Annotated in this window: 56 protein-coding genes, 1 tRNA gene, 1 rRNA gene and 1 pseudogene (1 of these 59 cut by a window edge); 24 read left to right on the top strand and 35 right to left on the bottom strand. The window is 70.4% G+C overall.

Going from position 1 to position 55,117, the window contains the following annotated elements; translation table 11 throughout:
- Positions 1-123, bottom strand: partial view of an Lrp/AsnC family transcriptional regulator gene (locus ACIA5D_RS29365; protein WP_020515111.1) — the start only. Its footprint begins 327 nt before the window's first position; the window shows 123 of its 450 coding nt (coding positions 1-123); the start codon lies at positions 121-123; its stop codon lies off the left edge, out of view.
- A 210-nt stretch (positions 124-333) separates the two neighbouring features.
- Between ACIA5D_RS29365 and ACIA5D_RS29360 the strand changes: the two genes are divergently transcribed.
- On the top strand, positions 334-609 hold the full coding sequence (locus ACIA5D_RS29360; protein WP_396033524.1) for a BldC family transcriptional regulator: 276 nt from the start codon (positions 334-336) through the stop codon (positions 607-609).
- On the opposite strand, the gene ACIA5D_RS29355 is transcribed toward ACIA5D_RS29360, so the two are convergent.
- The 5 genes and pseudogenes from ACIA5D_RS29355 to ACIA5D_RS29335 form a co-directional block, all read right to left on the bottom strand.
- Positions 582-1,220, bottom strand: coding sequence for a UbiX family flavin prenyltransferase (locus tag ACIA5D_RS29355; RefSeq protein ID WP_396033523.1), 639 nt, complete (start codon positions 1,218-1,220; stop codon positions 582-584). The genes ACIA5D_RS29360 and ACIA5D_RS29355 overlap by 28 nt on opposite strands.
- A gap of 17 nt (positions 1,221-1,237) precedes the next feature.
- On the bottom strand, positions 1,238-1,771 hold the full coding sequence (locus ACIA5D_RS29350; RefSeq protein WP_396033815.1) for a hypothetical protein: 534 nt from the start codon (positions 1,769-1,771) through the stop codon (positions 1,238-1,240).
- Positions 1,772-1,824: 53 nt separating this feature from the next.
- Positions 1,825-1,947 (bottom strand): annotated as a pseudogene (locus tag ACIA5D_RS29345) (SigE family RNA polymerase sigma factor); the annotation flags it as partial.
- 109 nt (positions 1,948-2,056) lie between these two features.
- A complete protein-coding gene (gene mqnP / locus ACIA5D_RS29340; protein WP_396033522.1) occupies positions 2,057-2,953 on the bottom strand; it encodes a menaquinone biosynthesis prenyltransferase MqnP in 897 nt (298 codons plus the stop codon).
- On the bottom strand, positions 2,950-4,410 hold the full coding sequence (locus ACIA5D_RS29335; RefSeq protein ID WP_396033521.1) for a menaquinone biosynthesis decarboxylase: 1,461 nt from the start codon (positions 4,408-4,410) through the stop codon (positions 2,950-2,952). The genes mqnP and ACIA5D_RS29335 overlap by 4 nt, the downstream gene beginning before the upstream one ends.
- A gap of 117 nt (positions 4,411-4,527) precedes the next feature.
- On the opposite strand from ACIA5D_RS29335, the gene ACIA5D_RS29330 reads away from it, so the two are divergent.
- Positions 4,528-5,685, top strand: coding sequence for a hypothetical protein (locus ACIA5D_RS29330; protein WP_396033520.1), 1,158 nt, complete (start codon positions 4,528-4,530; stop codon positions 5,683-5,685).
- Positions 5,686-5,852: 167 nt separating this feature from the next.
- Here ACIA5D_RS29330 and ccsB read toward each other — a convergent pair whose 3' ends face one another.
- Genes ccsB through hemL form a run of 6 tightly spaced genes read right to left on the bottom strand, consistent with a single transcriptional unit; the run spans position 5,853 to position 11,784 of the window.
- The gene (gene ccsB, locus ACIA5D_RS29325) at positions 5,853-6,833 is read right to left on the bottom strand and encodes a c-type cytochrome biogenesis protein CcsB (protein WP_396033519.1); all 981 of its coding nucleotides are present in this window, start codon (positions 6,831-6,833) and stop codon (positions 5,853-5,855) included.
- Positions 6,833-8,434: a cytochrome c biogenesis protein ResB gene (locus ACIA5D_RS29320; RefSeq protein ID WP_396033518.1), complete on the bottom strand. Its 1,602-nt coding sequence runs from the start codon at positions 8,432-8,434 to the stop codon at positions 6,833-6,835. The genes ccsB and ACIA5D_RS29320 overlap by 1 nt, the downstream gene beginning before the upstream one ends.
- Positions 8,431-9,234 (bottom strand): cytochrome c biogenesis CcdA family protein, encoded by an 804-nt coding sequence (locus tag ACIA5D_RS29315; RefSeq protein ID WP_396033517.1) that lies wholly within the window; start codon positions 9,232-9,234, stop codon positions 8,431-8,433. Before ACIA5D_RS29315 ends, ACIA5D_RS29320 begins: the two co-directional genes overlap by 4 nt.
- The gene (locus tag ACIA5D_RS29310; protein WP_396033516.1) at positions 9,234-9,794 is read right to left on the bottom strand and encodes a TlpA family protein disulfide reductase; all 561 of its coding nucleotides are present in this window, start codon (positions 9,792-9,794) and stop codon (positions 9,234-9,236) included. Before ACIA5D_RS29310 ends, ACIA5D_RS29315 begins: the two co-directional genes overlap by 1 nt.
- Positions 9,791-10,447, bottom strand: a complete 657-nt coding sequence (locus ACIA5D_RS29305) for a histidine phosphatase family protein (protein ID WP_396033515.1) — start codon at positions 10,445-10,447, stop codon at positions 9,791-9,793. Before ACIA5D_RS29305 ends, ACIA5D_RS29310 begins: the two co-directional genes overlap by 4 nt.
- Positions 10,444-11,784 (bottom strand): glutamate-1-semialdehyde 2,1-aminomutase, encoded by a 1,341-nt coding sequence (gene hemL, locus ACIA5D_RS29300; RefSeq protein ID WP_396033514.1) that lies wholly within the window; start codon positions 11,782-11,784, stop codon positions 10,444-10,446. The genes ACIA5D_RS29305 and hemL overlap by 4 nt, the downstream gene beginning before the upstream one ends.
- Positions 11,785-11,918: 134 nt before the next feature.
- Between hemL and ACIA5D_RS29295 the strand changes: the two genes are divergently transcribed.
- From ACIA5D_RS29295 to ACIA5D_RS29285, 3 genes are read left to right on the top strand one after another with little or no spacing between them, the layout of a single operon-like run.
- Positions 11,919-12,245 carry an STAS domain-containing protein gene (locus tag ACIA5D_RS29295; RefSeq protein ID WP_396033513.1) on the top strand — a complete coding sequence of 109 codons (327 nt, stop codon included), beginning with the start codon at positions 11,919-11,921 and terminating at the stop codon, positions 12,243-12,245.
- Between the two features lie 44 nt (positions 12,246-12,289).
- Entirely contained in the window at positions 12,290-12,667 is a 378-nt protein-coding gene (locus ACIA5D_RS29290; RefSeq protein WP_396033512.1) for a MerR family transcriptional regulator, read from the top strand.
- Positions 12,649-12,996, top strand: coding sequence for a thioredoxin family protein (locus tag ACIA5D_RS29285; protein ID WP_396033511.1), 348 nt, complete (start codon positions 12,649-12,651; stop codon positions 12,994-12,996). Before ACIA5D_RS29290 ends, ACIA5D_RS29285 begins: the two co-directional genes overlap by 19 nt.
- Here the strand turns inward: ACIA5D_RS29285 and ACIA5D_RS29280 are convergent.
- Positions 12,986-13,543, bottom strand: coding sequence for a two-component system response regulator (locus ACIA5D_RS29280; RefSeq protein ID WP_396033510.1), 558 nt, complete (start codon positions 13,541-13,543; stop codon positions 12,986-12,988). The genes ACIA5D_RS29285 and ACIA5D_RS29280 overlap by 11 nt on opposite strands.
- An 11-nt stretch (positions 13,544-13,554) precedes the next feature.
- Positions 13,555-17,943, bottom strand: a complete 4,389-nt coding sequence (locus ACIA5D_RS29275; RefSeq protein WP_396033509.1) for a HAMP domain-containing protein — start codon at positions 17,941-17,943, stop codon at positions 13,555-13,557.
- Between the two features lie 123 nt (positions 17,944-18,066).
- On the opposite strand from ACIA5D_RS29275, the gene ACIA5D_RS29270 reads away from it, so the two are divergent.
- On the top strand, positions 18,067-20,094 hold the full coding sequence (locus ACIA5D_RS29270) for a SpoIIE family protein phosphatase (protein ID WP_396033508.1): 2,028 nt from the start codon (positions 18,067-18,069) through the stop codon (positions 20,092-20,094).
- Positions 20,095-20,143: 49 nt separating this feature from the next.
- On the top strand, positions 20,144-20,758 hold the full coding sequence (locus ACIA5D_RS29265; RefSeq protein ID WP_396033507.1) for a dihydrofolate reductase family protein: 615 nt from the start codon (positions 20,144-20,146) through the stop codon (positions 20,756-20,758).
- Positions 20,759-20,796: 38 nt separating this feature from the next.
- On the opposite strand, the gene ACIA5D_RS29260 is transcribed toward ACIA5D_RS29265, so the two are convergent.
- On the bottom strand, positions 20,797-21,822 hold the full coding sequence (locus tag ACIA5D_RS29260) for an FAD-binding oxidoreductase (RefSeq protein ID WP_396033506.1): 1,026 nt from the start codon (positions 21,820-21,822) through the stop codon (positions 20,797-20,799).
- 185 nt (positions 21,823-22,007) lie between these two features.
- On the opposite strand from ACIA5D_RS29260, the gene ACIA5D_RS29255 reads away from it, so the two are divergent.
- On the top strand, positions 22,008-24,086 hold the full coding sequence (locus tag ACIA5D_RS29255; RefSeq protein ID WP_396033505.1) for a S9 family peptidase: 2,079 nt from the start codon (positions 22,008-22,010) through the stop codon (positions 24,084-24,086).
- Here ACIA5D_RS29255 and ACIA5D_RS29250 read toward each other — a convergent pair.
- From ACIA5D_RS29250 to ACIA5D_RS29200, 11 genes are all read right to left on the bottom strand, one after another.
- Positions 24,083-25,081: an NADPH:quinone oxidoreductase family protein gene (locus ACIA5D_RS29250; RefSeq protein ID WP_396033504.1), complete on the bottom strand. Its 999-nt coding sequence runs from the start codon at positions 25,079-25,081 to the stop codon at positions 24,083-24,085. The two genes, ACIA5D_RS29255 and ACIA5D_RS29250, sit on opposite strands and share 4 nt — an antisense overlap.
- 51 nt (positions 25,082-25,132) lie before the next feature.
- Positions 25,133-26,107: an RNA polymerase subunit sigma-70 gene (locus ACIA5D_RS29245; RefSeq protein ID WP_396033503.1), complete on the bottom strand. Its 975-nt coding sequence runs from the start codon at positions 26,105-26,107 to the stop codon at positions 25,133-25,135.
- A 198-nt stretch (positions 26,108-26,305) separates the two neighbouring features.
- Complete coding sequence (locus tag ACIA5D_RS29240) at positions 26,306-27,808, bottom strand: FtsX-like permease family protein (RefSeq protein ID WP_396033502.1); 1,503 nt, start codon at positions 27,806-27,808, stop codon at positions 26,306-26,308.
- Positions 27,805-28,491, bottom strand: a complete 687-nt coding sequence (locus ACIA5D_RS29235; protein WP_396033501.1) for an ABC transporter ATP-binding protein — start codon at positions 28,489-28,491, stop codon at positions 27,805-27,807. Before ACIA5D_RS29235 ends, ACIA5D_RS29240 begins: the two co-directional genes overlap by 4 nt.
- Positions 28,488-29,024, bottom strand: a complete 537-nt coding sequence (locus ACIA5D_RS29230) for a PadR family transcriptional regulator (RefSeq protein WP_396033500.1) — start codon at positions 29,022-29,024, stop codon at positions 28,488-28,490. Before ACIA5D_RS29230 ends, ACIA5D_RS29235 begins: the two co-directional genes overlap by 4 nt.
- 40 nt (positions 29,025-29,064) lie before the next feature.
- On the bottom strand, positions 29,065-30,594 hold the full coding sequence (locus ACIA5D_RS29225) for a SpoIIE family protein phosphatase (RefSeq protein ID WP_396033499.1): 1,530 nt from the start codon (positions 30,592-30,594) through the stop codon (positions 29,065-29,067).
- A complete protein-coding gene (locus ACIA5D_RS29220) occupies positions 30,591-31,931 on the bottom strand; it encodes a sensor histidine kinase (RefSeq protein WP_396033498.1) in 1,341 nt (446 codons plus the stop codon). Before ACIA5D_RS29220 ends, ACIA5D_RS29225 begins: the two co-directional genes overlap by 4 nt.
- Positions 31,928-32,971 (bottom strand): ATP-binding protein, encoded by a 1,044-nt coding sequence (locus tag ACIA5D_RS29215; protein ID WP_396033792.1) that lies wholly within the window; start codon positions 32,969-32,971, stop codon positions 31,928-31,930. The genes ACIA5D_RS29220 and ACIA5D_RS29215 overlap by 4 nt, the downstream gene beginning before the upstream one ends.
- Positions 32,968-33,369 (bottom strand): ATP-binding protein, encoded by a 402-nt coding sequence (locus ACIA5D_RS29210; RefSeq protein WP_396033497.1) that lies wholly within the window; start codon positions 33,367-33,369, stop codon positions 32,968-32,970. Before ACIA5D_RS29210 ends, ACIA5D_RS29215 begins: the two co-directional genes overlap by 4 nt.
- A complete protein-coding gene (locus ACIA5D_RS29205; RefSeq protein WP_396033496.1) occupies positions 33,366-33,767 on the bottom strand; it encodes an STAS domain-containing protein in 402 nt (133 codons plus the stop codon). Before ACIA5D_RS29205 ends, ACIA5D_RS29210 begins: the two co-directional genes overlap by 4 nt.
- A 1-nt stretch (position 33,768) precedes the next feature.
- Positions 33,769-34,599, bottom strand: coding sequence for an STAS domain-containing protein (locus ACIA5D_RS29200; protein WP_396033495.1), 831 nt, complete (start codon positions 34,597-34,599; stop codon positions 33,769-33,771).
- A 163-nt stretch (positions 34,600-34,762) separates the two neighbouring features.
- On the opposite strand from ACIA5D_RS29200, the gene ACIA5D_RS29195 reads away from it, so the two are divergent.
- The 3 genes from ACIA5D_RS29195 (at position 34,763) to ACIA5D_RS29185 (ending at position 35,991) form a co-directional block, all read left to right on the top strand.
- Positions 34,763-35,116 carry an STAS domain-containing protein gene (locus tag ACIA5D_RS29195; protein WP_396033494.1) on the top strand — a complete coding sequence of 118 codons (354 nt, stop codon included), beginning with the start codon at positions 34,763-34,765 and terminating at the stop codon, positions 35,114-35,116.
- A gap of 112 nt (positions 35,117-35,228) precedes the next feature.
- Complete coding sequence (gene mscL, locus ACIA5D_RS29190) at positions 35,229-35,681, top strand: large conductance mechanosensitive channel protein MscL (RefSeq protein ID WP_396033791.1); 453 nt, start codon at positions 35,229-35,231, stop codon at positions 35,679-35,681.
- A 76-nt stretch (positions 35,682-35,757) separates the two neighbouring features.
- Positions 35,758-35,991, top strand: a complete 234-nt coding sequence (locus ACIA5D_RS29185; RefSeq protein ID WP_396033493.1) for a hypothetical protein — start codon at positions 35,758-35,760, stop codon at positions 35,989-35,991.
- A gap of 21 nt (positions 35,992-36,012) precedes the next feature.
- Here the strand turns inward: ACIA5D_RS29185 and ACIA5D_RS29180 are convergent, their stop codons facing one another.
- Complete coding sequence (locus tag ACIA5D_RS29180; protein WP_396033492.1) at positions 36,013-36,795, bottom strand: zf-HC2 domain-containing protein; 783 nt, start codon at positions 36,793-36,795, stop codon at positions 36,013-36,015.
- A 108-nt stretch (positions 36,796-36,903) separates the two neighbouring features.
- Here ACIA5D_RS29180 and ACIA5D_RS29175 point away from each other — a divergent pair, with 108 nt between their 5' ends.
- Positions 36,904-37,074, top strand: coding sequence for a hypothetical protein (locus ACIA5D_RS29175; RefSeq protein WP_396033491.1), 171 nt, complete (start codon positions 36,904-36,906; stop codon positions 37,072-37,074).
- Positions 37,075-37,134: 60 nt separating this feature from the next.
- Here the strand turns inward: ACIA5D_RS29175 and ACIA5D_RS29170 are convergent, their stop codons facing one another.
- Positions 37,135-37,818 carry a CGNR zinc finger domain-containing protein gene (locus ACIA5D_RS29170; protein ID WP_396033490.1) on the bottom strand — a complete coding sequence of 228 codons (684 nt, stop codon included), beginning with the start codon at positions 37,816-37,818 and terminating at the stop codon, positions 37,135-37,137.
- Between the two features lie 319 nt (positions 37,819-38,137).
- Between ACIA5D_RS29170 and ACIA5D_RS29165 the strand changes: the two genes are divergently transcribed.
- On the top strand, positions 38,138-38,878 hold the full coding sequence (locus ACIA5D_RS29165) for a L,D-transpeptidase family protein (protein ID WP_396033489.1): 741 nt from the start codon (positions 38,138-38,140) through the stop codon (positions 38,876-38,878).
- 2 nt (positions 38,879-38,880) lie between these two features.
- On the opposite strand, the gene sthA is transcribed toward ACIA5D_RS29165, so the two are convergent.
- Positions 38,881-40,284: a Si-specific NAD(P)(+) transhydrogenase gene (sthA, locus tag ACIA5D_RS29160; RefSeq protein ID WP_396033488.1), complete on the bottom strand. Its 1,404-nt coding sequence runs from the start codon at positions 40,282-40,284 to the stop codon at positions 38,881-38,883.
- A gap of 5 nt (positions 40,285-40,289) precedes the next feature.
- A complete protein-coding gene (locus ACIA5D_RS29155; RefSeq protein WP_396033487.1) occupies positions 40,290-40,751 on the bottom strand; it encodes a hypothetical protein in 462 nt (153 codons plus the stop codon).
- A gap of 282 nt (positions 40,752-41,033) precedes the next feature.
- On the opposite strand from ACIA5D_RS29155, the gene ACIA5D_RS29150 reads away from it, so the two are divergent.
- Together ACIA5D_RS29150 and ACIA5D_RS29145 are read left to right on the top strand one after the other, a co-directional pair.
- A complete protein-coding gene (locus tag ACIA5D_RS29150) occupies positions 41,034-41,627 on the top strand; it encodes an ArsR/SmtB family transcription factor (protein WP_396033486.1) in 594 nt (197 codons plus the stop codon).
- Between the two features lies 1 nt (position 41,628).
- Positions 41,629-42,870: an MFS transporter gene (locus tag ACIA5D_RS29145; protein WP_396033485.1), complete on the top strand. Its 1,242-nt coding sequence runs from the start codon at positions 41,629-41,631 to the stop codon at positions 42,868-42,870.
- A 136-nt stretch (positions 42,871-43,006) separates the two neighbouring features.
- Here ACIA5D_RS29145 and ACIA5D_RS29140 read toward each other — a convergent pair whose 3' ends face one another.
- Positions 43,007-44,509, bottom strand: coding sequence for an FAD-dependent monooxygenase (locus tag ACIA5D_RS29140; protein ID WP_396033484.1), 1,503 nt, complete (start codon positions 44,507-44,509; stop codon positions 43,007-43,009).
- A 143-nt stretch (positions 44,510-44,652) separates the two neighbouring features.
- Between ACIA5D_RS29140 and ACIA5D_RS29135 the strand changes: the two genes are divergently transcribed.
- Both ACIA5D_RS29135 and ACIA5D_RS29130 read left to right on the top strand, forming a co-directional pair.
- Positions 44,653-45,387, top strand: coding sequence for a TetR/AcrR family transcriptional regulator C-terminal domain-containing protein (locus ACIA5D_RS29135; RefSeq protein ID WP_396033483.1), 735 nt, complete (start codon positions 44,653-44,655; stop codon positions 45,385-45,387).
- Positions 45,388-45,432: 45 nt separating this feature from the next.
- Entirely contained in the window at positions 45,433-46,299 is an 867-nt protein-coding gene (locus tag ACIA5D_RS29130; protein ID WP_396033482.1) for a hypothetical protein, read from the top strand.
- Between the two features lie 68 nt (positions 46,300-46,367).
- Here the strand turns inward: ACIA5D_RS29130 and ACIA5D_RS29125 are convergent, their stop codons facing one another.
- The gene (locus ACIA5D_RS29125; protein ID WP_396033481.1) at positions 46,368-47,588 is read right to left on the bottom strand and encodes a cellulose-binding domain-containing protein; all 1,221 of its coding nucleotides are present in this window, start codon (positions 47,586-47,588) and stop codon (positions 46,368-46,370) included.
- A gap of 178 nt (positions 47,589-47,766) precedes the next feature.
- Here ACIA5D_RS29125 and ACIA5D_RS29120 point away from each other — a divergent pair, with 178 nt between their 5' ends.
- The 4 genes from ACIA5D_RS29120 (at position 47,767) to ACIA5D_RS29105 (ending at position 51,898) form a co-directional block, all read left to right on the top strand.
- The gene (locus tag ACIA5D_RS29120; RefSeq protein WP_396033479.1) at positions 47,767-48,696 is read left to right on the top strand and encodes an acyl-CoA desaturase; all 930 of its coding nucleotides are present in this window, start codon (positions 47,767-47,769) and stop codon (positions 48,694-48,696) included.
- Positions 48,697-48,710: 14 nt separating this feature from the next.
- Positions 48,711-49,394 carry an MBL fold metallo-hydrolase gene (locus ACIA5D_RS29115; RefSeq protein WP_396033478.1) on the top strand — a complete coding sequence of 228 codons (684 nt, stop codon included), beginning with the start codon at positions 48,711-48,713 and terminating at the stop codon, positions 49,392-49,394.
- Between the two features lie 234 nt (positions 49,395-49,628).
- Positions 49,629-50,762, top strand: coding sequence for a glycosyltransferase family 4 protein (locus ACIA5D_RS29110; RefSeq protein ID WP_396033477.1), 1,134 nt, complete (start codon positions 49,629-49,631; stop codon positions 50,760-50,762).
- Positions 50,759-51,898, top strand: coding sequence for a glycosyltransferase (locus ACIA5D_RS29105; protein ID WP_396033476.1), 1,140 nt, complete (start codon positions 50,759-50,761; stop codon positions 51,896-51,898). The genes ACIA5D_RS29110 and ACIA5D_RS29105 overlap by 4 nt, the downstream gene beginning before the upstream one ends.
- On the opposite strand, the gene ACIA5D_RS29100 is transcribed toward ACIA5D_RS29105, so the two are convergent.
- Positions 51,842-52,174, bottom strand: a complete 333-nt coding sequence (locus ACIA5D_RS29100; RefSeq protein WP_396033475.1) for an STAS domain-containing protein — start codon at positions 52,172-52,174, stop codon at positions 51,842-51,844. The genes ACIA5D_RS29105 and ACIA5D_RS29100 overlap by 57 nt on opposite strands.
- A gap of 64 nt (positions 52,175-52,238) precedes the next feature.
- Complete coding sequence (locus ACIA5D_RS29095) at positions 52,239-52,673, bottom strand: phytase (RefSeq protein ID WP_396033474.1); 435 nt, start codon at positions 52,671-52,673, stop codon at positions 52,239-52,241.
- Between ACIA5D_RS29095 and ACIA5D_RS29090 the strand changes: the two genes are divergently transcribed.
- From ACIA5D_RS29090 to ACIA5D_RS29080, 3 genes are all read left to right on the top strand, one after another.
- Positions 52,584-53,984: an amidase gene (locus tag ACIA5D_RS29090; protein WP_396033473.1), complete on the top strand. Its 1,401-nt coding sequence runs from the start codon at positions 52,584-52,586 to the stop codon at positions 53,982-53,984. The genes ACIA5D_RS29095 and ACIA5D_RS29090 overlap by 90 nt on opposite strands.
- Before the next feature lie 37 nt (positions 53,985-54,021).
- Positions 54,022-54,093 (top strand) — tRNA-Lys (locus ACIA5D_RS29085).
- Between the two features lie 242 nt (positions 54,094-54,335).
- The gene (locus ACIA5D_RS29080) at positions 54,336-54,683 is read left to right on the top strand and encodes a type II toxin-antitoxin system VapC family toxin (protein ID WP_396033472.1); all 348 of its coding nucleotides are present in this window, start codon (positions 54,336-54,338) and stop codon (positions 54,681-54,683) included.
- A gap of 344 nt (positions 54,684-55,027) precedes the next feature.
- On the opposite strand, the gene rrf is transcribed toward ACIA5D_RS29080, so the two are convergent.
- Positions 55,028-55,117: ribosomal RNA gene (gene rrf, locus ACIA5D_RS29075) — 5S ribosomal RNA — on the bottom strand; the annotation flags it as partial.

Genomic DNA, 55,117 nt, shown 5'->3' with positions numbered 1-55,117 from the left:
GAGCTTGCCGACCCGCTCGTGCACGGCGGGCGCGGAGAGTCCGACCTTGCGGGCCAGCTCGGCGTACGACGAGCGCGCATTCTCCCGTAGCAGGTCGATCAGCCGGAGGTCGATGGAGTCCATAGCTCAGACCCTAAACGGGTGGCAGATCGCTACTCACGCCCGGTAGCGACGAATCGGCGGCAGGATAACGATCACTGTCGCAATTAGGGCTTTTTCCGCATTCCAGGGACTCGGTTCCGGGGCAATGCTCTAATGGCTTTACGTCCCGATCGAGCACGCCGACACTCACCGTGATCACGGCCGCTCCAAGACCGACGCGAGGAGGGGGTTGTGGACACTGGAGATCGTCTGCTGACACCGGGCGAGGTGGCCGCGCTGTTCCGCGTCGACCCCAAAACGGTCACGCGGTGGGCTGCCGCCGGGCGCATCGGCAGCATCCGGACTCCGGGTGGCCACCGCCGGTTCCGCGAGTCAGAGGTCCGCGCGTTGCTCGAGGGCGACGGCGTGGTCGAAGAAATGCGCGAGGACGATGCCGCCAATCGGCCCCGCAATTCGGGCCCGAGCAATCCCGGCATGGGTTACGGCCCGCCGAACGGGTTGCGCTGAGCGTTCAGCTCGCCCTTCCATCGAGTCAAAAGCGTGTGGGGTACGCCGAGAGCGTCCAGCACCTTGCCCGCCACGAAGTCGACGAGTTGTTGCGCGGTCGCACCGGCCCCGGCGCCGTAGAAGCCGGGGCTGGCCGGCAGCACGACCGCCCCGGCGTCGTGCAGCGCGATCAGGTGTTCGAGGTGGCTGCGGGTCACCGGGGTCTCCCGCGGCACCACCACCGTGCGCCGGCGCTCCTTGAGGTTGACCTCGGCGGCCCGCTGGAGCAGGTCTTTCGAGAGCCCGATGGCGATGCCCGCGCACGCCGCCGTGCTGGCCGGCACGACCGCCATCCCCTTTGCCCGGTAGGAGCCGCTGCTCGGCCCGGCCGCCAGGTCGCCTGCCGGCCAGTACCGCAGGTCGCCTAGGTCTCGCCCGAGCCAGGCGGCCACGTCGTCCTTCCAGTGCGCGTCCCGCACGGACGCGCCGGTCTCGTCGAGCAGGGTCAGCCGGGCCGCGCGCGAGACGACCAGGTCGACGGATTCGCCCGCCTCCAGAAGGCCATTCAAAACCGCTTTCGCGTACGGCGTGCCGGAGGCGCCCGAGACGCCGACGACCCAGGGTTCACGCATGCCTCAAGTGTGCCCGTTCATTCCCCGCCCACCAGCGCGCTCGCCGGGAACGCCGCGCCCACGGGAATCCAGTTACCCGGGTCGGAGAGCGGCACGAACCGCCCCGACTTGATCATCCGGCCCAGCTCCACGGTGTCGACGGCCGACCGGCTCCGCGCCTCCTCCACGTAGGTGTCGCCGAGGAAGGCGTAGCAGTACCCCATCCGGCCGACGTCGCCGCCCTTGAGCGGCAGCTCCGGGCACAGCACGCCGTCCCGGGGCGTGCCATGGTCGGCGCTCGCCCGGCCGACCGAGAGCCTGATGGCGGCGAGCGACCGCACGTCGGGGAGCGGGTCGGGCTTGCCCAGCCGCGCGACGGCATCGGCAGTCGGCACGAACTGGGCGGAGTTCGTCGTGACCTCGACCAGCTTGTAGCCGTCGGGTACGTAGGAGACACCGAACGGGATCCGTACCGGCTTCGGCGTGCCCAGCCGGAGCGCCTCGGCCACCTGACGCTGCTCGGCGAGGGTGAGCGCGGATCGGCCGGGTCCGTCGGCTGCTCCCGCCGCCACCAGGACCTGCGCGTCTCGTCGATCGCGGCCCGGACCACCGCGGTCCGGGCGTACGCGTCGGGGTTGTCGATCCGGCGCCACTTCACGTAAAGCCGGGCGAGCGCGCTGAGGACCGCGTCCTCGGCCACCTGCCAATCGCCGCACGTGAGGTAGGCCAGTCCGCGCAGCGACTCCATGCGCGCGGCGGCGAACTCCCGGAACTCGGCCTCGTTGTCGCTCACGCGGATTAGACGGACGCCGCTGCCAAGGTGGTTACACCGAACACTGCCCAGTGTCGAGCGGGGGTCACAGCAGCGCCAAGTCGAGCAGCGCGAAGAGGAACAGCGCGATGCCGACGAAGCCGTTCGCCGTGAAGAACGCCCTGTTGACCTTGGACAGGTCGGTCGGGGTGACCACGATGTGCTGGTACGCGAACGCCGCCGCGGTGAGTGCCAGGCCGATCCACCAGAGCCAGCTCAGGCCGACCAGCTGACCGAACCAGACGAACAAGGCGAACGTCACCACGTGTGTGACGGTGGAGATGTGCAGCGCGGTGCGCACGCCCCAGCGGGCCGGGGTGGAGTGCACGCCGATCTGGCGGTCGATCTCGACGTCTTGACAGGCGTAGATGATGTCGAAGCCGCCGATCCACAGGCCGACCGCAACCCCGAGGAGCCAGGCCGGTCCCGAGCCGGCGAAGGTGCCGGTGATGCCGAGCCAGGCCCCGACCGGCGCCACCGCCTGCGCGAGCGCGAGCACGTAGTGCGGATAGTTCGTGAAGCGCTTCGCGTACGGGTAGATCACCAGCGGGATCACCGCCAGTGGGAACAACGCCAGGCACAGCCAGTTGAGCAGGCCCGCGGCGACCGCCATGACGACCAGCGACACCACCGCACCCGTCCAGGCGGTGCGCAGCGAGACAGCGCCGGTGACGAGCTCACGATTCTGCGTACGCGGATTCAGGGCGTCGATCTTGCGGTCGAGGATGCGGTTGGCCGCCATCGCGAAGGTGCGGCCCGAGACCATCGCGACCGTGATCAGCAGCAGGTCGATCCAGTGGATGCCGGTGCCCTCGCGATCGAGGGCCACCAGCGCGGAGAGGTACGCGAACGGCAGCGCGAAGATCGAGTGCTCGATCTTGACCAGCTCGAGGAAAGACTTGATCCGGCCCGGCTTTTCCGGGACCGCGGCGACCGCCGTCATATGCCGTATTCCTTCCAGCGCTTGTCCACGAGCGCGACCACCTCGCTCGACATGGCCATCTCTTCCGGCCAGCCACGGGCGTAGCCCTCGGACGGCAGCTTACGGGTGGCGTCGATGCCCGCCTTGCCGCCCCAGAACTGCTGGTACGACGCGTGGTCGAGGTGGTCGACCGGGCCCTGGACGAGCAGCAGGTCGCGGTCGTAGTCGACGTTGCCGAACGCGCGGAACGCCACCTCGGCGTAGTCGTGGACGTCGCAGTCCTCGTCGACCACCACGATGAGCTTGGTCAGCGACATCAGGTGGGCGCCCCAGATCGCATTCATGATCTTTTGTGCATGCTTCGGGTAGCGCTTCTTGATCGAGACAATCACGCAGTTGTGGAAGACGCCGGCGGCCGGCATGTCGTAGTCGACGATGTCGGGGATCAGCATGCGCAGCAGCGGCAGGAAGATGCGCTCGGTCGCCTTGCCGAGGCCGTGGTCTTCCTGCGGCGGCTTGGACGTGATGATCGAGTGGTAGATCGGCTTCTTCCGCATGGTCATCGCCTCGATGTGCAGCACCGGGAACGGCTCGACCGGGGTGTAGAAGCCGGTGTGGTCGCCGAACGGGCCCTCGGGCGCACGCTCGCCGGGCTCGAGATAGCCCTCGAGCACGACCTGGGCGTGCGCGGGGACCTGCAGCGGAACCGTCAGGCAGTCGACCATCTCGACTCGCTCGCCCCGCAGGAAGCCGGCGAACAGGTATTCGTCGATGTCGGAGGGCAGCGGGGCGCTCGCCGCGTAGCAGACCACCGGGTCGCAGCCGATCGCCACGGCCACCGGCAGGCGCTCGCCACGGCGCTCGGCGACCGCGTGGTGTGCGGTCGAGTCTTTGTGGATCTGCCAGTGCATGCCCAGCGTGTTCTTCGAGTGCTGCTGGAGGCGGTAGAGGCCCAGATTGCGCTTGCCGGTCTCGGGGTGCTTGGTGTGGGTGAGCCCGAAGTTGTGGAAGACGCCGCCGTCGCCGGGCCAGACCTGGAGGCCGGGCAGCCGGTCGAGATCGACCTCGTCACCCTTCAACACCACCTCTTGGCAGGGGGCGGTCTTGACCTTCTTGGGCGGCAGCGACTTGAGCTGGAGCGCTTTGCCGATGCCTTCGCGGATGCCGGACCAGCCCACCGGGAGCTCGGGCTTGATCAGCGAGCCGATGCGGTCGCCGATCTCGTCGAGCGACTCGACGCCGAGGGCCATCGCCATGCGCTTCTCGGTGGCGAACAGGTTGATCGCCACCGGCATCTCGCCGCGGGTCGGCCGCTCGAAAAGCAGGGCCGGACCACCGGCCCGTACGGTGCGGGTCACGACCTCGCTGATCTCGAGCGTGGGGTCGACCGGGACGGTGACCCGGCGCAGCTCACCGGCCGATTCGAGGGCCGACAGGAAGCTCTGTAGATCTTCATAGGGAAACCCACGAGACGCCATGCACCCCAGTCTTCACCACCCCTGCGACAGTTCCGCACTCGGGCGATCACCGTCACTCGGGATGTCCGATTCGCGTTAATGTGGGCGATTGTTCCCCATCGGGTCAGCGAGGTGACGATGAACGTCCGGAGCGTGGCGCGCTGGTGCGCGCTGACCGTGCTCACCGCCCTGCTGGCCGGGGCCGCCCCGGCGGTCTCCGCCCCCTCGGCCCCGCGCCTGCCCGCCTGCCCGGTCGGCAAGGCCTCCACCCGGCCGCCGACGACGCCGGCCGACCCGAGCGCTCCCGGCGCCTGCCGCGCGGCCGGGCGCATCCTCGAGTCCGGGATCCAGCTCACCAAGCCCGTCCAGCCCGCCGCGGCCGCCTTCACCCCGAGCGGCTACCACCACCTCGGCGCGAACTCCGCCGGCGAGTGGAGCGGCGTCTCCGGCCGCATCTCGGTGGTGGACGGCTCGATCCGGCCCGGTAGCTACGACTTCGTGGCCGGTCGCTTCATGGTCAAGCGGAACCTGGGCGGCGGGCAGATCTCCTGGCTCGAGGCCGGGTGGGCGCAGACCGGGTGGGCCGGGCCGCTGCGCCAGCACATCTACACGTTCAACACCAACACGCACTCGTGGCAGTTCTACGACCAGTACGCGCTGCGGCCCGGCGACCGGGTGTGGCTCGACCTGCACAGCGACGCGAACGGCGTGTGGGGCGCCTGGCTCTGGTGGAACAACCGGTGGAACCTGCTCACCGCCCAGCGCCTGCCGATCGGGTCGAGCGCGTTCGTGGAGCAGTACGTCGAGGTGCACGTCGACTCCGGCCGCCCGGCTCGCATCGACGTGCCCGAGGTGACCGTCGACAACGTGCAGCTTCGCCCCGCGGACGGCAGCGCGGCCCGCTACTGGCGCGATGACGTGCCGACGCTGACCGGGTACAGCCCGAACCAGCCGCAGCGCACCGGCGACTTCTGCCTGAACTGGGTCAACCGATACGACACGTGGACGGCCGGCGACTGCGGCCCCGACACCGACGCCCCGGCAGGCGGAGGCGGACGACTGGCTCCCTCGGCGACAACGGCGCTCACGCAGACCACCGCGGCCGCTGCCACGCAGACCACCGTGGGCCCTGCCACGCAGACCATCGCGCCGCCCGCGACCACGCAGCCGACCGTGCCGGGCGAGGCCGATCCCGGGACGCCCGCGCCGGGCACCTCGACGTCACCGGCGGCGAACCCACCCACATCGGCCGCGCCCGAGGAACGGCCGCTGCTCGGTGGGCTCCTCGGGCAGTAGGCCGGACCACCGAGCTCAGCCCGGCGGTCGCGGCAAAGGCTTGCGTCGCATCCGGCTCGCGTCGCTCTACGGGCCGGTGGCTGCTGCGGTTGTTGTGGTCGCTGCTCGTAGCGAAAAGGGTCCTTCTCCAAACGCTCGCCGCGAGAGACGCACGAAAGCCGGAGCCCCTACATACCGCCCGCATTGGCATATGAATGGAAGCCGCTGAAGAACAAATTCACGCCGAACAGGTTCATCAGCATGGTCGCGAAGCCCAGTAGCGCGATCCACGTCGCCACCGTGCGCTTCACGCTCGGCGTGGCCCGGGCGTGCAGGTAGCCCGCGTAGACGATCCAGGAGATGAACGCCCAGACCTCCTTGGGGTCCCACCCCCAGTACCGGCCCCAGGACGCCTCGGCCCAGATCGGCCCGGCGATCAGCGCGCCGAACGTGAACAGCGGGAACGCGAACGCGTGCAACCGGAAGGTCAGCCGCTCGAGCACCGTGGCGTCCGGTGTGTTCTTGCCGAGCGAGTACGGGAAGCGCCGCTTGCCCTTGTCGTACCCGTCGCGGATCAGGAACATCGTGGCCGGCACCGCGCCGACCAGGAAAATGCCGGACCCCACGATGATCGTCGAGACGTGGATGATGAACCAGTACGAGTGCAGGGCCGGCACGAGCGGCCCCACCGGGGTGTACGCGATCATGCCGGCGGCGCCGAGCAGCAGCACCAGCGCGAGCGAGACGAACAGGCCGATGTGCCGGACGGCTGGCCGGCGCAACAGGATGCCCACCCAGACCGCCGACCCGACGAAGGTCGCGGAGAGGATGTACTCGTACATGTTGCCCCAGGGCATGCGGTCGGCCGCGATGCCGCGCGTGACCAGCGTGCCCAGGTGCAGCAGCAGGGCGAGGATGTTGACGCCGACGGCGATGCGGCCGATGATCTCGGACCGTTTGTCGGGCTGGGGCGGGGCCTCGACAACGACATCGTCCACCACGTCGTCCTCGACCGGCGCCCCGACGCCGACGAGCTGCCTTGCGGGCCGCACGGCCGCACGCCCTATCCGGCTCTTGGAGCCGAAGGCATATTCGGCGGCGTACAGCACCATCGCGACCAGATAGGCCAGGACGGTCACCGCCATCAGCTGATTCGACAACTCCGCCATCAGGGCGTCCCTTCCTCGGCGGCCTTCACCAACTGCGTGAACTCGTCGGCGAAACCGGGATAGTCGGTGCGCGGGAGACCACCGGCCGACAACAACGTACCTCCGGACGACTCCGGCGAAGCTGGCAGGGCGCGGAACCAGACCCGGCGACGATGGCCGGCGAGCGACAGCATCAGCCCGAGCAGGCCGATCGCCGCGCCCGCCAGCACCAGCGTCTGCGTCGGGTCGTACCGGATCGAGAGCGTGGCGAACGGCCGGGTGCCAAGGAACTCCAGCTTGGTGCCGTCGTCCAGGGTCCAGCTGTCGCCGATCTCGAGCTTGTGCGGCCGCGCGCCGCTCACGTTCTTGAGGTCGCCGGTCGCGATCTGCCCCTGGTTGAGCGAGTAGACCGAGCCGGGCGTGCCCACGTCGAGCCCGAGGTCGCCGCGGTAGGCGGTGAGGAACAGCGCGGGCGCGTTCTCGGCCGGGAAGGTCGACGTCGCGCCGGTACCGACCGTGGGCAGATAGCGGCCCTCGAATCCCATCTGGAGGGTCGCGTCCCGCTTGTTCGTCCGGGGATCGATGTTCACGTCCGGGAACTGGGCGACGCCCTCGCTGGTGAACATGCCGTCGATCGGCAGGAACGGCACGGTCTTGGTCTGCGAGGCGCCGAACCGGTCGGTGTAGCGCACGGTCACCGCGTAGCCGTGGCCGATCAGATGCACGTTGGCGCCGTGCAGCCGCAGCGGGTCGTTGACCGTGAACGTACGGGTCTTCTCGGGGCCGTCGTCCTCGCTCACCGCGACCGTGGCCGAGAACTTCTTGGGCTGGCCGGTGGACTCGTACGCGGCCTGGAAATCGGTCAGCTCGAGGCAGAAGTTCGGCAGGTCGGCGGCGTCCACGCGCGGGCCGAGCGTGGAGTCGTCGTACTGGGCGAGCGAGTCGCAGAAGCCCTGGTCGGCGCCGGCCACCAGGATCCGGTTGCCGTGCCACCCGTACCAGTGCCCGAAGCCCACCCCGATCAGCACCGCGAGCAGCGCGAAGTGGAAGAGCAGGTTGCCGGTCTCCTTGAGGTGGCCCTTCTCGGCCGAGACCGTGAAGCTGCCGTCCTCCTGCTCGCGCACCTTGGCGCGCCAGCGTCGTTTCCGCAGGATGCCGGCGACGGCCGCGGCCACCTCGGCGGGCGCCTCCGCGCGCTCGGATTCCGGCGCCGACTCGGGCAGGCGTGAAAGGTGGCGCGGCGCGTCCGGCGGGGCCTGGCGCAGCGCGCGCACGTGGTCGCGGAGCCGGGGCAGAACGCAGCCGACCAGCGAGGTGAACAGCAGCAGGTAGATCGAGGCGAACCACGGCGACCCGTACACCTCGAAGCCGCCGAGCCGCTCGAGCCAGGGCGCCAGTTGGGGGTGGGCCTGGTAGTAGTCGGTGACCCGCTGCGAGTCGACCGCGCGCTGGGGGAAGACCGAGCCGGGAATCGCGGCGACGGCCAGCAGGAAGAGCAGGACCAGCGCCGTACGCATGCTGGTGAGCTGTCGCCACGAGTTGCGCAGGAGAGCCCACACGCGGCTGGGCCGCCCCGGTGGCGGCGCGGCCGGCGGGGCCGGGCGTTCCTCGACCACGGTCACAGCAACGTCTCCTGACCGAAGTTGAAAGTGGTCAGCAGCCAGACCAGGAAGTGGTTCCACCCGCCGGTGACCAGCGCGACGCCGACCAGGATCAGCAGCACGCCGCCGACCCGGGTCACCCACCGGCTGTTGCGGCGGATGGCGCGGAAGACGCCGAGCAACTTGCGGAAGAACAGGCCGAAGAGCACGAACGGAAGGCCCAGCCCCAGGCTGTACGCGAGGGAGAGCGTCACCGCCCGGCTGGTCTGCCCGCTGGTCGTGGCGAGGGCGGCCACCGCGGCCAGGGTCGGCCCGGTGCACGGCAGCCAGGAGAGCGCGAAGATCGCCCCGAAGACCGGCGCGCCGACCAGGCCGGCCGCCGGGAGCTTGCTGATCCGCACCTCGCGCTGCAGGCCCGGGATCCAGCCCAGATAGCCGAAGCCGAGCACGATCACCAGCACGCCAAGGATCACGTTGAGCATGTCCTGGTGCGTCTTGAGGGCGAAGCCGATGTTGGCCACCAGGGTCAGCAGCAGCGTGAACACGACCGAGAAGCCGAGCACGAAGAGACCGGTGCCGGCCAGCACCCGGCCGCTGATCCGGGTCTTCACGGCGACGGCGCCCTCGGCGGGCTCGCGGGCTTCCGGGACGTCGCGGGCGTCCAGATCGGAGCCGGCCAGGCCGGTCACGTACGAGAGGTAGCCCGGCAGCAGCGGCAGCACACACGGCGAGAGGATGCTGACCAGGCCGGCGGCGGCCGCGACGGCGATGGCCAGCAGCAGCGGGCCGGTGCCGGCGATCGAGGCGAACTGGTCACCCATCACCCGGTCCCTTCCGCGGCGATCTTCTCGACCAGCGGCCGGAGCTCGGTATGCGTGGTGGCGGCCCGCAGCGCCACCGCGATCCGCCCTTGCCGGTCGAGGATCAGCGTCTGCGGGGTGGTGGTCTGGGTGACGTCGAACTTCAGCGCCACCTTGCCTGCGAAGTCATAGATGCTCGGGTACGTCACCCGGCCGCGCTCGAAGGCGACGGCCGCGTCTTTGTCGTCGCGCGAGTTGACTCCGATGAAGCTGACGCCCTTGGCCTTGGTCGCCTGGTACGTCGTCTCGAGGTCGTCGGCCTCGGCCCGGCACGGCGCGCACCACGAGCCCCAGAAGTTGACCACCACGACCTTGCCGCGGTCCTGCGTGATGTCGTAGGTGCCGCCGCCGAGCAGGTCGCCGGTCACGTCCTCGACCTGCGGGCGCTGATCGGGCGCGCACTCGACCACGTTGCCGGTGGTGGTGCACTTCTTGGCCCAGTTCTCGCCGCCACAGCCGGTCAGGACGACCGCCGCGACGGCGGCGACGGCCAGGACTCCGGCGAGGCGGCGCATGGTCAAGCTCCCTTGGCGGTCTTGGCGGAGGCGGAGAGGGCCACCAGGTGCGCGGCCGGCTCGGAATACTCCATGCCGACGACCGTGGAACCCTCGAACAGGAACGTGGTGAGGCTGGCCAGGCCGCACTGCCGGCGGCGCGGGTCGTGCCAGAGCCGCTTCTTCTCGACGTACCGCCGCAGCGTCCAGATCGGCAGCTGATGCGAGACGCAGACGGCCTCGTGGCCCTCGGCCGCGACCCGGGCGGCCTGGACGGCGGCGAACATGCGCTGGGCGATCTGAAGATAAGGCTCGCCCCAGGACGGCGTGATCGGGTCACGCAGCACCCACCAGTTGCGCGGGTTGCCGAACGCGCCGTCGCCGACCGACACCTTCTTTCCCTCGAAGTAGTTCGCGCTCTCGATCAGCCGGATGTCGGTGGCGACCTCGAGCTTGAACTCGGCGGCGATCGGGGCGGCCGTCTCCTGTGCGCGCTCGAGAGGGCTGGCCACCACGTACGTGATGTCGCGGGCGGCCAGGGTCTCAGCGGCGGCCTTGGCCATCTGCTGGCCGAGCTCGGACAGGTGGAAGTCGGGCAGCCGCCCGTACAGGATCTTGTTGGGGTTGAAGACCTCGCCGTGCCGCAGCACGTGCACCCTGGTCCTGGTCGGCTCGCTCACGCAACGCTCCCCGCCGCACGTGCCGCGTGCGGCAGCGCCGCGGCAATCTGTTCCAGCGCCGCGTCGTCGAGCGCCGTCGAAACGAACCATGACTCGAACGCGCTGGGCGGCAGGTAGACGCCGCGGGCGAGCATGGCGTGGAAGAAGGCCTTGAACTGGGCGGCATCTTGCGTCTTCGCCGAGTCGTAGTCGACCACGTCGGCGTCGGTGAAGAAGATCGAGAACATGTTTCCGGCGTACGAGAGCCGGTGCGCGACGCCGGCCTCGCCGAGCGCCTGGGAGGTGAGCGCGCCGACCGTGGCCGAGAGCTCGTCGAGCCGCTTGTACGCCGCGTCGTCGGCGAGCCGCAGCGAGGCGAGGCCCGCGGCGCAGGCCAGGGGATTACCGGAGAGGGTGCCGGCCTGGTAGACCGGCCCGGCCGGGGCGAGCCGCGACATGATCTCGCGGCGCCCGCCGAACGCGGCCGCGGGCAGGCCGCCGCCCATCACCTTGCCGAAGGTGAACAGGTCGGCGTCGACCGGCTCGAGGCCCGCCCAGCCGCCGGCCGAGACCCGGAAGCCGGTCATCACCTCGTCGACAATCAGCAGCGCGCCGTGCGCGTGGGCGATCTCGGCCAGCCGCTGGTTGAAGCCCTCCCGCGGCGCGACCACGCCCATGTTGCCGGCGGCGGCCTCGGTGATCACCGCGGCGATCTCGCTGCCGTTCGCCGCGAACGCGGCCTCGACGGCGGCGGGGTCGTTGTAGGGCAGAACGATCGTCTCGGCCGTGGCCGCGCCGGTCACGCCGGGCGAGTCGGGCAGGCCGAGCGTGGCGACGCCCGAGCCGGCCGCGGCCAGCAACGCGTCGACGTGCCCGTGGTAGCAGCCCGCGAACTTGATCACCTTGGCCCGGCCGGTGAAGCCGCGGGCCAGCCGGATCGCGGTCATGGTGGCCTCGGTGCCCGAGTTGACCAGGCGGACCTCGTCGACCGGCGTCCGCCGGACGATCTCCTCGGCCAGGTCGACCTCGCCGGCCGTCGGGGTGCCGAAGCTGGTGCCGCGGGCGGCCGCCGCCTGCACCGCGGCGACGATCTCGGGGTGCGCGTGGCCGTGGATCAGCGGGCCCCACGAGCAGACCAGGTCGACGTAGCGCCGGCCGTCGGCGTCGGTGAGCCAGGGACCGCGGCCCTTGGCCATGAATCGGGGCGTGCCGCCGACCGCTCGGAACGCACGCACGGGTGAATTGACCCCGCCGGGCACGATGGCCGAGGCGCGGTCGAAGAGGGCCTGGGAGACCGGGGCGTCCTCCGGGTAGGGGAGGCCCTCGGCGCGGTATGTCGTGGTCACAGCGGCTCCCATTCTGTCAGCGACGCGTCCGTGCCGTCTCAAGAGGGTTGTTCACGTCGTGCGTGCGTCACACCAGCATGTCCGGTACGACCCGATACGAACGTGCCCAACGGGCAGATCAACCCCCCGGACGATAGGCTGGGGCCGTGGAGCGACCGGAGTTGACCATCACGGTTGAGCGTGCGCCCGACGAGGTCGTACTCCACCTCGCCGGTGAGATCGACGTGCTCACGGTCACCAACCTCTCGGCCATCGTCAATGACACCCTGGCCGATCCGCCACCGCGCATCGTGCTCGACATGGCCGGTGTCACATTCTGCGACTCGCAGGGCCTCGGCACCCTCGTCGTGCTCAGCCGCAAGGCGCAGCACGCCCGCACGGTGCTCGCGCTGACCAACGTCGGCGACTTCCTCATGCGCGTCCTCGACATCACGGGCCTGCGCAGCGCCCTCATGATCAGCTCTGCGCCGTAAAAGAGAGTTGCCTTGACGTCGGCGTGAAGGCCTACCGTCGGTGCATGCTGATCGGTGAGCTGGCCGAACTGGCCGGGACCAGTGCCCGGACCCTGCGCTATTACGAAGAGCAGGGTCTCGTGCGCCCCCGGCGCGACCCCAACGGCTACCGGCACTACGACGACGCCGAGCTCCGGGTCGTCCACGAGATCCGCTCGCTGCTCGCGGTGGGTTTCGGCATGGACGACATCAAGCCCTTCGTCGAGTGCCTGCGCGTCACCGGCTCGGGCCACGTCTGCCCCGACTCGGTGGCGGTCCTGCGCCGGAAGGTGACCGAGGTCGACGGCCTCATCGCCGAGCTCACCGACGTCCGTCAGCGCCTGCACACGCAACTGACCCAGGCCGTCGCACACCGGGAGAGCCAGTGCTGGAAACCGATCTGATCACCGTCACCGACGCCGACTTCGCCTCGCTCGTGCTGAAGGCCGAGCTGCCGTTCGTCGTCGACTTCTGGGCCGAGTGGTGCCCGCCGTGCCGCCCGATGGCGCAGGTGCTGGCCGAGCTGGCGGGCGAGTTCCGCGGCGAGCTGCTGATCGGCAAACTCAACGCCGACGAGAACCCCGAGACCACCCGCGCCTACCGGGTCATGTCGATGCCGACCCTGCTGTTCTTCTCGGGCGGCGTGCCGACCACGTCGCTGGTCGGCTTCCGGCCGAAGTCCGTGCTGCGGTCGGCGCTGGCCGGCGCCGTGCAGCCGTACATCAATCGGTAGGACTCCCCCAGCGGGCCTTCTCGAGCAGCGCCAGGGCCTCGGAGCCCGCCTCGTCGCCGTTCGCGCGCAGCACCCGTGCCGCCTCGTCGACCGTCTCGGTGAGGCGCTGCCACTGCGCGTCGCGCTCACGGGTGGCGTCGGCCTGGGCCTTGAGCTGCTGAGTCTTCGTCCACAGATCCACGAAGATGTTGACCTTGGCGCGCAGCACCCACGGGTCGAACGGCTTCGTGAGGTAGTCGACCGCGCCGACCGCGTAACCCCGCAGCGCGAGTTGCGCATCGCGGTCGGCCGCGGTCAAGAACAAGATGGGTACGTGCCGAGTGCGCTCCCGCCGCTTGATGTGGCTGGCCGTCTCGAAACCGTCCATGTTGGGCATCTGCGCGTCCAGCAGGATCACCGCGAAGTCGTCGGTGAGCAGCTGTTTCAGCGCGGCCTCGCCGCTCTCGACGGCAACCGGGGTGACCGGCAGGCCCTGGAGGATGGCCTCCAAAGCGAGCAGATTGTCTTTCCGGTCGTCGACCAGCAGGGCCTTGGCGCGTTCCGCCACGCCCCCTCCTCTCAGCCGCGCTCGGGTTCGGTGGTCGAGTCGGCGTTCACCCAGCGGGCCATCAACTCGATCAGCTCGTCCAGATCGACCGGCTTGGTGATGTAGTCGCTCGCGCCGGCCGCGAGGGCCGATTCCCGGTCGCCCGGCATCGCCTTCGCGGTTAGGAACACTACCGGTAGGTCACGGAAGCGCTGATTACGGCGGATACCCCGAGTCGTCTCATAGCCGTCCTGATCGGGCATCATGGCGTCCATCAGCACGATGTCGACCTCGGGGTGCTCGGCCAGCAGGCGTACGCCGTCGACGCCGTTGTCGGAGTAGAGCACGTTGAGCCCGTGCATCTCGAGGGCGCTGGTCAGCGCGAACACGTTGCGGACATCGTCGTCGACGATCAGCACGGTCGCGCCGTCGAGCTGCCGGCCGGCCGGGCTGATGTGCGGTTCCAGGTCGGACCGCTGGCTCATCACCGGCAGGTCGAGCAGTGGCATGTCGACCGACTGGGCCGGCCGCACCACGACCGTCGTCGACGGCGCCGAGGGCAGCGCCGGCATCGGCAGCGAGTCGGGGGTCAGCGCGTCCGGCACGTACAGCGTGAAGGTCGACCCCTCGCCGGGACTCGACGACACGACGATCGTGCCGCCGAGCAGCGCCGCGAACTCCCGGCTGATCGACAGGCCCAGGCCGGTGCCGCCGTACTTGCGGGTGGTCGTGCCGTCGGCCTGCTGGAACGGCTCGAAGATGATCGCCAGCTTCTCGTCGTTGATGCCGATGCCGGTGTCGGCGACCGCGAACGCCACCACCTGCTGGGCCGCGCTGAGCGCCGGGATGTCGAAGTCGGTGGTCGGCGGCGCCGCGAAGATGCTCAGCGTCACCGAGCCGGAGTCGGTGAACTTCACCGCGTTGGACAGCAGGTTGCGCAGGATCTGCTGGAGCCGCTGCCCGTCGGTGACGATCGAGGCCGGCAGGTCGTCGCCGACCGCGACCCGGAAGTCCAGGCCCTTCTCCTCGGCCTGCGGCAGGAACGCCTGCTCGACGTAGGAGCGCACCCCGTCGAAGTCGATCTGGTCGACCTCGACGTCCATCCGGCCCGCCTCGATCTTGGCGAGGTCGAGGATGTCGTCGATCAGCGAGAGCAGGTCGGAGCCGGCGCTGTGGATCGTGCGGGCGAACTCGATCTGCTTCTCGGTCAGATTCTGCTCGGTGTTGTCGGCCAGCAGCCGGGCCAGCAGCAGCAGCGAGTTCAGCGGGGTACGCAGCTCGTGGCTCATGTTGGCCAGGAACTCGGACTTGTACGCGCTCGCCCGGGACAGCTGCTGCGCCTTCTCCTCGAGACCGCGCCGGGCCTGCTCGATCTCGCGGTTTTTCGTTTCGATGTTGGCCTTCTGGTCGCTGAGCAGCTGCGCTTTGTCTTCCAGCTCGGCGTTGGTGCGCTGGAGCTCGGCCGACTGATCCTGCATCTCGCGGGCCAGCCGCTGCGACTGGGAGAGCAGCTCCTCCGTACGCCGGTTGGCCTGAATGGTGTTGAGGGCGACGCCGATCGTGGCCACCAACCGCTCGAGGAACGTCAGATGCAGCCCGGAGAACGCGGCGACCGAGGCGAACTCGATCACGCCGAGCATCTCGCCCTCGAACAGCACCGGGAGCACCACCAGGTCGTTCGGCGGCATCGACATCAGACCCGAGCGCATCGTGAGGATGCCGTCGTGGGTCGCGCGGACGCGGATCGTACGGCGGGAGACCGCGGCCTGCCCGACGAGACCCTCACCCGGCCCGAACGTCACCTCGTGGTTGCGCGCGACGTAGCCGTACGAGGCGGCCAGCCGCAGGCGCATGACCGCCTGCTCGTTGTCGACCAGGAAGAACGCGCCGAGCTGGGCGTCGACCAGCGGCGTCACCTCGGTCATGATCATGCGGCAGACCTCGCCGAGATCGCGCTGGCCCTGCAACAGGCCGCCGATGCGGGCGAGGTTGGAGTCGAGCCAGCCCTGCTCGGCGTTCGCCTTGGTGGTCTCGCGCAGGGTGACGATCATCTGGTTGATGTTGTCCTTGAGCTCGGCCACCTCGCCCTGCGCGGCGACCGCGATGCTCTGGGTCAGGTCGCCGCGGGTCACGGCCGTGGACACCTCGGCGATCGCGCGCAGCTGGATCGTCAGCGTCGAGGCGAGCTGGTTCACGTTGTCGGTGAGGTCCTGCCACGTACCCGAAACGCCCTTGACCTGCGCCTGACCACCCAGCTTGCCCTCGACGCCCACCTCGCGCCCCACCCTGGTGACCTCGGTGGCGAAGCTGGAGAGCTGGTCGACCATCGTGTTGACAGTGTCTTTGAGCTCGAGGATCTCGCCGCGGGCGTCGACCGTGATCTTCTGCGACAGGTCGCCCTTCGCCACGGCGGTGGTGACGCTCGCGATGTTCCGCACCTGCGCGGTCAGGTTGGACGCCATGTAGTTCACGTTGTCGGTGAGGTCGCGCCAGGTGCCGGCCACGCCACGCACCTGCGCCTGGCCACCGAGCTTGCCCTCGGAACCCACCTCGCGGGCCACGCGCGTGACCTCGTCGGCGAACGACGACAGCTGGTCGACCATCGTGTTCACGGTGTTCTTCAGCTCGAGGATCTCGCCCTGCGCGTCGACCGTGATCTTCTGCGACAGGTCGCCCTTCGCCACCGCCGTCGAGACCTGCGCGATGTTGCGCACCTGGGCGGTCAGGTTGGACGCCATCGAGTTGACGTTGTCGGTGAGGTCGCGCCAGGTGCCGGCCACGCCACGCACCTGCGCCTGACCGCCGAGCTTGCCCTCGGTGCCCACCTCGCGGGCCACGCGCGTGACCTCGTCGGCGAAGGACGACAGCTGGTCGACCATCGTGTTCACGGTGGTCTTGAGCTCGAGGATCTCGCCGCGGGCGTCGACCGTGATCTTCTGCGACAGGTCGCCCTTCGCCACCGCCGTGGTCACCGACGAGATGTTGCGCACCTGGCTGGTCAGGTTGGAGGCCATGTAGTTCACGTTGTCGGTGAGGTCGCGCCACGTACCCGAAACGCCCTTGACCTGGGCCTGGCCGCCGAGCTTGCCCTCGGAACCCACCTCGCGGGCCACGCGCGTGACCTCGTCGGCGAAGGACGACAGCTGGTCGACCATGGTGTTCACGGTGTTCTTCAGCTCGAGGATCTCGCCGCGGGCGTCGACCGTGATCTTCTGCGACAGGTCGCCCTTCGCCACCGCCGTCGAGACCTGGGCGATGTTGCGCACCTGGTCGGTGAGGTTGTTGGCGAGCTGGTTCACGTTCTCGGTGAGGTCGCGCCAGGTGCCCGAGACGCCACGCACCTGCGCCTGACCGCCGAGCTTGCCCTCGGTGCCCACCTCGCGGGCCACCCGGGTCACCTCGTCGGCGAACGACGACAGCTGGTCGACCATCGTGTTGACGGTGTCCTTGAGCTCGAGGATCTCGCCCTGCGCGGCCACCGTGATCTTCTGCGACAGGTCGCCCTTCGCCACCGCCGTCGAGACCTGGGCGATGTTGCGGACCTGGCTGGTCAGGTTGGAGGCCATCGAGTTCACCGAGTCGGTGAGGTCCTTCCAGGTGCCGGCCACGTTCGGCACGTCGGCCTGGCCGCCCAGCTTGCCCTCGGTGCCCACCTCGCGGGCCACCCGGGTCACCTGCTCGGCGAAGAGCCGCAGGGTGTCGGTGAGGCCGTTCATGGTGTCGGCGAGCTCGGCCACCTCGCCCCGCGCGGAAACCGTGATCTTCTGCGACAGGTCGCCGCGGGCCACCGCGGTCGCCACCTGCGAGATCGAGCGCACCTGGTGGGTCAGGTTGGACGCCATCAGGTTCACCGAGTCGGTGAGGTCTTTCCACGTGCCGGCGACGCCGCGCACGTCGGCCTGGCCGCCCAGCTCGCCCTCGGTACCCACCTCGCGGGCCACCCGGGTCACCTCGTCGGCGAACGACGACAGCTGGTCGACCATCGTGTTCACCGTGCGGCCGATCCGCAGGAATTCACCCCGAAGGGGTCGGCCGTCCATCTCCAGCGCCATGTGCTGGGAGAGATCGCCCTCGGCGACCGCCACGATGACCCGGGAGATCTCGGTGGTCGGCCGGCCGAGGTCGTCGATCAGCGAGTTGACCGACCGCACGCTGTCCGCCCACGAGCCGTCGAGGCCCTCGTCGTCCAATCGCTCGGTGAGCCGGCCGTCGCGGCCGACGATCCGGCTGATCCGGCGCAGGTCGAGATTTTGCCGTTCCTGCAGGGAGATGACCTCGTTGAACGCGTCGGCGACCTCACCGGCGGCGCCGCTGCGACGCGGCAGCCGAACCTTGAGATCGCCCCGGCGCACCCGCCTCAGCGCCTCGGCGAGCTCGCCGAGCAGGGCGGTCTCGTCGAGCGCTTCTTTTGCCGCAGTCATGCTGTCCTCATTCCCATCCAACCACCCCGCCACCGCCTTGGGCTCCCTATCCTCTCTCGCCCGACCGGGTCAATGCGAGAGACGACTTTGTACATCCCCCTATCAACAGGAGAGGATGCATGCGTGTCAGCTTCGGACCACCCGGCCGGCGGCCTCGTCCGGCGGGTCAGGCTGCCCAACGACCGGCGCACGCCCGCGGCCGCCCGCGCGCTGGTCCGCTCCGTCCTCGAGGAGGCGGGGCTCGACGCGCTGCTCAACGAGGCTCTGCTGCTGACCACCGAGCTCTCCACGAACGCGGTCGTGCACGCCAACACCGAGCTGGACATCGAGGTCACCGCCGACCAGACCGGGCTGACCGTGACGGTCACCGACTTCGCGCCCGGCCCGGTCGAGCAGCTCGCGGTCGGCCCCCGCAACGAGAGCATCGACATCGGCGAGGTCGCCGAGCGCGGCCGCGGCCTGCTGCTGGTCGACCACTTCGCGAGCCGCTGGGGCACCGTGCACGAGGGCACCGGCAAGGGCGTCTGGTTCCGCCTCGAGCGCAGCCCCGCCCCCGCGCCGGCCACCGCCTTCGTTCCCGCGGGGAACGTGGTCGAGGCGGGCATTCCCAGTGTCGGCGCGCTCACCGCGCTTCTCCAGATCAACCCCGAGCGGCAGACCGACGAGGCGCTCGCCGATTTCGCCGCCGACCTGCTCTCCCGGCTTGCCCGGCTGACCGGCGCGGCCGGCGGCGTGGTGCGCCTCGACCGTGGTGACGGCGCCGGCCGGCAGCTCCTGGCCCGGCACGGCCGGCAGCCCCGCGAGGACGCCGACACCATCCGGGTTCCGCTGGCGGTGCATCGGCCGTACTCGGGCGAGCTGGAACTCGACGCGGCGCCCACCAGCTACGCCCAGCCGCTGGCCACGATCGTCGCCGAGCGCTTCTCGCTGCACCTGGAGAACGACCGCCTCCGCCGCGCCGACCAGCGGCGGCAGACCTGGCTGACGTTCCTGGCCGAGGCCAGCGAGCTGCTCGCCCAGTCGCTCGACGTCAACCTGACCATGGCGCTGATCCCGCAGCTCGTGGTGCCCCGGCTCGGCCAGTGGTGCGCCGTGCACACCACCGACTCGTGGGGCCGGCTCCAGCTCGCCGCGGCCACCCACGCCGACGAGGGCGCCCTCGCCCAGCTGCACGAAACGCTCGCCGAGACCGCGCCCGACTCGATCCTGTCCCGGCTCGAGGAGGCGTCCCGCCTCGGCACCCAGGTGATGTTCGGCCCGCCCTCCGAGGGCTTCGCGGTGCCGCTGGTGGCCCGCGGTGCCCGCCTCGGCACGCTCGCGATCGGCAAGCACGCCAAGAACCGGCACGACGCCGACGAGGTCGCGGTGCTCGAAGACGTGGCACGCCGGGCCGCGCTCGCCATCGACAACGCACGCATCCACGAGGAACGGCGCAAGGTCGCCCGCACCCTCCAGGCGTCGCTGCTGCCGCCGGCGCTCCCGCACGTCGAGGGGGTCGGCTTCGCCGCCGAGTACGTCCCGACCGGCTCCGAGGTGGGCGGCGACTTCTACGACGTGGTGCCGGCCGGCGACGACCGGTGGCTGGTCGTGGTCGGCGACGTCTCCGGCAAGGGCGTGCAGGCGGCCACCGTGACCGGGCTGGTCCGCGACGTGATCCGGATCCTGGTCGACGACGGCAAGCCCATGACCGAGATCCTCTGCCGGGTCAACAAGACGCTGGTGCAGCGCGGCGGCGGCCGGTACTGCACGCTCGCGATGGCCTCGGTGCATCGCGAGGCGGACGGGACGCTGGTGGTCTGCCTGCATCTGGCCGGGCACGACCGGGCGGTGCTGGTGCGCGCGGACGGCAAGACGTCGTTCGTCGGCGAGGGCGGCACGGCGCTGGGTTTGCTCGAGACGATCTCGTCGCCCGACGCCGAGGTGCGCCTGGGCGCCGGCGACTCACTGATCTTCTACACCGACGGGGTCACCGAGCGGCGGCGCGGCCGCGAGCTCTTCGGCACCGGCCGCTTGCGCGACGCGGCGGGCCCGCTGGCGGGCTATCCCGCCGACGTGATGGCCGCCCGCCTGCGCTCCATCACGATCAACTTCTCGGTCGAGGAGCCGCGCGACGACATCGCCATCCTCGTGCTCCGCAACGACGCGGCTTAGCCCGACGATTTCGCCCCTTTCGCCCACAAAGTCGTGGCATCGTGAATTCATGGCGAAGACGCAGTACTACACGGCGACGAGCATCGACGGCTACATCGCCGACGAGAACAACTCGCTCGACTGGCTGTTCGACGTCGACGGGGGCGCCGAGAACCCGTTCGGCGGCTTCTTCGCCGGCGTCGGCGCGTTCGCCATGGGCGCCAACACCTACGAGTGGGTGCTCGCCAACGACAACGTCGTGGAGGAGCCGCAGAACTGGCAGGACCTCTACGGCCAGGTGCCCTGCTGGGTCTTCACCAACCGCGACCTGCCCCCGGTCCCGCACGCCAACGTCTTCATGGTCAGCGGCGACGTCCAGCGCGTCCACGAGGCCATGATGGTCGCGGCGAAGGGCAAGAACGTCTGGCTCGTGGGCGGCGGCAACCTGGTCGGCCAGTTCGTCGACCGGGGCCTGCTGGACGAGATCATCCTGGGCATGGCGCCGGTCCTGCTGGGGCGGGGGGCGCCGCTGCTGCCGCGCCATCTGAGCTCCCGCGAGATGATCCTGACGGGCACGGCCCAGGTGGGGCGTTTCGCTTATCTGACGTACGCGGTGGGCACGCAGCCGCTGCCCGAACGCCACCCGGTGGGCGCCGGCCGCATCCAGGAGCCCGCCCGGCGGTAGCTCGTTTCCACCGGCGATGACCCTGTTCGGCTGCCCTTTCAGAAGAACTCGTGCGGGGCGGCCATCTCGATCTGGCGGGCCAGGGCGATCGGCGCGGCGACGACCACGACGTGGCCGTTGCGGGCGAGCAGGACGTGGCGGACGGCCTCGAGGATGCGCACGACCTCGTCGGCGCGGATCGTGCCGGGCAGCACCGCGTGCACCGCGCCCAGGCCGGCCGAGCCCCGCACGGGAACGGGACCGGCTGCGGCGTCGGCCAGCGCGTACACCGTAGCGGCCAGGTCGTCGGGGGCGACCGACAGGCGCAGCGCCACATCGGTTCCGGTGAACGGGTACTGGCCCCACCAGGGCGGCGCGGTCGGTGAGACGGTCGCGTTCCACGAGGTGGCCAGCGGGTAGGGGTCGGCGTCTTCGAACAGGACCGCGACGACGCCCTCGCCATCGGTCGGCAGGTCGGTCTCGATCGCGCTCACCCCGAACTGCGCGGCCTCGGTGGCCAGCTTGGCGGCCTGCAACGGGGTCGACGCCGGCGCCACGACCCAGCGGCGCGACTGCGGCAGCGGCTGCAACGCCAGCACCGCCGAGGTGATCACGCCGGTGATCTCGGCCAGGCCGGGATTGGCGCCCTCGCCGTCGGAGTAGCCCGCGTCGCCGGCGAAGTCGATGTAGGAGACCCGGTCGACGTACTCGGCGGGGGTGCGGAAGCGGTAGCGCAGCGGGCCCGACTCGTTGAGGACGAGCATGCCGCCGAGGGTGGCCGTGCGGGACGGCGGGTCGACCGGCAGGCGCTGACCGTGAAGGGCCAGGGCGGCCTGGAGCGAGCGCACCGGCGTGCCGGTGGCGACCTCGACCCTGGCGGCCGAGACGTCGTGACTCCACAGACCGTTGAGGCGGCCCGTGTCGAGGATCAGGTCGACGCCTGACGAAGGCGTACCCCAATCGATTTTGCTGCCGGAACCGCGCGCCACCACCCGCAGTGATTCTGCCGCGGCGAGCTGAAGGACGTCGGAGACGGCTTGCGTCGTCGCGGGAACCGCGACGAGCCCGGCTCGATGGCCACTCACGACATCCACAGACCGGCCAGCCCGCGCATAGTCGGGGCCGCAGATGTCCACAAGCGCATCGAGAAGAGCCATCACTCCACCAAGGTCATGATCGATCGTCCACTCTGGCATATAGTACAGGTGTTCGAACGGCCGCCGTCCACAGAAGGCGAAAAAAGGGCCGCACGCCCGGTAACGTGGCTCCCGTGACTGCCGAAATGCCCGAGACGCCGCCCACGGTCCGCCAGGTCCCGAGCGTGCGCACGTTCCACGGCGACGCCGTGACGGACGAATACGCCTGGCTCGCGGAGAAGGACAATCCGGAGACTCTCGCCTACCTGAAGGCCGAGAACGCGTGGACCGACAAGGCCACCGCACACCTGGCCGGGCTGCGCGACACAGTCTTCCAGGAGATCAAGGGCCGCACCCAGGAAACCGACCTCTCGGTGCCCGGCCGCAAGGGCACGTACTGGTATTACACGCGCACGGTCGAGGGCAAGCAGTACGGCATCCAGTGCCGGGTCGCGGTCGCACCGGGCGAGGTCGACCCGCCGATGGCGGATGACAAGCCGGGCGAGGAGGTACTGCTCGACGGCAACGCCTTGGCCGAGGGGAAAGACTTCTTCGCCCTGGGCACGTTCGACGTGAGCCCGGACGGCAACTGGCTGGCCTACTCGACCGACTTCGACGGCGACGAGCGCTTCACCCTGCGGGTGAAGAACTTGCTGACCGGCGAGGTGCTGGCCGACGAGGTGCCCGACACGTTCTACGGCACCGCGTGGTCGGGCGACGGCAGCGCGCTGTTCTACATCACCGTCGACGACGCCTGGCGGCCGAACCGGGTGTGGCGGCACACGGTGGGCAAGCCGGCGAGCGAGGACGTGATCGTCTTCGAGGAGCCGGACGAGCGGTTCTGGGTCGGTGTCGAGCTCACCCGCAGCGAGAAGTTCATCGTCATCGACACGCAGAGCAAGCTCACCTCCGAGGTGCGCGTCATCCGGGCCGAGACGCCCGAGGCCGAGCCGACCGTGATCGCGCCGCGCGAGCAGGGCGTGGAGTACTCGATCGAGCACCACGGACACCGCTTCCTGATCCTGCACAACAAGAACGCGGAAGACTTCGCGCTCGCGCACACGTCGGCGGACAACCCCGGCGAGTGGGTGGAGCTGGTAGCGCACGAGCCGGGCACCCGGCTCGAGGCCGTCGACGCGTTCGCCCGGCACATCGTGATCTCGCAACGCCGCGACGGGCTGACCGGGCTGCGGGTGATGGGCGACGGCAGCACCGCCTCGTACGACATGCCGTTCCCGGAACCGCTGTACAGCGTGGGCCTGGCCAACAACCCCGAGTACGACACGACCGCGGTCCGGATCAGCTACACGTCGATGATCACGCCCGACTCGATCTACGACGTCGACCTGGTGACCCGGACCATGGTGCTGCGCAAGCAGAAGCCGGTGCTGGGCGGCTACAACCCCGACGACTACGAGCAGTTCCGGGAATGGGCGCGGGCCGGCGACGGCACCAAGGTGCCGATCTCGATCGTGACGCGCAAGGGCGTGGTGCGGGACGGCTCGGCGCCGGCGCTGCTGTACGGCTACGGCTCCTACGAGCACAGCATCGACCCGTACTTCTCGATAGCCCGCCTGTCCCTGCTCGACCGGGGTGTCGTCTTCGCGATCGCGCACGTGCGCGGCGGCGGTGAGATGGGCCGCCGGTGGTACGAGGACGGCAAGATGCTCACCAAGAAGAACACCTTCACCGACTTCGTGGCGTGCGCCGAGGCCCTGGTCGCCAAGGGCTGGACCTCGGCGGCCCGGCTGGTGGCGCGCGGCGGCTCGGCCGGCGGCCTGCTGATGGGCGCGATCGCCAACATCGCCCCGGACGACTTCGCCGGCATCGTGGCGCAGGTGCCGTTCGTCGACCCGCTGACCTCGATCCTCGACCCGTCGCTGCCGCTGACGGTCACCGAGTGGGAGGAATGGGGCAACCCGATCGAATCGACCGAGGTGTACGGCTACATGAAGTCGTACAGCCCCTACGAGAACGTCACGAAGCTGAGCTACCCCAAGATCCTCGCGGTGACCAGCCTCAACGACACCCGGGTGCTCTACCACGAGCCGGCCAAGTGGGTCGCCCGGCTGCGGGCCACCGCCCCCGACGGCAGCTACCTGCTCAAGACCGAGATGGGCGCCGGTCACGGCGGCCCGAGCGGGCGTTACGACTCGTGGAAAGAAGAGGCCTTCGTGATCTCCTGGGCACTCGACGTGATGGGCGCCGCCTAAGGCAGCAGGGCCAGCTTGCCGACGGTCGCGCGCGCTTCCAGTTCGGTCAGTGCTTTCGGGCCGTCGGCAAGCGGGTACGTAGTGGGCCGGCCGGGGCCGAGCACCCCGGCCGCGACGAGGCCGAACATCTCGCCCATCACCTCGCCGAAGATCGATGGCGCGGCCTGGATCAGGGTGCCGATGTTCAAGCCGATGAGCTGAATCTGGTGCTTGTAGACCAGATCCCAGTTGGTGATCGCGGCTTCCCCGCCGGCCAGGCCGTAGACGACGACGCGGCCGGTGACCCGCTTGGCCGAGGCCAGGCTGGCGTCCAGTGTGGGGCCGCCGGCCGACTCCAGGACAAGGTCGGCGCCCGCGCCGCCGGTCAGCCGGATGACCTCGCCGGCGAGATCGGCGCCGCGGGAGTCGATGACGTGGTCGGCGCCCAGACTCCGTACCAGGTCGTGCTTGCCGGGCGAGGCCGCGGCGATCACCGTCGCGCCGTAGTGTTTGGCCATCGCGAGCGCGGCCTGGCCGGTCCCGCCGGCCGCGGCATGGATCAGGACGGTCTGCCCAGCGGCGATGCGGCCCAGCGGCTTGAGCGCGGCCAGCGCGGTCGGCCAGCTCACGACCAGGCCCAGCGCCTGCTCGTCGGCCCAGCCCGCCGGCACGCGGACCACCGAGGCCGCCGGCAGCACCATGTACTCGGCGAAGGCGCCGCCGGCGATGCCGACGCCGATGACGCGGGCGCCGGGCTCCAGGTCGGTCACCCCCGCACCGAGGGACGCGATCTCACCGGCGCCCTCGATGCCCGCGATGTACGGCGGCCGCGGGCCGCCGGCGAAGACACCGGTGGCCTGCTGGATGTCGACGAAGTTGACCCCGGCCGCGGTAACCCGGATCAGGACCTCACCGGGGCCGGGGACCGGCACCGGAGCGTCGGTGATGAGCCGCAGGTCCTGCGGGCCGTTCAGGGACGTCTGCTGCAGGGCGCGCATGGTGGAGGAGATGCTCATGAGGGATCGGTTTCCTTCGGCTGGGTGAGACCTACACCCAGGAAGACCCGGCTAGACCGGCAAAGGAATCGGCCCGAATCCGAACGCGGCCACCAGTCCCGGATCGCCGAAGGAGGAGATCCGGCGGATGCCCGCGTCCGTGACGGTGAGCACGCAGATTCCGTACGGCTGATAGCTCCCGCTCTGGTCGCGGAGGTAGGCGGCCGCGGCCGGTTGCCCGTTGGCGCTGGTGACCAGCATGCGCCAGTCGCCGGGCGAACCCAGCAGGTGGTCGCGCAGGAACGGAATGCAGACACCGCGGCCGGCGAACCAGCTGCGCAGCGGCGTCGCCTCCAAGGTCGCGTCGGCCAGCAGGAGCCGCTCCAGCGCGGCGGCGTCGGCGTTCTCGAACGCCGCGATGTACTGATCGAGAAGCTCGCGAGCGCGCGGCGCGGCCGGCTCGGTGATCTGGCCAGCGGTCAGGGCGAGCTCGTCCAACCGCGCCCGGGCGCGCTGCAGCGCGCTCTTGACCGACGCCGTCGTGGTGTCGAGCATGCCCGCGACGTCGGTGGCGGAAAATGCCAGCACCTCCCGCAGGACCAGCACTGCCCGCTGCCTCGGCGGAAGGTATTGCAGGCTGGCGACCAGCGCCAACCGCACCGCCTCACGCGCCGCGACGATGGCCGCCGGATCAGCCGACTCCGGCAGCAGCATCGCATCCGGCGCCGGCTGCAGCCAGCTCACGTCGGTCCCGGCTTCTCGCAGGGCCGCATCGGGATCGGGTTCCGGTCCACCGATGCCGGACGGCAGCACCCGCCGGCTCGGCCTGGCCAGCTCGGTCAGGCACCGGTTGGTCGCGATCTGGTAGAGCCAGGTACGTACCGAAGATCGCCCCTCGAACCCGCCATAGGACCGCCAGGCTCTCAGGTACGTCTCCTGAACCACATCCTCGGCATCCTGGATCGAGCCGAGCATGCGATAACAGTGCGCGAACAGCTCACGCCGGAACGGCTCGGTCGCTTCGACAAACTCACCACTGCCGTCCACGAGGCCTATCAAACACCGCGAACGCCAGGCGTGAGAGCGGGACCACCGAGCTCAGCCCGGCGGTCGCGGCACCGGCGGAAGTTGCAGGCAGCTCGCGCTGAGCGGCGGCCCGCGCGCCGTCTGCGGTTGTGGGCGGGCGCCACCTCGTACGCGTCGGAAAGAAGCGCAAGAAATGCACTGAGCGGAACCAGACCCTGGCTAGCCGATTCGTAGCTCGTCGAGGTCGGTGCTCGAGCGCAGCACCAGCATTCCGGCGCCGACCGCGACGAGCACCGCCAGCAGCGCGCCGCCACCGAGCATCCCGAGGTCGCCCCACGGCACCGGCACGTGCAGCACCGCGGGAGCATGCAGGGTGGCGAGCGGCGTGCAGTGGGTCGTGGTGCTGATGTCGGACAGGCATTCCTGGTAGGAGCCGCCGAGGTCGAAGTCCGTCTGGATCAGCCGAGTCAGGATGTCGCCTGCGGCGAGCGCCAGCACCAGGGCAGGGATCAAGGGCGTCAGCGTCTGCCACAAGATCGCCGCCGACAGCGTACGGCGGGGGACGCCGGTCGCGGTCAATGACGCGTACGTACGCCGGCGCGCCACGATGCTCTCGACCAGCGCCACCAGCAGTCCTGCCGCCGCCACCACCGAGCTCAGGCCGACCGCCACCATGACCAGCCGGATGGCCCCGAAGTAGAACCCCGGCTCCGCCCCGGCGCCGATCCCCTCGCCGTTCGTGTAGCCCTGGACCTGGTTGTACAGCTCGTAATAGCGGAAGTTCGTGGCCAGCAGCGCCTTGTAGCCGAGCGCCACGGACCCGGCGATCACGGCGACGAGCAGCGCGGCCATCGTGCGGCTGCCGTTCCACGGGTCGGTGATCAGCCGTTGGGCGGCAAGCAGCGCCGCCGGCCCGCGGCCGAACCGGCGCAGCAGCCGGCCGGTGGTGTGCGAGATCCACCCGACGCCGAGCACCACGCCCGCCATGGTCAACAGGGTCCCGCCGCCGAGAAGGATGTAGACCGTGTTCTTGGAGCCGGGGAAGACGTGGAGCAGCTCATAGAGCCGACCCTCGTCTTCGTCGAGCTGCAGCGGCAGGGCGAACAGCACCACTCCGGCCGCGATCAGCAGGCCCGGCCAGGGGCGCGGGCCGCGCTCGCGTACCCGCCGCACCACGCCGAGCGGGGTGACGATGACCCGGCGCATCAGCAGCCCGCCGACCGCCGCGGCCAGCAGCGGGACGAGCAGCACGAGCGCGACGACGACCGGCGCGGGCGGCAGGATGTCCGTCGGCAGGCCACGGTGGTCGAGCAGCGAGCGGCCGGCCAGGTACGCCGCCAGCCCCGCCACCGAGCCCAGCAGGCTCGCGACCGCCGTCTCCGCGACCGCGATCAGCGTCGCCTCCCGCGGCGTGGCCCCGGCCAGCCGGATCGCGGCCAGCCGGCGGTCGCGGGCCGGCGCGCCTAGCCGGATGCACTGCCCGGCCAGCGCCAGCACCGGGAACGAGACCAGCACCAGCGTCGCGGCCACGCCGGGCCGCAGGCCGGGCTCGATCAGCAGCTCGTTGGCGTACCGGTCGGCCCAGCCCTGGATCGAGAGAACGGTCGCGGCGCAGAGCATCGCGATCGTGGCGAGCATGGCGCTCAGCGCGGTGAGCCCGGTTCTCAGCACGTCGGTGCGGTTGCCGGCCACCGCGAGCCGGGCCAGCGTGGACAGTTTCACCGGATCACGCCCAGGCCCAGCCCGGTGGGGTCGAGCGCGCCGTCGCGGAGGGCGACCTCGCGGTCCGCGTACGCGGCCACGCTCGCCTCGTGGGTGACCAGCACAACGGCCGTGCCCTGCTCGCGCGCCACCCGCACGATCTCGCCAAGCACCTGCTCGCCGGTGAGCACGTCGAGGGCGCCGGTCGGCTCGTCGGCGAACAGCACCCGCGGCTCGGTGACCAGCGCCCGCGCGGTGGCGCAACGCTGCTGCTGCCCGCCGGACATAGTGCCGGGCCGCTGCTCGGCGAGGTCGGCCACGCCGAGCCGGTCGAGCCATTCGAGCGCCGCCTGCCGCGCCTCCCGCCGCCCCGTGCCGGCGAGAAGCAGCGGCAGGGCGACGTTCTCCACCGCGGTGAGCTCGGGCACCAGCTGCCCGAACTGGAACAGCACCCCGAACTCGGTGCGGCGCAGCCGGGACCGCGCCGCCTCGGACCACAGCCCAAGGTCCTGCTCGCGGTAGGTGACCGTGCCGGCGTCGACCCGCAGGATCCCGGCCAGGCAGTGCAGCAGCGTCGACTTCCCGCAGCCGCTGGGCCCGGTCACCGCGACGATCTCGCCCTCGTCGACCGCGATGTCGATGCCGCGCAGTGCAGGGGTGGCGCCGTAGCTGCGAACGAGACTGGTGCCGCTGAGCAGACTCACATCGTCACTTCCTTCTGCATTTCGGCCACCCGCGAGAGCGTGGTCTGCAGCCAGCGCAGGTCGGCCTCGAGGTGCCCGATGGCGTAGTCGGCGGCGACGACATCGCCGACGCTCGCCCCGGGCGCGGATTTCGCGGTGGTGAGCTCGCGCATGCGGCTCATGTGGGCGGCCCGCTGGGCGACGAGGTAGTCGCGGGCCCGTTCGGCGTCGGCCGCGAGCAACGCGACCACCACCCGGCTGAAGAGCTCACTGGTCACGTACGGCGCCGGGGGTTCCACGGCGGCGAGCCATGCGTCGAGATGCCGCCGCCCCTCGTCGGTCAGCGTGTACGACGTGCGGTCGGGGCCGCCCTCCCGGTCCTGGCCGGCCTCGGCGACGAAGCCGTCCCGCTCGAGCCGGCCGAGCGTCGCGTAGACCTGGCCGAAGGCGAGCGGCTTGGCCTTGGGCAGTCGCTCGTCGTGCGCCCGCTTGAGGTCGTAGCCGTGCCGCGGGCCGGCGGCGAGGAGCCCGAGGAGGACGTGGGCGGTGGACATGGCGGCTACTATTCAACGAGTGAATAGCCGCCGTCAAGAGCTACGCGCGGCGGAGAGCCACCACCGCCACGTCGTCGTCGGCCTGCCCGGCCGCTCCCAGCTGCAACAACAGCCGGTCGCAGAAGTCTTCGAGATCGGGGTCGGGCTCGCCGGTCACCCGGCGCAACGCCGCCAGGCCCACGTCGATGACCTCGTCGCGGCGCTCCACCAGGCCGTCGGTGTAAAGCACCAGCGTGCCGCCGGGCGGCAGCACGAAGATCAGGTCGTCGGGGCGGCGCGCGTTGATGCCGAGCAGCGTGCCGCCCGGTTGCAGGAACGTCACCTCGCCCGCGGTGTGCAACAGCGGCGGCAGGTGACCCGCGCCGGCCATCCGCACCTCGCCGGTCGCCGGGTCGAGCGTGAGCAGGCAGACCGTCGCCGAGTCGGCCGGCAGCACCGTCCGCATGAAGCGGTTGACCAGGTCGAGCACCGCGCCCGGCGGGTGGCCCTCGACCGCGTACGCCCGGACCGCGTGCCGCACCTCGGCCATCACCGTGGCCGCGTGCAGCGAGTGTCCGGCCACGTCGCCGATCGCCACCAGCAGGCGGCCACCGATCATGGCCACCTCGTAGAAGTCGCCGCCCACCTCGGTCTGCGACCCGGCCGGCATGTAGCGCACCGCCATCTCGATGCCGGGTACGGCCGGCAGCCGCGATTGGAGCAGGCTGCGCTGGAGGGTCACCGCGATCCGGTGCTCTTCGTCGTACGACCGCTGCGCCTCGACCGCCGCCGCCACCGCCTGGGAAAGCTGGCGCAGCACCGGGAAACCGGGCGTCTGGGAGCTCATCGGCACCGCCACGTAGACCGCCGGCCGGTCGATGCGCAGGCGGGCCGCGGCCACCGCCACCGACTCGCCGTCCGGCCACTCGACCACGTCCCAGTCGCCCGGCTGATCGGTGCGCACCAGCGAGCCGACCGCCACGTTGCGCTCGGCCAGCGACCAGCGACGGATCTTCGGCGGGGAGCCGGCCGCGGCCAGGCTGTCGCCGTCGGCGGTCTCGGCGAGCACCACCACCGGACCGCCGAAGATGTCGTACGCCCCCGCGGCGGCCGCCTCGAGCAGGGCGGGCAGGGTGGAGGCCAGGTTGATCGCGACCGTGGCCTCGGCGAGCCGGACCATCCGGGCGGCCAGCGACTCGGCGCGCCGCCGGGCCGAGTAGTACCGCAGCACCGATTGGCAGGTGGCGATCAGCTCGTCCGGCTCGATCGGCTCGATCAGGTAGGCGTCGGCGCCACGGTTGAGGCCCTGGGTACGGTCGCTGACATCCACGGCGTGGGCGGACACGTGGATGACGGGCAGGACCCCGTACGCGGGATCGGTCTTGATTTTCTCGCAGACGTCGAAGCCGCTCATGTCCGGAAGTTTGACGTCGAGAACGACGAGGTCGACCCCGGAGCCCGGCAGAAAGCGCAACGCCTCGCCCCCGGTCTCGGCCTGGCGGACCGTGAAGCCGGCCCGGCTCAGCCAGCTGACCAGCAGGTATCTCTTCGTGGCGCTGTCGTCGACGACGAGGACGGTCGCCGGGCTCATGACGCCGGCAACCGTACGGTGAAGGTGCTGCCCTCCCCGGGAACCGACTCGACGCGCAACCCGCCACCGAGGATGGCGACCAGTCGCCGGGCATACGGCAGGCCCAGCCCGGTGCCCTTTCCCTGGACCGCCTGGCTGCGCGGCACCTGGTAGAACTCCTCGAAGATCCGCTCGTGGAACTCGGCCGGGATGCCCGTGCCGGTGTCCGAGACGGAGAACTCGACGTCTCCGTCCACCGGCCGCACGGCCAGCCGCACCTCGCCCTCGGCGGTGAACTTGATCGCGTTGGTCAGCAGGTTGCGCAGCACCCGGGTCAGCAGCACCTCGTCGGTGCGCACGCCCGCCACCCGCGGCTCCTCGACCACGAAGTCGACCTCGGGACGGGTCGCGAGTGGCCGCAGCGTGCCACGCAACTGCCCGACGACGACCCGCAGGTCCACCTCGGACCACTCCGGCTCGATCCGGCCCGCCTCCGCCTTGGCCAGGTCGAGCAGATCGTTGACCAGGGTCAGCAGGTCGCCCGAGGAGCCGCTGATCAGCTCGACCTGGCGGCGCTGCTCGGAGCCGAGCGGCTCGGACGACGGGTCGAGGAGCAGCCGGGCCAGCCCGATCACCGCGGTCACCGGGGCGCGCAGCTCGTGGCTCACGTTCGCCAGGAACCGGCTCTTGGCCTCGCTCGCCGCCCGCAGCTGCAGCGATTTCTCGTCCAGCTCGGCGTAGAGCGCCACGACGCCGCGGTTGGTCTCCTCCAGCTCCTCGGAGAGCTGGGTGTAGAGCGCCATCACGCCGTGGTTGGTCTCCTCGAGCTCGACGTTGAGCCGGGCCAGGTCGTCACGCTGCGCCCGCACCTCGTCGAGGGCGGCGATGAGCTGCTGATTCTGCACGCTCAACTCGTCGAGCGGGGTGCCCGGCACATGCTCGGCCAGTCCGGCGCGGATCTCGTCCATACGTTCCGGGGTCAGCCTCGGCGCGCTCGCCGGCAACCGCCGGGCCATCCGGACCACCGTACCGGTCTCGCCATCGCCGACCTCCAATGTGTCGACCAGGCGGCCGACCTGAGCGATCCGCGGGCCGACCTCCGCGGCGCCGCCGGGCGACGGGTTCTCCACCGCCATCCGCAGCGTTGGTACCCCGTTCAGCTCGACGACGAACGCGACTTCCGCATCGCGCCCGAGAGTGAGCATGACGCGGCCGACCTCGCTCAGCGCGGTGGCCAGCCGGGTCTGGTCCTGCTGCTCCATGCCGACCGCGCGGGCCACCTCGCGGCCGAGCTGGCGCGCCACGAACACGTCCTGCTCGGCTCGCAGGCGCATGCGCATGAGCGGCTCCGGCGTCATGACAACCGCGCCACCACAACGCCGGCGTCGTCGCGGCGGACCCCGGCGTCGCGCAGGACGGTCGCGGCGATCACCGCGGGCGAGTGCGAGAGCAGGGCGGGATAGCCAGCGAGGTCGAACCGGTCGACGACGCCGTCGCTCTGCATCAGCACGATCGCGCCGGGCTCGATCGGGTAGTCGTACTCCCGGATCTGCCGGCGCTGGTGACCGGCGATGCCGGGCAGCGAGATCATGCCGTGCCGGCCGCCCGGGCCGATCACCGTGCCGGAGATGTTGCCCAGGCCCGCATACCGCACCAGGCCGCCGCCCTCGGGACCGCCGGTGGGGTCGAGCTCGGCGACGGCCACCGCGGCGCCACGCGTGTGGTTCATGCGCCGGTGCAGCAACTCGACCACCGCGGCGGGCGGCTGCGGCGGGGCGTCGGCGAACGCGCGCACGGCCTCCTGTGCGGCCGCGGCCGCGAGACCGCCGTGGCCCAGCCCGTCGCACATCAGCATCTGTCGCCGGCCGTCCGCGTCACGGACGGCGAAGGCGTCGCCGCTCACCAGCTCGCCGGTGAGCGGGCGGGTCAACCCCGCGGCCCAGGCGGGTTGCGGCGGGCCGGCGGGCCAGACCTGAGCGACCAGCACGGTTCCCTTCCCGGGTACGGAGTGCAGGTCGCACCACGAGGCCTGGCGCACGATCGCCCCGAGCCCGATGCCGAGCGTGCCCGCCGTGGAGTGCCCGTCACCGACCGAGACCGCCAGGTCGGCCATTCCCGGACCGTGGTCGATCGCGATGATCTCGACGCCGGCCTGCTGCTCGTCCCGCACCGCGCGCACCAGCATCGTGCCCTGATCGGCGTGTTTGACCAGGTTGCCGGCGGCCTCCGCGACCACGATGGACAGTTCGGCCGTCTTCTGCGCGGGCAGGCCGAGCTGGCCGGCGAGGCGTTCGGCCGCGCGACGGGCGGCGGCGGCGGTCGCGGCGGCCTCGACCCGGAACCACGCGCCCCCATCGAGGAGGCTCTCGGGGAACGACGCCACGGTGCCTCCGATCATCGGCACCACTTGGTGACGGTAACTGTTGTTCCCTGGCCGGCCGCGGTGTCGACGGTGAACTCGTCGACCAGCCGCCGGGCGCCGCTCAACCCTAGCCCCAGGCCACCGCCGGTCGTGTAGCCATCGGTGAGGGCCAGATCGAGGTCGACGATGCCGGGACCCTGGTCGGCGAAGACGATCCGGATGCCCTGCCGCCGGCCATTGTCGACCCTGCTCACCTCGACCGTGCCGCCACCGCCGTAGACGAGGGTGTTGCGCGCCAGCTCGCTCGCCGCGGTGACCAGCTTGGTCTGGTCGACCAGGGAGAGCTTGACCGCCACGGCGACGGTCCGCACGAGCTGTCGTACCCGGACGACGTCCTGGTCGGAGCCGACCGCGATCTGCTCGCCGTCGATCACGGCTCTTCGACCACCGCGAGCGTGGTGTCCAGGTCGTCATCGCCGGCCCGGTCCCTGGCCAGCAGCGCCATGCCGAGCTCGACGTTGAGGGCGGTGCGGATCCCGGGCAGCGACAGGCCCAGCTCGACCAGGGTGATCGCGACGGCCGGGCGCATGCCGACCACCACGGTCTCCGCGTCGAGAACGCGGGAGATCGAGGCGATGGTGGCGAGCGTGCGGCCGACGAACGAGTCGACGATGTCGAGCGCGGTGATGTCGATGATCACGCCATCGCAGCCGGTCGCCACGATTCGCTCGGCGAGGTTCTCCTGGAGCTGGAGGGCGACCTGGTCCTCCATGTCGATCTGGATGGAGACCAGGAGGATGTCGCCGATCTTGAGGATCGGAACCCGGTCCACCTCAGCGCTCCCGGTTCCCGGTCTTCTTCAGCACGTAGCGCAGCGCGTCGGCGAGCGAACCCTTGGTGGCGATATCGCCGAACTCGATGCCGAGCGCCACGATCGTCTGGGCGATCTGCGGCCGTATGCCGGAGATGATGCAGTCGGCGCCCATCAGCCGGGCGGCCACCACGGTCTTGAGGATGTGCTGCGCGACCTGGGTATCGACGGCCGGCACGCCGGTGATGTCGATGATCGCGTACGGCGAGCCGGTGTCCACCAGGGTCTGCAGCAGCCGCTCCATCACGACCTGAGCGCGGGCCGAGTCGAGCGTGCCGACCAGCGGGACGGCCACCACGCCCTCCCACAGCTTGACCACCGGGGTGGAGAGCTCGAGCAGCTGCTCGGCCTGATCGGCGATCAGCCCCTCGCGGACATGTACGTAGTTGTCGAAGGTGAACAGCGCGGCCTGATCGACAAAGCTGGAGAGGGCGACGTAGTCGCGAAGGCTGCTCTCGGCGCCGTCCAGGACAGCGAGCACCGCCTCTTTGAAGGCGAAGATGCTGACCGCCGTCTCGGTCGCGCTGAAGCCCTGCCGCGCCCGGCCGTTGGACAGCTCGCTCAGCTGGGCGCGCAGCTCGGCGGCCGCCTCCTGAGTGAGGTCGGTGGCGCCGCCGGCGAGCGCCAGCTGAAAGGCCTTGCGCAGATCGCTGGTCTGCCGTTGCAGCTCGGTGCGGCTCAACCGGCCGCGCACACTCAGGGCGACCTGGTCGGTCCAGGAGCCGACCAGCGTCTCCTCGTGCTCCTCCAGCAGAGCGGCGAAGCGACTCGCCTCGTCCGGACTCAGTGCCACCGCTTCCTCCCGACCGTTGGTACGCGCGACGGCGCACTTTACCATCGACCGGTGCAATAGTTGCCGTTAGTCAACTAAAGCGGCAAGGTCACGAACCGCCTGCCCCGTCCTGCCGATCAGAGGGGACCTGGAGTACCGTTCTGCACATACCTGGAGGTCCTGAATGTCCCTGACGGTACAAACGGAACAGCGCGCCGACATGGTCGTCGTATCGGTGGCGGGCGAGCTCGACATGGCCACCGCGCCCCAGCTGCAGGACCAGATCAGTGACCTGCTCGAGAAGGGGCGCACTCGCCTGGTCTTCGACCTGGCCGAGGTCTCGTTCTGCGATTCCACCGGCCTGTCGGTCTTCGTCCGGGCGAAAAACAGCACCGACGACGCGGGCGGCACCGTCCGGCTCGCCGCGCCACAGCGCGGGGTGCTGCGCATCCTCGAGGTGAGCGGACTGGTCGAGGTGCTGCACACCTACCCCAGCGTCGACGAGGCGGTGGCGGCGCAGGAGCCTGCGCTCGACTGACTGCGCACGCTTTCTGAACGAAGCCCGATCGGCGTAGTTTGTCGCCGACCGGTGGTGGGCACCTGCTGCCGGAGTCATCCCCTCGGCGTGCTGGAGTGTGCTCGTGAGCAAAATGGTCCAAGGCTTCAAAGACTTCATCATGCGTGGCAACGTCGTCGACCTCGCGGTCGGCATCGTGATCGGCGCGGCGTTCACCGCCGTCGTCACCGCGTTCACCAACGGCTTCGTCAAGCCGCTGATCCAACTCATCGGCGGCGGCGAGGGCGTCGGCGTCGGCACGTGGGAGCCCCGCAAGGGCGTCATCTTCGACTACGCGACGTTCCTCAACGCGATCATTACCTTCCTGATCACCGCGGCCGTGCTCTACTTCCTGGTCGTCATGCCGCTCAACCTGCTGGCCGAGCGGCGCCGTCGCGGCGAGGAGCCGCCGCCGAAGACGCCGAGCGAAGACATCCTGCTGCTCACCCAGATCCGCGACCTGCTGGCCCAGAACGCCACCGCCTCGGGCGCCCAGGGCGGCGCCGTGAACGACATCCTCCATCGTCGCCAGGAGCCACCGCGCTGACACGCTGTCTTCGACTCGCGGAAAAAGATCAACCAGACCCGGTACGATTCGAACAGACGTTCTATACAGTAGCCGGATGGAGCAGCGTAAGCACTGGTGGAACGGCAAGTGGGGCCGCATCGCCCGCAAAGACGTGTACCTGCGGGTGAGCGGTGACCAGTGGTATGTCGAGCAGCGCGCGGGCGGTGCGGACGGCGTCTCGCACTTCTTCGAGTGCGACAGCGAAGATGCCGCCCTCGACACCGTGCGTGCGCTGCTCTCGGGGCCGGACGAGTGGCGCGAGCTCTCGGTCCGGCCGCCGGCTCGATGAGCCCCAGGCTCTTTGTCGACCCTAGGCAGCGCGGTCGTGGCGGTGCTCCGCGGTCATCGGACCGCGGGGCACAAGGCGCAGGCCCGGCCTTGCGGTCAGGATCGCGGGCTCGTCCTCGTCGTCCATGAATCGCGCCCGCCAGCCCGACCAGCCGTCGCTGCGCGCCCCCGGCGGCGCCGCGAAGCCGCCCGCGATCTTCGAGAGCGCCACGACCAGCAGATATCCGAGGATCACGAAGCCGTGGCTGACCAGCCGGGTGGAGTCGACCCGGCCGCCGGTCAGGTCGTTGACCGAGAGCAACAGCAGCATCCCGACGAACGCGGTGAGCATCGGCACCAGCCCCGACGGCCGCGACCGCCGCAGCGCGATGAAGAGGTATCCCGCACCCACCGCGACGTTCCAGGCGGCCGACTCGTGCCACAGGTGGCCCGGCGTCGCATCGAGCCCCGCGGCGTGCACGTGGCTGCCGGCGAAGCCCCCGCCGACCTGGGTCAGGCCGAGGATGAGCTGCACCGCCCCCACGCCCGCGAGCGCGACGTAGAGCGCGGCGGCAAGCGGGAAGCGCCTCTTCGGCGCCGGCATCGTCTCGGCCGCCTTTTCCACCGCCGCCATGATGCTCGCGCTGAGATCCGGAGCGACACCCACCGCCGTACGCGTCAGCCGGTTGACCGTGGCCGCCGAGTCGAGCCATTCCCGGCACCCCGCGCACCCCGCCAGATGCTCGTCGACCCGCGGCCGGTCGGCCGGGTCGTCCTCGCCGTCCAGCTGTGCCGACAGCATCTCGCGCCACCGCTCGCAACCCATGTACCCATAGTCGCGCAGCGCCCCCGCGAAGTTCCCCCGGGCCGCCGCCTCATTGTTGTCCTTCGCGACTTCCGGGCCGTCGCGCGGCGGGCGGATGTCCTCTCCGCGGTGCGGCGGGCCGAGGTCGGCAAGGCCTTCCGGCGACTGCTCTCCAGCGAGTCGCTCCAGCGGCCGGAGAAGAGCGAGACCGCCGGCTGGGTGATCGCCAAGCAGGACATGGACGACGACGAGCTCGCCCGGTTCGCCGCCGAGATCCTGGAGGCGGCGCGGGCCGGTTAGCGCCGGGCTCGGCGGCGGCGCGGGCTGGTTAGCGCCGGACTCGGCGGCGGCGCGGGCCGGTTAGCGCAGGCTCGGCGGCGGCCCCGGCAGTTGCGGCCGCCCGCCCGGGAGCGGCCCGGGCAGCTGCGGCCGGCCGACCGGTGGCTGGGCGCCGCTGCCGCCCATCAGCCGCTTACGCTCCCGGAAAGCCCGCAGGTTGGCCGTGTTTCCGCAGGTGGAGACGTCGTGCCAGACGCCACTGTTGTTGCGGGACGTGTCGAAGAACGCGGCCCGGCAGTCGATGTTGTGACATAGCTTGAGCCGCGACCACAGGCCGGACTGCTGGGCGAGCAGGGCCTCGGCCCACATCGCGGAGGCCAGCCACCGGGTGCCGCGCCCGGTCGGGACCATGCGGACCCATCCGTCGGCGTCGGGCACGAGGCTCACCGGCACGTCGGCCGGCGGGAGCGTGCCGTCGAGGAGGCCGTCCTTCCCGGCGGCGAGGATCACATTTTCGAACGTGGTGCGCAGGCGGCGCAGCGAGCGCAGATCGGACGTCGAGATGAGCAGCGTCGGCGCCGGAAGGCCGGAAACCCGCGACCAGGTGGCGAGCGCCTCGGTCAGCCAGCGCTGGGCGTCGTCGGCCGAGAGCAGCAGGTCGGAGCCGTAGTGCAGGGTCGCCCGGGTGTTCAGCAGCTCCTGCACGAGCGCGAGCCCGGCGGGGGCTTCGCGTACGCCGTGCCGGGCGCTGGCCAACCATGACATAGCCGAAGGGTACTTGACTCTTTTTGGTTGCCGCTTCCACCACTCGTTCGATCCCGGCCCCCCTTGCCACGGTCGGTCACGATCGTGATGCGAGAAGGTCTCATTCGCCGTCCACTGGTCATTGTGAGACGTTTTCGGCAATGATCTCTGGTGGGACGGGAGGAAACGCATGGTGCGCAAGGCTCTGACGCTGGCGGTCGCGCTGGCGGCGACGATCACGCTCGCTGCCGGATGTGGTTCGGACGATGCCCCTGAGACGGGGGCGCAAGCTCCGTCCGTACCCCCGTCGGTCTCTACGGAGCCGAGCCCATCACCCAGCGTGACGGAGTCCTCGACCCCGGCCCCCACCACGCCCGCTCCCACCACGCCCGCTCCCACCGCGCCCGCTCCCACCGCGCCCGCTCCCACCGCGCCCGCTCCCACCGCGCCCGCTCCCACCGCGACGGCGAAGCCGCTGAAGCTCAAGATCGGCTCGAAGGGTCCGCAGGTGCTCGCCCTGCAGCAGCGGCTCACCGATCTCGGGTACTGGAACGGCAAGGCCGACGGCAAGTTCGGCGGCACCACCCAGCAGGCGGTCCTCGCGATCCAGAAGGCGGCGGGCATCGGCCGGGACGGCACCGTCGGGCCCAAGACCCAGAAGGCGCTCGACGACGGCGTACGCCCGAAGGCCAAATCGAAGGCCGGTACCGGCTACCTCGTCGAGATCAACCTGAAGAAGCAGCTGCTGATGTTCGTCAAGGACGGCGCGGTGGTGGCCACCCTCAACACCTCGACGGGCTCGAACCAGAACTACGAGTACGAGGGTCAGACCTACCTCGCCGACACCCCGACCGGCCGTTTCAAGGTCGGGCGGCAGATCGACGGCGTGCGGCACGGCCCGCTCGGCGACCTGTTCCGGCCGAAGTACTTCAACGGCGGCATCGCGGTGCACGGGTCGCCCAGCATCCCGGGATACCCGGCCTCGCACGGCTGCGCCCGCGTGTCGAACGCGGCCATCAACTGGATCTGGTCGACCGGCAAGATGCCGCTGAAGACCAAGGTCTGGGTCTACAGCGCCTGAGGTCAGCCGTCGATCCGGGTGATGTTGCGGATCTTGTTCGAGGCGTCGAGGGCGGCCACCTTGTACGCCTCGGACAGCGTCGGGTAGTTGAAGACCGCGTCGACCAGGTAATCGATCGTGCCGCCGCAGCCCATCACCGCCTGACCGATGTGGACGATCTCGGTGGCGGCGGTGCCGAAGACGTGCACGCCGAGCAACCTGCCGTCCTCGGGGGCGACCAGCAGCTTGAGCATGCCGTACGAGTCGCCGACGATCTGGCCGCGGGCGAGTTCGCGGTACCGCGCGATGCCCACCTCGAACGGCGTCGCCGAATCGGTCAGCTCGTCCTCGGTCTTACCCACGAAGCTGATCTCGGGGATCGTGTAGATGCCGATCGGCTGGAGCGCGCCCATCTCGCGGACCGGCTCACCGCAGGCGTGGTGCGCCGCAAGCCGGCCCTGCTCCATCGAGGTGGAGGCGAGCGCCGGGAAGCCGATCACGTCACCGACCGCGTAGATGTTGTCGACCGCGGTGCGGAAGTTGCCGTCGACCTCGATCCGGCCCCGGCGGTCGGCGACGAGTCCGGCCGCCTCGAGGTTGAGGTCGTCGGTCTGGCCCTGCCGGCCGGCCGAGTACATGACCGTGTCGGCGACGATCTTCTTGCCGCTCTTCAGGATGCAGAGGGCGGCGGTCTGGTGCTTCTCGACCGCGGCCACCTCCTCGCCGAAGCGGAACGTGACGCTCAGGTCGCGCAGGTGGTATTTCAGCGACTCGATGATCTCGTCGTCGCAGAAGTCGAGCATCTTCTCGCGGCGCTCGACCACGGTGACCTTGGTGCCGAGCGCGGCGAACATCGAGGCGTACTCCATGCCGATCACGCCGGCGCCGACCACGACCATGCTGCGCGGCACGGCCTCGAGGTTGATCACGCCGTCCGAGTCGACGATCGTCCGGTCGTCGAAGTCCACGCTGTCCGGACGCGCGGGCCGGGTGCCGGCCGCGATAATGATCTTGTCAGCGGTGACCTTGTGGTCGCGGCCATCGCCACCGTCGATCCAGAGCGAGTGCGCGTCGGCGAACCGGCCGGTGCCGGTGACCATCGCGACGTGGTTGCGAGCGAGCTGGTTGCGGATGACGTCGGTCTGCCGGGTGATCACGTGCTGGGTGCGCGCGGCGAGGTCGCTGACGGTGATCTCTTCCTTGACCCGGTAGCTCGACCCGTACAGGTCGCGCTGGCTCAGGCCGGTCAGGTAGAGCACGGCCTCGCGCAGGGTCTTGGACGGCACCGTGCCGGTGTTGATGCAGACGCCGCCGATCATGTCGCGGCGGTCGATGATGCCGACGCGGCGGCCGAGCTTCGACGCGGCGATCGCGGCCTTCTGTCCACTGGGCCCGGATCCGAGGACCAACAGGTCGTAGTCATACACATCGCCTAGCGTCGCAGTCCGCGCACGCGGCAGTCCATGGGCGCCATCAGCTTTTTCCGCGGTGTTCTCGCGTTGATCTCGCGACGCGGCGCCGGTACGGCCGCCGGGGGCCAGGCCGTGCCGTAGAGCTCGGCGCAGATCACCACGCTCATCCAGGGCACCCAGGGGCCGCTGAGCACCACCGTCCGGTCCCTGATCCGCAGCGCCAGCGACCATTCCCCGTGGCGCATATCAGATATGTCGGTAAGAGAGTATTCGTCGTCGACGATCAGCCGCTGGCTGGTGATCACCGCGATCCGGCGACCGGCGCCGGCGACCGTGACCGGGAACCAGCCGTACTGCTTCTCCTGTGGACGCAACGGGACGGTCGGCGCCACGGCTGCCGGACGCCCGCCCCGGCGCACCAGACCGGCAAGCATGGTCATCGCGCGAAAACCCGCGCTGAGTTGTTCGGTGGCGTACTCCAACGCCCGCTCCGTTCTCGACGGACCGCCCCGTGCGGCCACGTCCGATACTGACCGGTCGCGGTGGCGCTGACCAGCCAATACCCATCCCTAGGGCGAGGATCTGTCCGTTCCGGCGAACCCTTTCGGTGCCCCATGATCTCCGCTCCTACGAGAGGCGCTCGCAGCTCACCCATAACCAGCGTGTCGGCGCCGTTTCCGCCGTAGAGCTTGTCGTTACTGGCCCCGGCCCCTATTCCAAGCACTTGCTTGACATCGACGCCGGACGGGCGGAGCATTCCAAGCATGTCTTTGGAATCGGCGGGCCGCAGGGTCGTCGGCGACGCCCTCGCGCTGCGCGCCCTCGCCCATCCGCTGCGCCTCAAGCTGCACGCCCTCGTCGGCCGCGAGGGCTCGGTCACCGCGGCCGAGGCGGCCCGCCAGCTCGGCGTCAGCCAGGCGCTCGCCTCCCACCACCTGCGCCAGCTCGCGAAGTACGGCTACGTCGAGCCCGCTGAGGCCGGCGACAACCGCGAGCGCCCGTGGCGGGTCACGCACACGTCCACCACCTTCGAGCCGGAGAAGACCGACGAGGCGCAGGAGGCCGTCGAGGCCCTCGAGCGCTTCGTGATCGAGCGCGCGGGCGCCCAGTTCGCCGAGTGGCAGCAGCGCCGCGGCGAGGCCGATCCCGGCTGGGCCGACCAGACCGGCATCTCGCAGAGCCTGGTCTACCTGACCCTCGACGAGATGGCCGAGCTGCACCGCGCGTGGACGGATCTGATCAACCCCCTGGTCGAGCAGCGCCCTCTCGGCGACGTGGCGGCGCGCCCGGCCGACGCGATGCCGGTCGACATCACGCTGATCGCCACCCCGCTCCGGCCGACCGCCACCGGCGGCTGAGATGCACGTCCTCGGCAACCGCGACTACCGCCTGCTGCTGGCCGCCAACTTCGTCTCGTTCACCGGCGACTGGATCCTCACCACCGGCCTGGCGTACCAGGTCTACGTCCTCACCGGTTCCACGCTGGCGTCCGCCACCATGGTCCTGGCCGCGCTGCTGCCGCAGGTCACGCTCGGCTCCTTCGCGGGCGTGCTCGCCGACCGCTGGGACCACCGCCGCACGATGATCGCCTGCAACCTGCTGCTGGCGATCACGCTGCTGCCGCTGCTCCTGGTCGATCATCCGGGCCAGGCCCCGATCGTGTACGCCGTGGCAGCCGTGCAGAGCGCGCTGGCGGTCGGTTTCGCCTCGGCCGAGGCCGCGCTGGTGCCCACGCTCGTCGCCGAGGAGAACCTGGTCACCGCGAACGCCATGAACGGGCAGGCGCGCGACATAGCCAGGCTGACCGGCGCCGCCCTGGGCGGGTTCCTGGCGGCATCCGGCGGCATCCGGCTGATCACGCTGGCCGACGCGGCCACCTTCGCCGTGGCCGCCGCCCTGCTGGCGGCGATCAGGCACCGGGTGGCCCGGCCGAGCGTCCCGTCCGCGGCACCGCGCTTCATGCGCGATTGGCGAGAGGGCACGCGCATCGCGCTCGGCAACCGGACCCTGCGGACGCTCGCCGTGTTTGCGCTGATCACGGGCGTGGGCGAGGCCATCATGATGACCCTCATGGCACCTTTCGTCCGCGACGTCCTCCACGGCGGCAACGAGGCCTACGGCACGATCATGGCCGTCCAGGCGGTAGGCGGCCTGGCCGGCGGCATGGCCGCCACGCTGATCGGCCACCGCTTCTCCCCGCGCCTGCTCCTGGGCGCCGGCGCGGCCGTCTTCGGCCTGCTCGACCTGGCCCTGTTCCTCTATCCCCTGCTCTCCGACGCCCTCTGGCCTGCCATCACCATCATGATCCTGGTAGGCCTCCCCGGCGCCCTCACCTTGGCCGGCCTGACCACGGTCTTCCAGACCTCCACATCGGACGCCCACCGCGCCCGCGTCTTCGGCGCGATAACCACCCTGAAGGCCGCCGCGATGCTGGTCGGCATCGCCCTGGCCGGCGCCCTGCCGCCACACGCCGGCATAGTCCCGGTGATAGCCCTCCAGGGCGCCGGCTACCTCGCCGCCGGCCTCCTGGTCCTGACCGCCCTGCCTCGCCATGCACCCCTCCCCGCGCCCGTCGCTCCCGAGCCAAGCCGAGCCGGCTAAGCCGTCGTTCCCCAGCCGAGCCGGCCAAGTCGTCGTTCCCCAGCCGAGCCGGCCAAGTCGTCGTTCCCGAGCCGGGCCGGCCAAGTCGTCGTTCCCGAGCCGAGCCGAACGAGCCGTCGTTCCCGAGCCGACCTGGCTAAGTCGGCGGGAACCGGAACCATGTGTCCAGCGCCAACTGAAGCTCGTCGGTCCCCGGTTCGTCGCCCGGCCCCGGGTGGTCGCCCAGCCCCGGGTGCGCGCCCGGCCCCGGGTGGTCGCCCAGCCCCGGGTGCGCGCTCGGTGCGGACGCCCAGGCGATCACGCCGTCGGGGCGCAGGAGCACGGCGGCCAGCCGATGGTCGCCGAGGTCGGTGGCGGTGACGGCCTCGACCCGGTCGCCGGCGAGAGCCTCGGCGTTGGGGTGCAGCAGCAGGGGGCGTCCGCTCGTGGTGAGTTTCTCCAGCGGAACCCCGTCGACGATCAGCGGCGGGCAGGCCATGCCGGTCATCGGATGCGTGGCCGGGTAGGGCATCTCGTGGCGGATCGTGACGCCGGAGAGCAGGCGGCTCAGGTGCTGGTTGACCTCGGGCAGATCCATGAGGTTGCTGACCACGTCGCGCAGCGCGTCGACGTGCGGCCCCGGCGCGAGGAGGGCCGACTGGGCGCGAGTGTTGGCGAGGACGGCCGCGCCGACCGGGTGCCGCTCGGCGGTGTAGGTGTCGAGCAGAGCGTCGTTGCCGTGGACCACGGCCGCGAGTTTCCAGCCCAGGTTCATGGCGTCCATCAGGCCGAGGTTGAGCCCCTGGCCGCCGTTCGGCGAGTGCACGTGCGCGGCGTCGCCGGCCAGCAGCGTGTGCCCCCGGCGGTAGGTGCTCGCCTGTCGCGCCTGATCGGTGAAGCGCATGCCGCCGTGAAAGTCGGTGATCTCCACATCGATCCCGGCGACGCGGCGGACGCTCGCCCCCATCTCATCGGCCGTCAGCGGCGCCGAACGATCCGGGTCTGTGTCTTGGAAGTCGTAAGTGGCGACCATGCCTTCGCCGTGGAACAGCGTGCCCTTGGCGAGCCGGCCGGGCGGCGGCAGCTCGCCCTTCGCCCGGGCACGCGCGAATCGGATGGTCATCAACGGTGGGGTTCCGGGAAAGTCGAAACCGGCGAGCTTACGCACGACGCTGCGTCCACCGTCACACCCGACCACGTATCGAGCAGTGACCCGCCGCGACCCGCTCGGGGATTCGACCGTCAGCACGTTTTCGTGCACACCCATCAGCGCGTTTCGTGCAGGGCCGTCAGGCACGCCTTCTTCCAGGCCCGTCAGCACGTGGCCGAAGCGCACCTCGACGCCGAGGCCGCTCAGGTAGCGGCGCAGTAGGGCCTCGAGCGCAGGCTGCCCGATCAGCGCGCCGCGGCGACCGGGATCGGCAGCGTCCGGGTCGATCTTGTGGATCCAGGCGAAGTGGGTCTTCGTCGTACCGTGGTCTTGCTCGAGTTTGCGCAGGCCCTGCTCGTGCTCGCGGTCGAGGTCGGCCCCGAGCCCACGCCGCCGCAGCGCTTCGGCGGCGAGCGGCCCTATCCCCCGGGCCTTGGGCTGCTCACTCGGCTCGGCCAGCCGCTCGAGCACGAGCGGCCGCACCCCGCTCGAGCGCGAGCTCTGCCGCAAGCAGCAGTCCGACCGGCCCCGCCCCGACCACGACGACGTCGGCATCCATGGCGACCCCCGATAACAAGACGAGACCGTCTCGTCTTGTTCGAAAGCATAGCGAGACGAGACGGTCTCGTCTAGAGATGACGTAGGATGAGCCCGTGACCGGCGTCCCCTCCCAGGCCAAGCGGCGGGCCATCCTCGAGGCCGCGACCGAGGCCTTCCTCCACTCTGGCTATTCGGCGAGCGTCGACGAGATCGCGGCGGTGGCCGGCGTCGGCAAGCAGACCGTCTACCGCCATTTCCGCGACAAGCAGACCCTGTTCCTCGCCGCCGTCGCCGCCGCCCGCACCACCACCGCCGAGCAGACTCTCACCGCCGCCAGCCCGCCCACCACAGGCCCACCCACCGCAAGCCGACCCACCGCAAGCCGACCCACCGCGGGCCGGCCGGCCGCTGGCCCACCCACCGCTGGCCCAGCCACAGCAGACCGGCCGGCCGCGGGCGACTGGGTGTTCCCGTCCGGCGCTGCGGCCGAGACCCTCACCCTGCTGGGCGAGCAGATCCTCGCGGCCGCGCTGTCGCCGACCGTGGCCGCCCTGCACCGGCTCACCATCGCCGAGATCGGCAACCACCCCGAGCTCAGCGACCATTGGGGCGACGGCGCCGAGCCCTTCGTCGATCAGGAACTGGCCGGCTACTTCCGCCGTTGCGCCGACGCCGGCCTTCTCGACGTCCCCGATCCAGCACGGGCCGCCCGCCAGTTCGCCTACCTGCTGGTCACCGAGGGTCGCGTGGCCTCCGCCTACGGCACCAAGCACCTCACCACCGACCAGCGCCACGCGATCGCCGCCGAGACCGCCGACCTGATTGTCCGCGCCTACCGCCCAGCCTGAGCCACGCCGGAGCCACGCCGGAGCCACGCCGGAGCCGGGTCGAGGGTGGTCGCGGGCATCGGCAGCATCGCCGGCGCGCGGTTCAGCCATCAGGCCGGCAAGCGGTTCAGCAGCCACCCGGCCGGCAAGCGGCTCAGCAGCCGGGCCGGCAAGCGGCTCAGCAGCCAGGCCGGCAAGCGGCTCAGCAGCCAGGCCGGCAAGCGGCTCAGCAGCCAGGCCGGCAAGCGGCTCAGCAGCCAGGCCGGCAAGCGGTTCAACAGCCGGGCCGGCAGCAGCTCACCGGGCCCGAACGTCACTCATCTGTTCGGGATGAGGTGGCAGCCGACGAGCACACGGGAGGCTGTGCCCACATCACGCCCGAGGGAGGCGCCCACAATGGCTTTCGACACGTTCATGGTGTATGCGGGAGTTTATCCGAGCGTCGCCGACGCGGAAGCCGACTACGACCTGGTCAAGGATCTGCATCGGGAAGCGGGCCTGATCGACGCCTATGACGCCGCCGTCGTGGAGCGGCGGGAGGGCGGCAAGACCAAGATTGTCCGTAAGCACGAGACGCCGACCCGGGTGGGCGGCGTGCTCGGCGGCGGAGTGGGGCTGGCCACCGGCTTGGTAGTGGCGCTCTTCCCGTTCGCCGCCATCGGGGGTGGCCTGCTGGCCGCCACCACCGGCGGCGGGGCGATCCTCGGCGCCGTGGCGGGGCACGCCGCGGCGGGGATGAGCCGGCACGACCTCAAGGAGCTCGGCGAGTGGCTCGACGCGGGACAAGCGGCCCTCGTCGTGGTCGCCGCCTCGGACATGGGCGCCAAGGTCGAGCGGGCCATGCGCCGGGCCGAGAAACTCGAGTCCAAGCAACTGAAGGCCGACACCGCCGAGATCGAGCAGGACGCCAAGACGGCGGCCGCACCAGCTTGATTCCCCGGGGGGATGCGAACGGCCGCCGGCGGGGGGTGCCGGCGGCCGTTGCGCACCAGGCGAAGCGATCAGCGGCCGTAACGGGACTTCAGGTGACGCCAGAAGTCGCGGAACATCCACTTGTCGAACTCGGTGATCGAGGTGGCGCTGCCGGCTTTCATGATGAAACCCTGGCCGGGCAGCGGGTCCCAGTCGTAGAAGTCGTCCAATCCGTACGTATGCCCCATTTCATGGAGCAAAATATGGATGTTGTCGGCGTTGAGGTTGCTCATGAAGTACTCGGAGCCGATCCGCTGACCCCAGTCGCCGCCCGCGCCGCCACCGAAGCCGGCCGTGAGCCACAACGAGTGGTCGTAGTGGTGTGACGCCCCACCCGGGCAGCCCGAGTAGTTGCCGTCCTGATGGAAGAAGCGGCCGCACGATTCGACGCATTGCGGCGCGTTCTCCCGGATGTTGTTGACGTAGATGTCGACCGACGTGTCGGTCCACTCCAGCTGGGCCCGGTCGCGCACCGCCCAGCCCACGACCTTCACCGGCACCTGCTTGTAGGGCCAGTTGTTCCAGGCCACGCCGTTGTCGAGCATCTGGTCCATCCACTTCTGGTACTGCCGCTGCAGAGCGGCCGCGACCGCGTCCCGCTGCGCGGCGGTGACGTGGGCGGTGGAGTCCCAGCGGACGCAGTAGTTGATCGCGCCCCCACCGGCAACGAGCTGGTCCCAGCCGTAGTTCTTGAACCCGTACAGGTCGCCGTAGGTCTGCTCCTCGTGGGACCAGACCGCCGCAAGCGGCTGCACCAGGCTCGACGGCGGGTTCCATGTACCTCCCGAGGGCGGGGAGGTGGTGGGAGAGGAAGTGGGGGAAGAAGTGGGGGAAGAAGTCGGCGCGGTCGTGCCGGTGCACACCACGCCATTGACGGTGAAGGCGGTCGGCACCGGGTTGGCGGAGCCGAACGTCCCGGTGAATCCCACGCTCACCGTGCCGCCGCCGGCAACCGAGCCGTTCCAGCTCGCGTTGGTCGCGGTGACGGCCTGACCCGACTGGGTCCAGGTGGCGCTCCACCCCTGGGTCACCTTTTGCGCCGGGTCCGAGAAGGTGAAGCCCAGCGTCCAGCCGTTGAGCGGGTCGCCGAGGTTGCTGACGGTGATCGATGACTGGAAGCCACCCGGCCACTGGCTCGGGACGGTGTAGGCGACGCGGCATCCCACGGCCGCGTACGCCGGCTTCAGCACACCCACGATCGAGAACGCGACGAATATGCAGGCAAGGGCCCACGCGGCGCGACGTCTCATGGAAAGCTCCTAAGGCATGAAGGAATGACAGCCCTCGGAAACGCGAGATCGTGGCACCGTTCCGGGGTCAGCTTATATCGATGAATTCGAATGCGGTACCCGGAGATTCACAGGATGGCTCTCGCCGGTTCGCCGGTAGGCCGCCCGCCGCACCTAGGGTCACAGCGAGGTGATCGCCATGTCCGCATCCCCCCTGCGAGAACCCAAGAGCATGCTGGCCGGAAAGCGGCCGCTGCCCGCGCACTTCACCGTCTACCTCTTCGTCATCATCCCGTTCGTGGCCCTGGTCGCGGCCGTGCCGATCGCGTGGGGATGGGGCCTGACGTGGCTCGACCTGGCTCTGGCCGCCGGCTTCTACGTGCTGACCTGCCTGGGCACCACGGTCGGTTACCACCGCTACTTCACGCACGGCTCGTTCAAGGCCAAGCGCCCGCTGCGGCTCGCGCTCGCCGTGGCCGGCAGCCTGGCCGTACAGGGCCCGATCCTGCACTGGGTGGCTGACCACCGCCGGCACCACGCGTTCTCCGACAAGGAGGGCGACCCGCACTCGCCCTGGCTGTTCGGCACCTCGCCGGTCGCGCTGGTCCGCGGCTTCTGGCACGCGCACCTCGGCTGGATCCTCGACCGCGACCTCACCAACCAGGAGCGGTTCGTGCCCGATCTGCTCGCCGACCGGGACCTGCGGATGGTGCACCGGCTGTTCGGGCCACTGACCATCCTCACGCTGCTCGGTCCGGCCGTGCTCGGCGGGCTGATCACCTGGTCCTGGGCCGGAGCGCTGACCGCGTTCTTCTGGGCCGGGCTGGTCCGTATCACGTTCCTGCACCACGTGACCTGGTCGGTCAACTCGGTCTGCCACATGATCGGGGAACGGCCGTTCGCCGCCCGCGACAAGTCGGCGAACTTCTGGCCGCTGGCGATCCTGAGCATGGGCGAGGCCTGGCACAACCTGCACCACGCCGACCCGACGCAGGCCCGGCACGGCGTACGGCCCGGCCAGATCGACATCTCGGCCCGCGTGATCTGGATCTTCGAGCGGTTCGGCTGGGCACACGACGTGCACTGGCCGACCCCCGAGCGCCTCGCCAAGATTGCGAAAACGGCGTAAAGCATAATGACCGCGTGCGTGAAGTGGTCGATGGTGTCTTCGAGCTCAGCCTCGGTTTCGTCAACGTGCACCTGGTGGTGACCGACGACGGCGTAGTGCTGATCGATACCGGGCTGCCCCGCCGCTCCGCCCGCATCGAGAAGGCGCTGCACGGCATCGACCGCCAACTCGGCGAGGTCCGCACGATCCTGCTCACCCACCACCACTTCGACCACACCGGCAACGTCGCCGACCTGCGCACCCGCTCGGGCGCGCGGGTCTTCGCCCATGCCGCCGACGCCCCGGTGATCACCGGCGCGATCCGGCCGCCGGCGCCGAGAAAGCTGGTGGCCCGCGTGGCGAGCAAGATGATGCACGCCGAGCCCACCAAGATCGACCAGCTGATCACGGTGGACGAGTCCGAGCCGCTGCCGGGCTTCACCGCGCTGCACACGCCGGGCCACACCCGCGGCCATGTCGCCTACATGCTCGATCGGGCCGGCGGCGTGCTGTTCGCGGGCGACGCCGCGGCCGGCAGCAAGGGCGAGGTGACCAGCGCGCCCCGCGCGGCGGCGGCCGATCTGGCCGAACTGGACCGCAGCGTGATCAAGCTGGCGTCGCACGAGTTCGACCACGCCGTGTTCGGCCATGGGCCGGCGGTCAGCGGCCGGGCGGTGGATCGTTTCCGGAAGTACGCCGAGACCCTGCAAGGGGCTTGAGTCGCGCAACGGCCCGGCGCCGCCGCTGGGCCGCGTGAGTGTGGCGGGGGAACTGCCGCCGCTGTGGTTTGACGACCCCGAAACGCCGTACGGAAACAGGGGTTAAATCCAAACGACCAAAAGCTGACCGGTACGAAGATGTAGGACGCGTAGCGCCGGAAAGTTGCATTTAGTTTGGAAATCGGCTAACGACAATGCGGTACGCCGGACATCGGCACAGATCATCGTGACTGCATGCGAGTCGCTCTGGTCACGGAGTCCTTCCTGCCGGATGTCAACGGGGTCGCGCACTCGGTGGTGCGGGCGGCCGACCATCTGATGCGTCGCGGGCACGAGCCGATGGTGATCGCCCCGCAGCCGCCGCCGGCGGTGCGAGATGCCCGGGTCGACGTGCCTTATCCGGTTGTGCGGATCGCTTCGCTGCCCATGCCGGGCTATCCCCAGATTCGCCTCGGGCTGCCCACGCCGACGATGACCGGCGCGTTGAAGGCCCACGGCGCCGATGTCGTGCATTTGGCCAGTCCATTCGTTCTCGGCGCGTGGGGGATGGCGGCCGCAAGGTCCCTGAAACTGCCCACGGTCGCCGTCTATCAGACCGATGTGGCCGCTTATGCCCGTGCTTACAAGGTGAGCATGACCGAGGGTGCGGCCTGGCGGTGGATTCGCACCGTGCACAACGCGGCATCCCGGACGCTCGTGCCGTCGAGCGAGTCGGGCGCGGCGCTCGGCGCGCACGGCGTGGAGCGCGTCCACCTGTGGCGGCGCGGCGTCGACGACGTGCAGTTCCACCCGGGACGGCGCAGCGGCGGGATGCGTCGCGTGCTGGCGCCCGACGGCGAGATGGTGGTCGGCTTCGTCGGCCGGCTCGCCGTGGAGAAGCAGATCGACCTGCTCGCCGACGTGAGCCGGCTGCCGGGAGTGCGGCTGGTCATCGTGGGTGACGGGCCGGCCGGGCCGGCGCTGCGCAGGGCGTTGCCGCGGGCGAAGTTCCTCGGGGTGCGGCGCGGGCTTCAGTTGGCGCGTATCTACGCGAGCTTCGACATCTTCGCCCACACCGGACCGTACGAGACCTTCGGGCAGGCCGTGCAGGAGGCGATGGCCAGCGGGCTGCCGGTGGTGGCGCCGCGCGCCGGCGGGCCGGTGGATCTCGTGCAGCACGGGCGGACCGGCTATCTGGTGCCGCCGTTCGAGGCGGCGGGGTTCACGTCGGCGGTGCTCGACCTGGTGGCCTCGCCGGAGAAGCGGGCGATGTTCGGGGCGGCCGGGCGGCACGCGATCGAGGGGCGTAGCTGGTCGGCGGTGGGTGACGAGTTGATCGGGCACTATAGGGCCGTGTGTGAGAAGCCGGTCTTGGCGGCCGCCGCGTGAAAATCGTCCGGATTGCCAATTTCATCGCGCCCCGCTCCGGCGGCCTGAAGACGGCGCTCCGCAACCTCGGCGCCGGATACGAGGCCGCGGGCCATGAAACCTCACTAATCACACCTGGTCCTGATTTTTCGAACGAATCCGAGTCGCAAGGCCGGGTGATCACACTCCCGGGCCCACTCGTACCAGGCGTCGGCGGCTACCGCATCCTGCTCGACCGCCGCAACGTGGCCGAGACGATCAAACGCATAAAGCCCGACCGGATCGAGGTCTCCGACCGCACCACCCTGCGCTGGCTGGGCAAATGGGCAAGGCGTCAGGGCATCCCGTCGATGATGGTCTCCCACGAGAGCCTCGACGGCCTCCTGCGCTTGTTCGGCCCCGCCTCCGGGCGGCGCATCGGCGACGTGCTCAACCGCCGCACCGCCCAGGATCACGACAAGATCGTCTGCACCACGCAGTGGGCCGCCAACGAGTTCGAGCGCATCGGCATGCCGAACGTGACCCGCGTGCCGCTCGGTGTCGATCTTGCACGCTTCTCGCCCGAGCGGCACGATCCGGCCATGCGCGCCCGCTGGGCCTCCCCCGACGACATCCTGCTGCTGCACTGCGGCCGGCTTTCGCCGGAGAAGAAACCCCGGCGTTCGCTTGCGGCCCTGGAGGGCTTGCGGTCTTCGGGCGTACGGGCGGTGCTCGTCGTCGCCGGAGCCGGTCCGCTCCGCAACGCGCTGCAGGAGGAGGCCGCCGACCGGGGACTGCCGGTCCGCTTCCTGGGGCACCTCAGCGATCCGCTCGAGGTCGCTGCCCTGCAGGCCAGTGTGGACGTGGCGATCGCACCCGGCCCGATCGAGACGTTCGGGCTGTCCGCGCTCGAGACCCTGGCCAGCGGCACGCCGGTGATCGTGAGCTCGCAGAGCGCCCTGCCCGAGGTGATCGGCACGGCCGGTCTCGCGGCCGGCGGCGAGGGGCCCGCCTACGCCGCCGCGGTCCAGGAGATCATGTCCCGCCCGGAGGCCGAGCGGCGCGCCGCGGCCCGGGCGCAGGCCGAGAAGTTCCCGTGGTCGGCGTCGGTCGCCGGATTCCTAGCCGCACACGAGGTCGCTGCCGAACCGCTGCGGTGGAACGCCGGCCGCGCGTAGCTCGCCGGTGAGCTCGGGCGTCGCGTTCCGCAGGAAAACGACGACCCGATGATCGTCGGCGAGGTCGCAGAGGGCCGCGAGCGTGCCCAGGTTGATCGGGTCGATCGCGGTGACCTCGACCAGATTGACGATCAGCCGGAGCGGGCGAAGCTTGCGGACGGCGTACACCAGAGTCTGCCGGAACTGCACGGCAGAGTCGGCGTCCAGGGCGCCGTGTGGGTGGATCACAAGGCTCCCGTCGGCGTCCGTCCGGACGTCGACCGAGAAGTTTGACATCGGTCCACCTTCCGTCAACCCGGGGCGGCACAGCCTATTCGGGTGACGGCGTGGCGTCGATCAGTCATTCACCACGTGAAGAAAGACTCAGAGCGCGCCAGTCGACCAATTTGAAGTCGGTGCTGACCCGGCCCTGGTCGGGGGTGTTCTCGCCGTCGTGCAGAACGAGCAGGCCGTACTCGGAGACGCGCAACCCGCCGTTCTTGGCCGTACCGATCACCCGGCTCTTCGCCCGGTCGGCCCGGTTGATCCAGATCGCCGGGTCGTCGGCGTCCGCGTCCCCGCCGGCCTCGTCGTCGAAGCGGGCCGGCGTCTCGACCGAAGCCCTGATCTCTTGCGGATCGTTCGCAGGCTTTCCGGTGGCTTGCGCGGGTGGCCGCGGCCTTAGCAGCTCGACACGATAATGGCCATGACCGATCTCTGGCAGCGGACCGCCACCGACCTCGCCGGCCTGATCCGCCGCCGCGAGGTGTCCGCGGTCGAGGTGGTGCAGGCCCACCTCGACCGCATAGCCGCCGTGAACCCGCAGATCAACGCGATCGTCACCCTCGACCCCGAGGGCGCCCTGGCCGCGGCCCGTTCTTCGCTTCCGGCGGGTCCGCTGCACGGCCTGCCCATCGCCTTCAAGGACACCCACGAGACTCAGGGCATGCGTACGACGTTCGGCTCGCCCCTCTTCGCCGACCACGTCCCCGACTACGACACCCTGTGCGTCGCACGCATCACCCGCGCCGGCGCCATCCGCCTGGGCAAGACGAACGTGCCGGAGTTCGGGGCAGGCTCGCACACGTTCAACCCGGTCTTCGGCGTGACCCGCAACCCGCACGATCTGTCCCGCTCGGCCGGCGGCAGCAGCGGCGGCGCCGCGGCCGCCCTCGCCTCGGGCATGCTCCCGATCGCCGACGGCGGCGACATGGGCGGCTCGCTGCGCAACCCCGCGTCGTTCTGCGGCGTGGTCGGCTTCCGCCCGACCCCCGGCCGCGTGCCGTCCTGGCCCACCGACTCTCCCTGGGACACGCTGACCACCGCCGGCCCGATGGCCCGCAACGTCCCCGACGTAGCCCTGCTGCTGTCGGCGATGGCCGGCCCCGACCCACGCTCGCCGATCGCCCTGGACACCCCCGGCCCGGCCTTCCTGACCGATCTTTCACGTGACCTGGCCGGCCTGCGCCTGGCCTGGTCACCCACGCTGGGCGGCCTCCCCGTCGACCCCGCCGTCCTGGACGTCCTCACCCCCGCCGTAACGCTCTTCGAGTCGCTGGGCTGCACGGTCGACCTGGCCGACCCCGACCTCGCAGAGGCCGAGCTGATCTTCCGCACCCTGCGCGCTCACCAGTTCAACCTGGCGTTCGGCCCCGCCTTCGACGCCCATCCGGCGGCCTTCAAGCCTTCCCTGGCCGCGAACATCCGCGCCGGCCGCGCCCTGACCGCGGAAGACCTCGGCCGCGCTTCTCAGGCCTGGTCGCGCCTCTGGCGGGCCGGCATCGCCTTCTTCGACCGCTACGACGCGCTGCTGGCCCCCGTCAGCCAGGTCCCGCCGTTCCCCGCCGACTGGGAGTACCCGCACGAGGTGGCCGGCGTCCCCCAGGAGTCCTACTTGGACTGGATGAGATCCGCCTACCACGTCACGGTCATGGGCGCCCCTGCCCTCTCGGTGCCCGCGGGCCTGACCCCCACCGGCCTTCCCATCGGCCTGCAGATAATCACCCGACCCCGCAGCGACCTCCTCGCGCTGCAGATCGGCGCCGCCTTCGAGAAGGCGCGCGGACCGCTCGTGAGCAGCCAAAACGGGTTAGCAGTGGGTACCTGATCGGCAACCCGGGAGGGCGCAGGTAGTCTGTGATCGCGGGCCGCTAGCTCAATGGCAGAGCTGAGGACTTTTAATCCTTAGGTTCGGGGTTCGAGTCCCCGGCGGCCCACTCCGCTTACCTGGGGGCGACCCCCAGACTCCACGTTGCCGTGGGAGCGCTGGGTGAGTCGGATGCGGCCGTCCTCGGTTGCGCTTTCGCTTACGCGATGAGATTGCCGACTGCTGCTGGCCTGCCGCCGGCGATGCCACGCGCCAGATGGTTCGTGATGCCGGTCGAGCGTGGCGGGGAGTGGCGCAGCCGGTTCGTCTTCGATTGCGTCGGCGATCTCGGCTCGCCGGGGCGATGACCTCTTGCCCGACGAGATGGTCGTCAGCGCGATCACCTTGGCCGAACTGTCTGCCGGCCCCCACCACACCGACGACCCCGTCGAGCGGGCCCGGCGCACCAGCGTGCTGCAGCACACCGAGGCGACGTTCGACCCGCTGCCCTTCGACGCGGAAGCGGCCCGGACGTACGGCATGGTGTGTGCGGCGGTCCTGGCCGCCGGACGCACACCGCGTCGCCGCCTCGCGGACCTGATGATCGCCTCGGTCGCCGCCGCCAACCGGCTGCCGCTCTACACGACCAATCCAGACGACTTCGTTGGACTGGATCAGCTGGTCAAGGTGGTAGCCGTTCCACGGCCGGCCCGCCCATGAAGGCAAGCAGCCGGCACATCCCTCGGCTGGCTCTTGGTCCCGTCGCAGCTGTCGGTAGCGGGGCGCCGGCGACAAAGCTGAAGCGGTTCGCATGGTGCAACGCTCGGCCCACCATGCCAGCTCCGGGGGCGATTCCCGGACACCCCACGGTTTGGTGGTCCCGCTCGGTCTCAGCCGGGGCGAGGCCATCAGTCATTCCGAGGGCTTGCGACGAGTTGTTGACGGGTGTCCAGAGCCGGTCGACGGGCACGATGCGCCCCGACGCCGCCACCTTCCGCTGAGCAAACAGGGTCCAGAACGCACGAAAGCCCGCCCCGAATGGGGCGGGCTTTCGTATACGTTGAGTCCGGCGGCGTCCTACTCTCCCACACCCTCCCGAGTGCAGTACCATCGGCGCTGGAGGGCTTAGCTTCCGGGTTCGGAATGAGACCGGG

Origin of the sequence: Actinoplanes sp. NPDC051513, from assembly GCF_044454685.1 — a bacterium.
Classification (GTDB): Bacteria; Actinomycetota; Actinomycetes; order Mycobacteriales; family Micromonosporaceae; genus Actinoplanes.
This window is presented reverse-complemented; position numbering and strand designations above follow the sequence as displayed.

What these genes read in the sequence shown, in the direction of transcription:
- ACIA5D_RS29355 (WP_396033523.1), bottom strand. Translation starts at nt 1,220, where the DNA reads ATGCGTGAACCCTGGGTCGTCGGCGTCTCGGGCGCCTCCGGCACGCCG.
- mqnP (WP_396033522.1), bottom strand. Translation starts at nt 2,953, where the DNA reads ATGACGGCGGTCGCCGCGGTCCCGGAAAAGCCGGGCCGGATCAAGTCT.
- ACIA5D_RS29335 (WP_396033521.1), bottom strand. Translation starts at nt 4,410, where the DNA reads ATGGCGTCTCGTGGGTTTCCCTATGAAGATCTACAGAGCTTCCTGTCG.
- ACIA5D_RS29330 (WP_396033520.1), top strand. Translation starts at nt 4,528, where the DNA reads ATGAACGTCCGGAGCGTGGCGCGCTGGTGCGCGCTGACCGTGCTCACC.
- ccsB (WP_396033519.1), bottom strand. Translation starts at nt 6,833, where the DNA reads ATGGCGGAGTTGTCGAATCAGCTGATGGCGGTGACCGTCCTGGCCTAT.
- ACIA5D_RS29315 (WP_396033517.1), bottom strand. Translation starts at nt 9,234, where the DNA reads ATGGGTGACCAGTTCGCCTCGATCGCCGGCACCGGCCCGCTGCTGCTG.
- hemL (WP_396033514.1), bottom strand. Translation starts at nt 11,784, where the DNA reads ATGGGAGCCGCTGTGACCACGACATACCGCGCCGAGGGCCTCCCCTAC.
- ACIA5D_RS29290 (WP_396033512.1), top strand. Translation starts at nt 12,290, where the DNA reads ATGCTGATCGGTGAGCTGGCCGAACTGGCCGGGACCAGTGCCCGGACC.
- ACIA5D_RS29275 (WP_396033509.1), bottom strand. Translation starts at nt 17,943, where the DNA reads ATGACTGCGGCAAAAGAAGCGCTCGACGAGACCGCCCTGCTCGGCGAG.
- ACIA5D_RS29265 (WP_396033507.1), top strand. Translation starts at nt 20,144, where the DNA reads ATGGCGAAGACGCAGTACTACACGGCGACGAGCATCGACGGCTACATC.
- ACIA5D_RS29250 (WP_396033504.1), bottom strand. Translation starts at nt 25,081, where the DNA reads ATGAGCATCTCCTCCACCATGCGCGCCCTGCAGCAGACGTCCCTGAAC.
- ACIA5D_RS29230 (WP_396033500.1), bottom strand. Translation starts at nt 29,024, where the DNA reads ATGTCCACCGCCCACGTCCTCCTCGGGCTCCTCGCCGCCGGCCCGCGG.
- ACIA5D_RS29225 (WP_396033499.1), bottom strand. Translation starts at nt 30,594, where the DNA reads ATGAGCCCGGCGACCGTCCTCGTCGTCGACGACAGCGCCACGAAGAGA.
- ACIA5D_RS29220 (WP_396033498.1), bottom strand. Translation starts at nt 31,931, where the DNA reads ATGACGCCGGAGCCGCTCATGCGCATGCGCCTGCGAGCCGAGCAGGAC.
- ACIA5D_RS29215 (WP_396033792.1), bottom strand. Translation starts at nt 32,971, where the DNA reads ATGATCGGAGGCACCGTGGCGTCGTTCCCCGAGAGCCTCCTCGATGGG.
- ACIA5D_RS29195 (WP_396033494.1), top strand. Translation starts at nt 34,763, where the DNA reads ATGTCCCTGACGGTACAAACGGAACAGCGCGCCGACATGGTCGTCGTA.
- mscL (WP_396033791.1), top strand. Translation starts at nt 35,229, where the DNA reads ATGGTCCAAGGCTTCAAAGACTTCATCATGCGTGGCAACGTCGTCGAC.
- ACIA5D_RS29185 (WP_396033493.1), top strand. Translation starts at nt 35,758, where the DNA reads ATGGAGCAGCGTAAGCACTGGTGGAACGGCAAGTGGGGCCGCATCGCC.
- ACIA5D_RS29180 (WP_396033492.1), bottom strand. Translation starts at nt 36,795, where the DNA reads ATGGGTTGCGAGCGGTGGCGCGAGATGCTGTCGGCACAGCTGGACGGC.
- ACIA5D_RS29170 (WP_396033490.1), bottom strand. Translation starts at nt 37,818, where the DNA reads ATGTCATGGTTGGCCAGCGCCCGGCACGGCGTACGCGAAGCCCCCGCC.
- ACIA5D_RS29150 (WP_396033486.1), top strand. Translation starts at nt 41,034, where the DNA reads ATGTCTTTGGAATCGGCGGGCCGCAGGGTCGTCGGCGACGCCCTCGCG.
- ACIA5D_RS29145 (WP_396033485.1), top strand. Translation starts at nt 41,629, where the DNA reads ATGCACGTCCTCGGCAACCGCGACTACCGCCTGCTGCTGGCCGCCAAC.
- ACIA5D_RS29125 (WP_396033481.1), bottom strand. Translation starts at nt 47,588, where the DNA reads ATGAGACGTCGCGCCGCGTGGGCCCTTGCCTGCATATTCGTCGCGTTC.
- ACIA5D_RS29120 (WP_396033479.1), top strand. Translation starts at nt 47,767, where the DNA reads ATGTCCGCATCCCCCCTGCGAGAACCCAAGAGCATGCTGGCCGGAAAG.
- ACIA5D_RS29110 (WP_396033477.1), top strand. Translation starts at nt 49,629, where the DNA reads ATGCGAGTCGCTCTGGTCACGGAGTCCTTCCTGCCGGATGTCAACGGG.
- ACIA5D_RS29100 (WP_396033475.1), bottom strand. Translation starts at nt 52,174, where the DNA reads ATGTCAAACTTCTCGGTCGACGTCCGGACGGACGCCGACGGGAGCCTT.
- ACIA5D_RS29090 (WP_396033473.1), top strand. Translation starts at nt 52,584, where the DNA reads ATGACCGATCTCTGGCAGCGGACCGCCACCGACCTCGCCGGCCTGATC.